Origin of the sequence: Lonepinella sp. BR2474, from assembly GCF_051851555.1 — a bacterium.
Taxonomy (GTDB): Bacteria; Pseudomonadota; Gammaproteobacteria; order Enterobacterales; family Pasteurellaceae; genus Lonepinella.
This window is the reverse complement of sequence record NZ_JBPDVH010000001.1, coordinates 461,103-518,773: the sequence shown is the minus strand read 5'-3', so window position 1 is coordinate 518,773 and position 57,671 is coordinate 461,103. Positions and strand designations below refer to the sequence as shown.

The 57,671-nt window shown below is 39.1% G+C and carries 56 protein-coding genes (2 of these 56 cut by a window edge); 39 read left to right on the top strand and 17 right to left on the bottom strand.

Annotated features, from left to right (window positions below; genetic code table 11):
- Positions 1-195: the end of a DNA-3-methyladenine glycosylase I gene (locus tag ACTG7Q_RS02560; RefSeq protein ID WP_439240650.1), read on the top strand. The gene continues 357 nt to the left of window position 1, outside the view; only the last 195 of its 552 coding nucleotides appear in the window; its start codon lies beyond the left edge, outside the window; it ends in the stop codon at positions 193-195.
- Positions 196-264: 69 nt separating this feature from the next.
- Here ACTG7Q_RS02560 and ACTG7Q_RS02555 read toward each other — a convergent pair whose 3' ends face one another.
- Positions 265-1,179, bottom strand: coding sequence for a pseudouridine-5'-phosphate glycosidase (locus tag ACTG7Q_RS02555; protein ID WP_439240521.1), 915 nt, complete (start codon positions 1,177-1,179; stop codon positions 265-267).
- A gap of 3 nt (positions 1,180-1,182) precedes the next feature.
- Positions 1,183-2,280 (bottom strand): PfkB family carbohydrate kinase, encoded by a 1,098-nt coding sequence (locus tag ACTG7Q_RS02550; RefSeq protein WP_439240519.1) that lies wholly within the window; start codon positions 2,278-2,280, stop codon positions 1,183-1,185.
- A gap of 204 nt (positions 2,281-2,484) precedes the next feature.
- Here ACTG7Q_RS02550 and ACTG7Q_RS02545 point away from each other — a divergent pair, with 204 nt between their 5' ends.
- The 6 genes from ACTG7Q_RS02545 (at position 2,485) to fucP (ending at position 9,165) form a co-directional block, all read left to right on the top strand.
- Positions 2,485-3,234, top strand: coding sequence for a DeoR/GlpR family DNA-binding transcription regulator (locus ACTG7Q_RS02545; protein ID WP_439240516.1), 750 nt, complete (start codon positions 2,485-2,487; stop codon positions 3,232-3,234).
- Between the two features lie 199 nt (positions 3,235-3,433).
- Positions 3,434-5,194 (top strand): L-fucose isomerase, encoded by a 1,761-nt coding sequence (gene fucI, locus ACTG7Q_RS02540; protein WP_439240514.1) that lies wholly within the window; start codon positions 3,434-3,436, stop codon positions 5,192-5,194.
- A gap of 64 nt (positions 5,195-5,258) precedes the next feature.
- Positions 5,259-6,731 carry an L-fuculokinase gene (fucK, locus tag ACTG7Q_RS02535; protein WP_439240512.1) on the top strand — a complete coding sequence of 491 codons (1,473 nt, stop codon included), beginning with the start codon at positions 5,259-5,261 and terminating at the stop codon, positions 6,729-6,731.
- A gap of 14 nt (positions 6,732-6,745) precedes the next feature.
- Positions 6,746-7,180, top strand: coding sequence for an L-fucose mutarotase (gene fucU / locus ACTG7Q_RS02530; protein WP_439240509.1), 435 nt, complete (start codon positions 6,746-6,748; stop codon positions 7,178-7,180).
- A gap of 21 nt (positions 7,181-7,201) precedes the next feature.
- The gene (locus ACTG7Q_RS02525) at positions 7,202-7,852 is read left to right on the top strand and encodes an L-fuculose-phosphate aldolase (RefSeq protein ID WP_439240507.1); all 651 of its coding nucleotides are present in this window, start codon (positions 7,202-7,204) and stop codon (positions 7,850-7,852) included.
- A 26-nt stretch (positions 7,853-7,878) separates the two neighbouring features.
- Positions 7,879-9,165 carry an L-fucose:H+ symporter permease gene (gene fucP, locus ACTG7Q_RS02520; protein WP_439240505.1) on the top strand — a complete coding sequence of 429 codons (1,287 nt, stop codon included), beginning with the start codon at positions 7,879-7,881 and terminating at the stop codon, positions 9,163-9,165.
- Positions 9,166-9,227: 62 nt separating this feature from the next.
- Here fucP and ACTG7Q_RS02515 read toward each other — a convergent pair whose 3' ends face one another.
- On the bottom strand, positions 9,228-10,244 hold the full coding sequence (locus ACTG7Q_RS02515; RefSeq protein ID WP_439240503.1) for a YeeE/YedE thiosulfate transporter family protein: 1,017 nt from the start codon (positions 10,242-10,244) through the stop codon (positions 9,228-9,230).
- 215 nt (positions 10,245-10,459) lie between these two features.
- Between ACTG7Q_RS02515 and ACTG7Q_RS02510 the strand changes: the two genes are divergently transcribed.
- Together ACTG7Q_RS02510 and pepT are read left to right on the top strand one after the other, a co-directional pair.
- The gene (locus ACTG7Q_RS02510) at positions 10,460-12,007 is read left to right on the top strand and encodes an AbgT family transporter (protein ID WP_439240501.1); all 1,548 of its coding nucleotides are present in this window, start codon (positions 10,460-10,462) and stop codon (positions 12,005-12,007) included.
- An 11-nt stretch (positions 12,008-12,018) separates the two neighbouring features.
- The gene (gene pepT, locus ACTG7Q_RS02505) at positions 12,019-13,248 is read left to right on the top strand and encodes a peptidase T (protein WP_439240499.1); all 1,230 of its coding nucleotides are present in this window, start codon (positions 12,019-12,021) and stop codon (positions 13,246-13,248) included.
- Positions 13,249-13,291: 43 nt separating this feature from the next.
- Here the strand turns inward: pepT and rsmD are convergent, their stop codons facing one another.
- Positions 13,292-13,885 (bottom strand): 16S rRNA (guanine(966)-N(2))-methyltransferase RsmD, encoded by a 594-nt coding sequence (gene rsmD / locus ACTG7Q_RS02500; RefSeq protein ID WP_439240497.1) that lies wholly within the window; start codon positions 13,883-13,885, stop codon positions 13,292-13,294.
- 68 nt (positions 13,886-13,953) lie between these two features.
- Between rsmD and ftsY the strand changes: the two genes are divergently transcribed.
- The 5 genes from ftsY (at position 13,954) to ACTG7Q_RS02475 (ending at position 19,289) form a co-directional block, all read left to right on the top strand.
- Positions 13,954-15,408 (top strand): signal recognition particle-docking protein FtsY, encoded by a 1,455-nt coding sequence (gene ftsY / locus ACTG7Q_RS02495; protein ID WP_439240495.1) that lies wholly within the window; start codon positions 13,954-13,956, stop codon positions 15,406-15,408.
- Between the two features lie 11 nt (positions 15,409-15,419).
- Entirely contained in the window at positions 15,420-16,076 is a 657-nt protein-coding gene (gene ftsE / locus ACTG7Q_RS02490) for a cell division ATP-binding protein FtsE (RefSeq protein ID WP_439240493.1), read from the top strand.
- Between the two features lie 10 nt (positions 16,077-16,086).
- Positions 16,087-17,013, top strand: coding sequence for a permease-like cell division protein FtsX (gene ftsX / locus ACTG7Q_RS02485; protein ID WP_439240491.1), 927 nt, complete (start codon positions 16,087-16,089; stop codon positions 17,011-17,013).
- Positions 17,014-17,195: 182 nt separating this feature from the next.
- Positions 17,196-18,308, top strand: coding sequence for an aspartate-semialdehyde dehydrogenase (asd, locus tag ACTG7Q_RS02480; RefSeq protein WP_439240489.1), 1,113 nt, complete (start codon positions 17,196-17,198; stop codon positions 18,306-18,308).
- 42 nt (positions 18,309-18,350) lie between these two features.
- Complete coding sequence (locus ACTG7Q_RS02475) at positions 18,351-19,289, top strand: alpha/beta fold hydrolase (RefSeq protein WP_439240487.1); 939 nt, start codon at positions 18,351-18,353, stop codon at positions 19,287-19,289.
- Here ACTG7Q_RS02475 and ACTG7Q_RS02470 read toward each other — a convergent pair.
- The 3 genes from ACTG7Q_RS02470 to mobB are packed head-to-tail and all read right to left on the bottom strand — an operon-like array spanning position 19,279 to position 21,578.
- A complete protein-coding gene (locus tag ACTG7Q_RS02470; protein ID WP_439240484.1) occupies positions 19,279-19,695 on the bottom strand; it encodes an HI0074 family nucleotidyltransferase substrate-binding subunit in 417 nt (138 codons plus the stop codon). The genes ACTG7Q_RS02475 and ACTG7Q_RS02470 overlap by 11 nt on opposite strands.
- A 10-nt stretch (positions 19,696-19,705) precedes the next feature.
- Complete coding sequence (locus ACTG7Q_RS02465) at positions 19,706-21,082, bottom strand: DHA2 family efflux MFS transporter permease subunit (RefSeq protein ID WP_439240482.1); 1,377 nt, start codon at positions 21,080-21,082, stop codon at positions 19,706-19,708.
- Between the two features lies 1 nt (position 21,083).
- A complete protein-coding gene (gene mobB, locus ACTG7Q_RS02460) occupies positions 21,084-21,578 on the bottom strand; it encodes a molybdopterin-guanine dinucleotide biosynthesis protein MobB (RefSeq protein WP_439240479.1) in 495 nt (164 codons plus the stop codon).
- Positions 21,579-21,771: 193 nt separating this feature from the next.
- On the opposite strand from mobB, the gene tal reads away from it, so the two are divergent.
- Entirely contained in the window at positions 21,772-22,725 is a 954-nt protein-coding gene (gene tal, locus ACTG7Q_RS02455; protein ID WP_439240477.1) for a transaldolase, read from the top strand.
- Between the two features lie 50 nt (positions 22,726-22,775).
- Here tal and ACTG7Q_RS02450 read toward each other — a convergent pair whose 3' ends face one another.
- Positions 22,776-23,984: a LysR family transcriptional regulator gene (locus ACTG7Q_RS02450; RefSeq protein WP_439240475.1), complete on the bottom strand. Its 1,209-nt coding sequence runs from the start codon at positions 23,982-23,984 to the stop codon at positions 22,776-22,778.
- Between the two features lie 154 nt (positions 23,985-24,138).
- Here ACTG7Q_RS02450 and ACTG7Q_RS02445 point away from each other — a divergent pair, with 154 nt between their 5' ends.
- From ACTG7Q_RS02445 to rsmG, 7 genes are all read left to right on the top strand, one after another.
- Complete coding sequence (locus tag ACTG7Q_RS02445) at positions 24,139-25,164, top strand: amidohydrolase family protein (protein ID WP_439240473.1); 1,026 nt, start codon at positions 24,139-24,141, stop codon at positions 25,162-25,164.
- A gap of 11 nt (positions 25,165-25,175) precedes the next feature.
- A complete protein-coding gene (gene ligK, locus ACTG7Q_RS02440; RefSeq protein WP_439240471.1) occupies positions 25,176-25,859 on the top strand; it encodes a 4-carboxy-4-hydroxy-2-oxoadipate aldolase/oxaloacetate decarboxylase in 684 nt (227 codons plus the stop codon).
- Positions 25,852-26,916: a 4-oxalomesaconate tautomerase gene (locus tag ACTG7Q_RS02435; protein WP_439240469.1), complete on the top strand. Its 1,065-nt coding sequence runs from the start codon at positions 25,852-25,854 to the stop codon at positions 26,914-26,916. Before ligK ends, ACTG7Q_RS02435 begins: the two co-directional genes overlap by 8 nt.
- A gap of 35 nt (positions 26,917-26,951) precedes the next feature.
- The gene (locus ACTG7Q_RS02430) at positions 26,952-28,268 is read left to right on the top strand and encodes a gallate dioxygenase (protein ID WP_439240467.1); all 1,317 of its coding nucleotides are present in this window, start codon (positions 26,952-26,954) and stop codon (positions 28,266-28,268) included.
- Between the two features lie 59 nt (positions 28,269-28,327).
- Positions 28,328-29,632: an MFS transporter gene (locus ACTG7Q_RS02425; RefSeq protein ID WP_439240465.1), complete on the top strand. Its 1,305-nt coding sequence runs from the start codon at positions 28,328-28,330 to the stop codon at positions 29,630-29,632.
- A 449-nt stretch (positions 29,633-30,081) separates the two neighbouring features.
- Entirely contained in the window at positions 30,082-31,971 is a 1,890-nt protein-coding gene (gene mnmG, locus ACTG7Q_RS02420; RefSeq protein WP_439240463.1) for a tRNA uridine-5-carboxymethylaminomethyl(34) synthesis enzyme MnmG, read from the top strand.
- The gene (gene rsmG, locus ACTG7Q_RS02415; RefSeq protein WP_439240461.1) at positions 31,961-32,605 is read left to right on the top strand and encodes a 16S rRNA (guanine(527)-N(7))-methyltransferase RsmG; all 645 of its coding nucleotides are present in this window, start codon (positions 31,961-31,963) and stop codon (positions 32,603-32,605) included. The genes mnmG and rsmG overlap by 11 nt, the downstream gene beginning before the upstream one ends.
- Before the next feature lie 97 nt (positions 32,606-32,702).
- Here rsmG and ACTG7Q_RS02410 read toward each other — a convergent pair whose 3' ends face one another.
- From ACTG7Q_RS02410 to ACTG7Q_RS02400, 3 genes are read right to left on the bottom strand one after another with little or no spacing between them, the layout of a single operon-like run.
- Positions 32,703-33,002, bottom strand: a complete 300-nt coding sequence (locus ACTG7Q_RS02410) for a DUF3861 family protein (protein WP_439240459.1) — start codon at positions 33,000-33,002, stop codon at positions 32,703-32,705.
- Positions 33,003-33,047: 45 nt separating this feature from the next.
- On the bottom strand, positions 33,048-34,034 hold the full coding sequence (gene dusA, locus ACTG7Q_RS02405) for a tRNA dihydrouridine(20/20a) synthase DusA (RefSeq protein WP_439240648.1): 987 nt from the start codon (positions 34,032-34,034) through the stop codon (positions 33,048-33,050).
- Between the two features lie 8 nt (positions 34,035-34,042).
- A complete protein-coding gene (locus ACTG7Q_RS02400) occupies positions 34,043-35,377 on the bottom strand; it encodes a chloride channel protein (RefSeq protein WP_439240457.1) in 1,335 nt (444 codons plus the stop codon).
- 188 nt (positions 35,378-35,565) lie between these two features.
- On the opposite strand from ACTG7Q_RS02400, the gene ACTG7Q_RS02395 reads away from it, so the two are divergent.
- From ACTG7Q_RS02395 to ACTG7Q_RS02330, 14 genes are all read left to right on the top strand, one after another.
- Positions 35,566-36,459, top strand: coding sequence for a DMT family transporter (locus ACTG7Q_RS02395; RefSeq protein WP_439240454.1), 894 nt, complete (start codon positions 35,566-35,568; stop codon positions 36,457-36,459).
- 50 nt (positions 36,460-36,509) lie between these two features.
- On the top strand, positions 36,510-38,174 hold the full coding sequence (locus ACTG7Q_RS02390) for a phospho-sugar mutase (protein ID WP_439240452.1): 1,665 nt from the start codon (positions 36,510-36,512) through the stop codon (positions 38,172-38,174).
- Positions 38,175-38,454: 280 nt separating this feature from the next.
- Entirely contained in the window at positions 38,455-39,897 is a 1,443-nt protein-coding gene (locus ACTG7Q_RS02385; RefSeq protein ID WP_439240450.1) for a transferrin-binding protein-like solute binding protein, read from the top strand.
- A 193-nt stretch (positions 39,898-40,090) separates the two neighbouring features.
- Positions 40,091-41,464 (top strand): surface lipoprotein assembly modifier, encoded by a 1,374-nt coding sequence (locus tag ACTG7Q_RS02380; RefSeq protein ID WP_439240448.1) that lies wholly within the window; start codon positions 40,091-40,093, stop codon positions 41,462-41,464.
- Between the two features lie 235 nt (positions 41,465-41,699).
- On the top strand, positions 41,700-42,092 hold the full coding sequence (locus tag ACTG7Q_RS02375) for an ATP synthase subunit I (RefSeq protein ID WP_439240446.1): 393 nt from the start codon (positions 41,700-41,702) through the stop codon (positions 42,090-42,092).
- Between the two features lie 25 nt (positions 42,093-42,117).
- The gene (gene atpB, locus ACTG7Q_RS02370; RefSeq protein ID WP_439240444.1) at positions 42,118-42,909 is read left to right on the top strand and encodes a F0F1 ATP synthase subunit A; all 792 of its coding nucleotides are present in this window, start codon (positions 42,118-42,120) and stop codon (positions 42,907-42,909) included.
- A 67-nt stretch (positions 42,910-42,976) separates the two neighbouring features.
- Positions 42,977-43,231, top strand: a complete 255-nt coding sequence (gene atpE / locus ACTG7Q_RS02365; RefSeq protein ID WP_005599073.1) for a F0F1 ATP synthase subunit C — start codon at positions 42,977-42,979, stop codon at positions 43,229-43,231.
- Between the two features lie 73 nt (positions 43,232-43,304).
- Entirely contained in the window at positions 43,305-43,775 is a 471-nt protein-coding gene (gene atpF / locus ACTG7Q_RS02360) for a F0F1 ATP synthase subunit B (protein ID WP_439240442.1), read from the top strand.
- Positions 43,776-43,788: 13 nt separating this feature from the next.
- Entirely contained in the window at positions 43,789-44,334 is a 546-nt protein-coding gene (gene atpH, locus ACTG7Q_RS02355) for a F0F1 ATP synthase subunit delta (RefSeq protein ID WP_439240440.1), read from the top strand.
- Between the two features lie 15 nt (positions 44,335-44,349).
- Positions 44,350-45,891, top strand: coding sequence for a F0F1 ATP synthase subunit alpha (gene atpA / locus ACTG7Q_RS02350; protein WP_439240438.1), 1,542 nt, complete (start codon positions 44,350-44,352; stop codon positions 45,889-45,891).
- Between the two features lie 29 nt (positions 45,892-45,920).
- Positions 45,921-46,790: a F0F1 ATP synthase subunit gamma gene (gene atpG / locus ACTG7Q_RS02345; protein WP_439240435.1), complete on the top strand. Its 870-nt coding sequence runs from the start codon at positions 45,921-45,923 to the stop codon at positions 46,788-46,790.
- A gap of 13 nt (positions 46,791-46,803) precedes the next feature.
- The gene (gene atpD / locus ACTG7Q_RS02340) at positions 46,804-48,177 is read left to right on the top strand and encodes a F0F1 ATP synthase subunit beta (RefSeq protein ID WP_439240433.1); all 1,374 of its coding nucleotides are present in this window, start codon (positions 46,804-46,806) and stop codon (positions 48,175-48,177) included.
- A 36-nt stretch (positions 48,178-48,213) separates the two neighbouring features.
- Positions 48,214-48,642, top strand: a complete 429-nt coding sequence (locus tag ACTG7Q_RS02335) for a F0F1 ATP synthase subunit epsilon (protein ID WP_439240431.1) — start codon at positions 48,214-48,216, stop codon at positions 48,640-48,642.
- A 92-nt stretch (positions 48,643-48,734) separates the two neighbouring features.
- Positions 48,735-49,526 (top strand): Cof-type HAD-IIB family hydrolase, encoded by a 792-nt coding sequence (locus ACTG7Q_RS02330; protein ID WP_439240429.1) that lies wholly within the window; start codon positions 48,735-48,737, stop codon positions 49,524-49,526.
- An 82-nt stretch (positions 49,527-49,608) separates the two neighbouring features.
- Here the strand turns inward: ACTG7Q_RS02330 and ACTG7Q_RS02325 are convergent, their stop codons facing one another.
- Complete coding sequence (locus ACTG7Q_RS02325; RefSeq protein WP_439240646.1) at positions 49,609-50,823, bottom strand: aromatic amino acid transporter; 1,215 nt, start codon at positions 50,821-50,823, stop codon at positions 49,609-49,611.
- A 212-nt stretch (positions 50,824-51,035) separates the two neighbouring features.
- Here ACTG7Q_RS02325 and ACTG7Q_RS02320 point away from each other — a divergent pair, with 212 nt between their 5' ends.
- Positions 51,036-51,365, top strand: coding sequence for a hypothetical protein (locus ACTG7Q_RS02320; protein ID WP_439240427.1), 330 nt, complete (start codon positions 51,036-51,038; stop codon positions 51,363-51,365).
- A gap of 2 nt (positions 51,366-51,367) precedes the next feature.
- Complete coding sequence (locus ACTG7Q_RS02315; protein WP_439240425.1) at positions 51,368-52,867, top strand: hypothetical protein; 1,500 nt, start codon at positions 51,368-51,370, stop codon at positions 52,865-52,867.
- Positions 52,868-52,916: 49 nt separating this feature from the next.
- On the opposite strand, the gene ACTG7Q_RS02310 is transcribed toward ACTG7Q_RS02315, so the two are convergent.
- The 5 genes from ACTG7Q_RS02310 to hslV form a co-directional block, all read right to left on the bottom strand.
- Positions 52,917-53,480: a hypothetical protein gene (locus ACTG7Q_RS02310; RefSeq protein ID WP_439240422.1), complete on the bottom strand. Its 564-nt coding sequence runs from the start codon at positions 53,478-53,480 to the stop codon at positions 52,917-52,919.
- A 226-nt stretch (positions 53,481-53,706) separates the two neighbouring features.
- A complete protein-coding gene (locus ACTG7Q_RS02305) occupies positions 53,707-53,892 on the bottom strand; it encodes a hypothetical protein (protein WP_439240420.1) in 186 nt (61 codons plus the stop codon).
- Positions 53,893-53,979: 87 nt separating this feature from the next.
- Positions 53,980-54,789 (bottom strand): hypothetical protein, encoded by an 810-nt coding sequence (locus tag ACTG7Q_RS02300; RefSeq protein WP_439240418.1) that lies wholly within the window; start codon positions 54,787-54,789, stop codon positions 53,980-53,982.
- Positions 54,790-55,266: 477 nt separating this feature from the next.
- Complete coding sequence (hslU, locus tag ACTG7Q_RS02295) at positions 55,267-56,592, bottom strand: HslU--HslV peptidase ATPase subunit (protein WP_439240644.1); 1,326 nt, start codon at positions 56,590-56,592, stop codon at positions 55,267-55,269.
- An 8-nt stretch (positions 56,593-56,600) separates the two neighbouring features.
- Positions 56,601-57,122, bottom strand: a complete 522-nt coding sequence (gene hslV, locus ACTG7Q_RS02290) for an ATP-dependent protease subunit HslV (protein WP_439240416.1) — start codon at positions 57,120-57,122, stop codon at positions 56,601-56,603.
- A gap of 177 nt (positions 57,123-57,299) precedes the next feature.
- On the opposite strand from hslV, the gene ispF reads away from it, so the two are divergent.
- Positions 57,300-57,671, top strand: the 5' portion of a protein-coding gene (gene ispF / locus ACTG7Q_RS02285) for a 2-C-methyl-D-erythritol 2,4-cyclodiphosphate synthase (RefSeq protein WP_439240413.1). It continues 111 nt past the right edge of the window; only the first 372 of its 483 coding nucleotides appear in the window; the start codon lies at positions 57,300-57,302; its stop codon lies beyond the right edge, outside the window.

Here is a 57,671-nt window from a genome sequence, read left to right as displayed (position 1 = left end):
TTTGTTGATCATCAACCGCAAATCAATGATGTGCCGAATTTGGCTGCGGTACCTGCCAAAACCGCAATCTCTAAAGCCATGTCAAAAGCACTGAAGAAAAAAGGCTTTGTGTTTGTGGGGGAAACCACCTGCTATGCGTTTATGCAATCGATGGGATTGGTGAATGATCATTTGAATGATTGTTTTTGTAAATAACGTGTTTTTTATTAATAAAAAAGGGAATCCAAACGAAGAGTAGATTCCCTATTTTTAGCGATAATTTACTTACAATTTCACAAATTCCGCTGCAATTTGGCTAGCTAATTTCGCATTGTTTAACACCAAATTAATATTGGAATTTAAGCTGTCGCCCCCCGTTAATTCACAGACTCGAGCTAACAAGAATGGGGTGCTGTCTTTGCCGTGAATACCCTGTTCTTCTGATTCTTTTAAGGCTTGTTCAATCGCCGCTTTAATGGTGTGTTCTGGCATTTCAAATTCGGCAGGAATTGGGTTCGCAATCACTAAACCACCATCTAATCCTAATTGCCATTTAGCTTGCATTGCTAAAGCAATTTGTTCAGGGCTGTCTAATTTCACACTCACTTCAAAATCACTGCGACTGGTGTAGAACGCTGGTAATTGTTGGGTTTGATAACCAATTAATGGTACGCCAAAGGTTTCTAAATATTCGGTGGTTAAGCCTAAATCTAAAATGGATTTTGCCCCCGCACAAACCACGGCTACATTGGTATGGGCTAATTCTTGTAAGTCAGCGGAAATATCAAAGGTGGTTTCGGCACCACGATGCACACCGCCAATACCACCTGTGGCAAACACCTTAATGCCAGCAAGAGAAGCCACAATCATTGTCGCCGCCACTGTGGTTGCCCCGTGCTTTTTGGCTGCCACAATAAAGGGTAAATCACGACGACTAACTTTCGCCACCGCTTGCCCTTCTTTGCCTAAAATTTCAATTTCATCACGGCTTAACCCCGCTTTTAAACGCCCATTGATAATCGCAATGGTCGCAGGAATGGCTCCATTATCACGAATCACCTGCTCCACACGCAACGCGGTTTCCACATTTTGCGGATAAGGCATACCGTGCGAGATAATGGTAGATTCCAACGCTACCACGGGCTTACCCTGTTGTAAGGCTTGTGCCACTTCAGGGGCAATATCAAGAAATTGATTCATTGTTTAGTTCTCCAATAATTGTTTAACACTATCATCTGATAGATTTGGGTTGTTTGTGAATACGGATGCCAACGCCATCGCAGAACAGGCTTGAGCATAACGAACCGATGCGGAAAAAGACCAATTTTCTAAATAACAACAAGCCAACCCCGCCATCATCGCATCACCCGCTCCCGTGACATTGACAATATCCGTTTTGAACGCCGCCATTGTATCAGCAAAACCGTCTTTTTCGCTATAAAAAACACCATCCGCCCCCAGACTCATAACCAAACGTTGCAGCCCTTGCGAATGAAACCAATTTGCCACTTTGACCCGATCTTCAGGCTGCTCAATGGTTATACCGCTGAGTATTTCCGCTTCCATTCGATTCGGTTTCAGGGTATGAATTTTATGTAAATAAGGCTTAATTTTCATTGCCTTAAAGGTAGAAACGGGATCCACAAAAATCGGCAAATGACCACAATGGGTAAACAGCCACGCCAATGTGGTTTCCGATAAATTGCAATCCAACACCAACACATCCGAATGTTGGATAAAATCCAAACGGGACACCAATAATTCAGGGGTCAGGCATTGCAAAATGTCCATATCATTAATCGCCACCACCATTTCCCCAGAATGATTATGCAACGACAAATAGGTGGACGTGGTTTGATTCGCTAATTTATAACATTGCTCAATTTTCACCCCAGCAAGGCGAGTGGTTTCTAACAGGCTCACCCCTGAAGTGTCGTCCCCCACCACCGAAATCAAATGGGATTCCTGCCCGAGCATTGCAATATTTTGTGCAATATTCCGAGCCACGCCCCCTGCACTGCATTTGATTTTACCGAGATTAGAATCCTGCAAGCGTAATTCCGTCAACGCCGTGCCAGCAATGTCCATATTAGTGCCACCGATGGTGACAATGCGTTTGTGGGGAGCAAGAATATAGCCCTTGCCCCGAATTTTGCCTTTATTACTCAAATTCATAATATAATTCGCCACACTAGAGCGAGTAATGCCTAATTGTTCAGCTATTTCATTTTGTTGTAAAAATGGATTTTTTGCCAACAACGCCAAAATTTGCTGTTCTTTTGTCATTGCTGTTGTTGCCATCGTCATATTAACACCTGTTAAAATATTAACAATTGTTAATATATTCTACTTTTGACAGGATAAATCAATGGCTTTTTGTTGAATTTGTGATCTTGATCACAAAACAGGGAAATGAATTTAGCAGTTGCTCCTTGTTGTTATTTTTATCTTTCTTTCAAAATGGATTATAATGAAGAAATAACGATTTTGACTGGAGCAAATAAAATGCAAAAACGTGAAGATCTCATTTTGCAACAAATCAACACCATAGGGAAAGTCAGCGTTAATGGATTAGCACAAAGTTTGAATATGTCGGTGGAAACCATTCGGCGTGATTTAACCGATTTGGCTCAACGTGGATTGGTACATCGTGTTCACGGTGGGGCTGTTAGCATAAAAGCGAAAGATTTAGGCAGTTCTTTCCAAGCTCGACAACGTACCAATGCCGATGAAAAACGAGCCATCGCTAAAAATGCCATTGATTATTTTTTTGAAGGGGCGGTCATTGGGTTGGATGCCAGTTCCAGTAGTTGGCATTTTGCTCAATTGATTCCTGATATTCCTTGCACTGTTGTCACCAATTCAATGCACAACATTACGGCATTAGTCAATAAACCCAATATTCGCACGATTGCCACTGGCGGTGTGTATTCCAGCAAATATGATGCCTTTTATGGCCCATTATCAGAACAAATGCTTCAACGTTTACATATTGATTTAGGCATTTTTTCTTGTTCTGGGATCGATAATTCGGGCAATATTTGGGAATCCAACGAACTTAACGCATCCATAAAACGGAAAATGATGGATGCGTCAGGGCAGAAATTTTTACTTGCAGATAGCTCCAAATTTGAACATAAAAATCTGATTAAACTCGCCGATCTTTCTCAAATGGATATTTTGATCAGCGAAAAATCCCCTAGTGAAGAACTCCATTCTTATTGTGACCATCACAATGTACTCATTATTTATTAATGATAAAATGACCGATTTGTAAAATACAAAACAAATATCGGTCATTTTAATTCTTATTTTTACCGATTTTTATACCGTTTTTTGTGATCGAGATCACAAATCCAACACAAACTTTGCAAAAAATTGGTGATTTTCATTTTTTTCATCAACAATATTCCTATCAATTCTTTTGTTAAAGAAAAAATAAGGAAGGAAAAAAATGACTACATCAACTCAAATCAAAATTGGTATTCGTCCTACCATTGATGGTCGCCGTATGGGTGTCCGTGAATCCCTTGAAGAACAAACAATGAATATGGCGAAAGCCGTTGCCCATCTCTTACAAACGGAAATCCGTCATCCCAATGGCGACTTTGTGCAATGCGTGATCGCCGATAGCACCATTGGTGGCGTAGCAGAAGCGGCGGCTTGTGCGGAGAAATTCAAACGTGAAAATGTCGGGGCAGTGATTACCGTTACCCCTTGTTGGTGCTACGGTTCAGAAACCATTGATATGGATCCGCATTTGCCAAAAGCTATTTGGGGATTTAACGGTACAGAACGCCCTGGGGCAGTGTATTTAGCCGCAGCCTTGGCAGGACATAACCAACTCGGCTTACCAGCGTTTTCTATTTATGGCACGGAAGTGCAAGAAGCCAATGATCAATCCATTCCTACTGATGTGCGTGAAAAATTATTGCGTTTTGCTCGTGCAGGGCTGGCGGTGGCAACCTTGCGGGGCAAATCCTATTTGTCTATCGGTTCAGTTTCAATGGGGATTGCAGGGTCTATCGTCAATCAACAATTCTTCCAAGAATATTTGGGTATGCGGAATGAATATGTGGATATGACCGAAATCAAACGCCGTTTAGACCGCAAAATTTACGATGAAGAAGAATTTAAACTCGCTCGTGAATGGGTGAAAACCTATTGCAAAGAAGGCATTGATGTCAACAAAGCCGAACATCAACGCACCGCCCAAGAAAAAGAAGAACTTTGGGACAATGTGGTGAAAATGACCATTATTGCGCGTGATTTAATGGTGGGTAATCCACGTCTTGCCGAACTCGGTTTTGTGGAAGAATCCCTTGGTCATAATGCTATTGCGGCAGGTTTCCAAGGACAACGTCAATGGACAGACCATTTACCGAACGGTGATTTCTTAGAAGCCATTTTAAATTCTACCTATGACTGGAACGGCGTACGCTCCCCTTACATTATGGCGACCGAAAATGACTCTTTGAATGGCGTAAATATGCTATTCGGGCATTTATTGACTGGTCAGGCACAAATTTTTGCCGATGTGCGGACTTATTGGAGTGAAGATTCCGTGGAACGTGTCACAGGTTGGCGACCAGAAGCAGGCTTTATTCATTTGATCAATTCAGGCTCTGCCGCATTGGATGGCACAGGTCAACATCAAGACAAAGACGGTAACGCAGTGATTAAACCTGCGTGGGCAGTCACCGAAGCGGATGGCAAACGTTGCTTAGAACATACTCGTTGGTGTCAAGCGGTTCACGAATATTTCCGTGGGGGCGGTTTGTCTTCTCAATTCTTAACCAAAGGCGGAATGCCGTTCACTATGCACCGTATCAACTTAATTAAAGGCGTTGGCCCAGTGCTACAAATTGCCGAAGGTTGGTCCATTGAGTTGCCTGAAAAGGTTCACGACATTTTGAATAAACGTACCGATCAAACCTGGCCAACCACTTGGTTTACCCCACGTTTAACCGGCAAAGGGGCATTTAAAGATGTGTATTCGGTAATGGCAAATTGGGGAGCCAATCACTGTGTCGCCACTTACGGACACGTTGGGGCGGATTTAATCACGCTTGCATCAATGTTGCGGATTCCAGTTTGTATGCACAATTTGGAAGACGAACAAGTGTTCCGTCCAAGTTCGTGGAATGGTTTTGGTCAAGATAAAGAAGGGCAAGACTACCGTGCTTGTGCGAATTTTGGGGCGTTGTATAAATAATTAACGGTGAAAGTGCGGTGTAAATTTAATCATTTTTTGCACCGCACTCTTGGGGAGAAACATTATGCAATTAGCATTAATCTTTGACTGTGGGGCGACGAATTTACGCACCATTGCAATGGATGAAAAAGGCAAGATTATCGCCTTTCATCATTTACCCAATCACACCCAACCAGGGCAAGAAAACCCTGACTATCACATTTGGGATTTTGCGGAAATTTGCCAAAAACTGACTACCTGTGCGGAAAAAACCTTAGCCGATTTAAAAGCTCAAGACATTGCCCTTGATTGCATTAAAGGCATTGGTGTCACCACCTTTGGCGTGGACGGAGCCCCTTTTGATAAGAATGGCAATCCGCTTTACCCGATTATCTCGTGGAAATGCCCACGCACCGTGCCAATAATGCAAAATATCGAGCAATACCTTGATCTTAACGCACTTTATCAACGCAACGGCATTGGGCTGTACAGTTTTAATACGCTGTTTAAATTGCTTTGGTTAAAAGAAAATCAACCGACTATTTTCGCCAAAATGGATAAATGGGTGTTTATTTCGTCAATGTTAAATCACTTTTTAACTGGCGAATGGACGACCGATCGCACAATGGCAGGCACATCAATGATGACCAATCTTGCCACACAAGATTGGGATCCAGACGTGCTTAAACTGCTCGGTTTAACCGCTCAACATTTCCCACCAATGAAAAGTGCGGGCGAAAAAGTGGGGGTTTTATCCGATGAGCTTTGCCGTCAATTGGGTTTAAATCCAATCCCTGTGATTTCGTGCGGACACGATACCCAATTTGCGGTGTTTGGTTCGGGGGCAACCTTGAATCAGCCTGTTCTCAGTTCGGGAACCTGGGAAATTTTGATGGCTCGTACCCAACAAGCCAAACCCGATTTTAATACCATTCATCAAGGTTTAACCACGGAATTTGATGCGAAATTCGGTGGCTATAACCCTGCGGTGCAATGGATTGGTTCGGGCGTGTTGGAATGGATCGGTAAATTGTTGTTTGCGGATGTGGCGGGTACAGAAAAATATTACGACACAATGATTTCCGAAGGCGAAAGCCAACCTGCTGGATCAGGTGGCGTGAGCTTGCAAGGCGTGTTCAACAGCGATCAACAAGTCAGTGTGGGTGAAATTATCGGGCTGTCAATGCACAGCAAGCGTGGGCAAATTTACCGTGCGACCTTGGAATATATGGCATACCAATTAAAACAAGGCTTAACCCGATTAGAACAGGTCAGCGATTTTAAAGCAGAAAGCCTGATTTGTGTCGGTGGCGGTTCGAAAAATCGCTTATGGAATCAAATCCGAGCGGATGTATTGGGATTGCCATTGGATATTGTGGACGTAGCCGAAAGCACCGTGTTAGGTGCGGCAATGTTTACCTTAGCCGCTGTAGGTGTTTACGACACGCCAGAACAAGCTCAACAGCAAATGCAAGCCAAGAAACACCGCATTTATCCGTCAAAAAATGCTGAAAATTACACCGCACTTTTTGTCCAATTTGAACAAACAAAACATTAAACAAGGAGAAAACTATGTTAAAAGGTATTCATCCTGCGATTTCCCCTGAGTTACTCAAAACCCTTGCCGAAATGGGACACGGCGATGAAATTGTATTATCCGATGCCCATTTTCCTGCTCATCAATTACATCACCGAGTTATCCGTGCTGATGGTATTGATGTCGCAACCTTACTCACAGGCATTAGCCCATTATTTGAATATGACAGCTATGTAGATGCACCCTTAATTATGATGCAAGCCGTGCAAAGCGATACGCTCGATCCTGATGTGGAAAAACGCTATCTCAATGCCATTCAAACTGCGGTGGGAAACGTACCAAATTTAACACGCATTGAACGCTTTGCTTTTTATGAACGAGCCAAAACCGCTTACGCCGTAGTGATTACGGGCGAGCTGGCGAAATACGGCAATATTATTCTGAAAAAAGGCGTAACGCCTGTGAAATAAAGCAGTAACAAGGAATAAAAAATGAACAGAAAACAACTTTCCAGACAAATTATAGACACCTGTTTAGCGATGACCCGAATGGGGTTAAATCAAGGCACCGCAGGCAATGTAAGCGTACGTTATCAAGACGGTATGCTCATCACCCCAACAGGCACGCCTTATGAAGAAATGACCGAAGACAGCATTGTGTATGTGGATAACAACGGCAAGCACGAAGACGGCAAATTACCGTCTAGCGAGTGGCAATTTCATTTGGCGGTGTATGAAGCACGCCCTGAAATGAATGTGGTGGTGCATAACCACGCTTTGAATTGTGCAGCCGTGTCCATCTTGGGAGAAAAAATCCCAGCCATTCACTATATGATTGCGGTCACTGGCACGGATCACATTCCTTGCGTGCCTTATGCCACCTTCGGTACGCATCAGCTTTCCGATTATGTGCGAGAAGGCATTAAACACAGCAAAGCGATTTTACTGGCTCATCACGGCTTAATCACCACCGAGAAAACCCTTGATAAAGCCTTGCACATTGCCCAAGAAGTGGAAGTCATTGCCGAATGGTATTTGAAATTACTCGCCACTGGCAAACCGATTCCAACGCTCAACAAAGAACAAATGGATATTGTGTTAGAAAAATTCAAATCCTATGGTTCTTGGGTGGAAGAAAAATAACCGCTTATTTTAAGAAGGAACATCCTATGACTACGAAAGTGTTAGAGAAAAAATTTGTTGTACCCTTTATCTTAATCACCACCTTATTTGCCCTTTGGGGATTTGCCAACGACATCACCAACCCAATGGTTGCCGTGTTCCAAACCGTAATGGAAATTCCTGCATCAGAAGCGGCATTGGTGCAATTTGCCTTTTATGGTGGCTACGGCACAATGGCGATTCCAGCCGCATTATTTGCCAGTCGTTATAGCTATAAAGCCGGTGTATTATTGGGCTTGGCATTATATGCGGTCGGGGCATTTTTATTTTATCCAGCTGCATTATACGAAGAATTTAACTACTTCTTACTTTCTTTATATATTTTAACCTTTGGCTTAGCCTTTTTAGAAACCACCGCTAACCCATATATTCTTTCAATGGGCGATCCTGCCACCGCCACTCGCCGCTTGAACTTTGCTCAATCCTTTAATCCGCTAGGTTCCATTACAGGGATGTTTATTGCATCGCAATTGGTGCTAACCAACTTAGATTCCGAAAAACGTGATGCTGCAGGCAATGTGATTTTCCATACGCTTTCAGCGGCTGAAAAAGCGGTGGTCAAAACTCACGATTTAGCGATTATTCGTAATCCGTATTTGGCGATTGGTTGTGTGGTCTTGGTTATTTTCTTAATCATTGCACTTTACAAAATGCCAACCACAAAAGTCTGTGAGAATGGCAGTATTTCATTTAAAACATCTTTTAATCGCTTGATTAGCAATGCCAAATACCGTGAAGGAGTAATAGCTCAAGTATTTTATGTGGGCGTGCAAATTATGTGTTGGACATTCATCATTCAATACGCTGAACGTCTTGGATTTAGCAAAGCAGAAGGGCAAAATTTCAATATTATTGCAATGGCGATCTTTATTTGTAGCCGTTTTATCAGTACATCATTAATGAAATATCTCAAAGCAGAATTGATGTTATTTACTTTTGCTATTGGGGGATTCTGCTCAATCTTAGGTGTAATGTTTATTGATGGTGTTCTTGGCTTATATTGCTTAATTCTCACATCAGGCTTTATGTCCTTAATGTTCCCAACCATTTACGGCATTGCCTTAGATGGTCAACGAGAAGAATCTGCCTTAGGTGCAGCAGGACTCGTAATGGCAATTGTCGGCGGTGCATTAATGCCACCATTGCAAGGAATGATTATTGATTTAGGCACAGTCGCCAATATGCCAGCCGTCAATTTTTCCTTTATCTTGCCCTTGATTTGTTTTGTGGTGATTGCAGTTTATGGGTTTAGATGTTGGAAAGTGTTGAGATAAAAATCTTGTTTACTATGCCCAAATACCGCACCTTATATTTTTTAATAAAGTGCGGTGTTTTGCTACCGTCTTCTCACAATCGTAAAATACGCCGCTACCCAAGTCCCCAAAATCATCAACGGTAATGACACCCAACCTTGCCATGAGAAAAAAGCAGTTTCAACTAAACCGTTACCAATAGAACAACCACCAGCTAAAGATGCGCCGATACCCATAGCCGTACCGCCAATAACACTATATAAAATCGTTTTTACATCAGGCACACGGAAACGAAATTCGTTGCTACCTTTGGCGGCGACAAAAGAGCCGAGTAGAATACCCAACACTAAAAATACGCCCCAGTTGATAAATTTGGTATCGCCAATGACTAAATATTGCATAATATTGGCGGAAGGACCTGTAATGCCTAAGCCAAATTCACGTCCTGTGGCAAGGCTTAGTGGCCAAGCAAAAAGAGCTATTACACCAACTAAAATAGCGGTGACAAACGGATGCCAACGTTTTTCAAATAATAAATGAGCAATGCCTGATTTTTTGGCTTTCAGTGTCGCAATTTTAGCTTGTGGTTTAATGAGTTGGTGATAAGTTGCCCAAATCGTGATCGCACTTAACAACACAACTAAAATCCACGGCGAAATGCCAAAACTTTGGTAAAGCGTTCTTTGCTCAATTTCAATACTTCGCAAAGCGGTATTAAAATCCCCCAATGGACCAGTTCGCATCATCGCACTGAATAACATATAAAAAATCAGGGCAACCCAACTACCAATCAAGCCTTCGCCTGCACGATACCAAGTACCAGTAGCACAACCACCAGCCAGTACAATACCGATACCGAATACAAAAGCCCCAACAATCACTGCCAAGGGAGCAAAATTTTCTGCGGGTTCAACAGCAATAATTCCCCATTCTTTAAATAAGAAAAATCCTACAGACTGCACACTAATTGCAATCAGCAACGCAATAAACATTTTTTTACTTTTGGTCACATACATATCACGAAATGCCCCTGTGATACAAAAACGTCCACGTTGCAACACAAAACCAAATACAAATCCGCAAAGTAAGCCTGTTATCATTCTTTGTTCCTTTAATATAAATTGAAGTATGGTTAAATTATGCAAAAATTTCACCACTCTCAACCAATAACTTTTTTCTTTGTGTTATTCAGTTTAGCTATAAAAAACCACTTTTTTGTCAATTTTGTGATCTTTCTCACAAAATAATTATGCAAAAATTTATTTTTTCGTAATAGAATGAATCCTGTTACAAGAAATTAATGAGAGGTGATTAAATGACTGTCAACAAACAAAAAACTAACCGAGATTGGTTACAACGGATTGAATATATTGGCAATAAACTCCCCGATATTACTATGTTGTTTATTTATGCAACTGTGATTTGCTGGTTGTTGTCTTGGGGATTGTCTTATTTGCATTTTGATTATCTCAATCCCGTTAGCAAAAAACCATTGGAAATTGTGAATTTATTTCAACCCTCAGAAATTCTCACTTTTTTCACCGAACTTACCAAAAATTTTATTAATTTCCCACCCTTAGGCATTACCATTGTGGCAACCTTGGGAATTGGTATTGCTGAAGCCAGTGGTTTTTTAAATGTGGGAATGAGCCGAGCATTAAATGTGATTCCGAAAAAAATGGTGACACCTGCCATTCTAGTGGTTTCCGTGTTTGCTCATGTGATTGCCGATTCTGCTTATGTGATTTTAATGCCTGTTTCTGCCTTAATTTTCTACAGTTTAGGCAAGCATCCATTGGCTGGGATTGCCGCTTCGTTTGCGGGATTAGCAGGCGGATTTACTGCCAGTTTTACGCCATCAATTATTGATCCTGTGATTCAAGGTTTTACCCAAAATGCGTCACATATTATTGACCCAAGTTATGAAGTCAATATTTTGGGCAATTACTTTTTTAGCTTAGGCGGAACAATTTTTGTCATCGCCACTTGTTGGTATATTACCGATAAAATCGTTGAGCCAAGATTACATAAAATGATGCCATTAGATCAGGATTTAGATTCAGAAGAACTTTCCATCAATCCGCCCTCTGCACAAGAATTAAAAGCGTTTCATTGGGCAAGTTCGGTATTTATTGTCATGGCTCTAGGTTTAACCCTATTGGCTTATCCCTCAGATTCTCTATTGCGAGATCCCAACGGATTATTAACAAGTCCGAAAGCCCCAATTATGCAAATGATTGTACCGTTATTGTTGCTGTTTTTTGCTGTGCCGTCTTTGATTTATGGGGTATTAGCAAAAACGTTCAAAGATACCCGAACTGTCACCAAATCTATGGAAAAAATCACCCATACCTTAGTGCCGTTTATTGTATTTAGTTTTTTCTGTGCCCAATTTTTATATTCCTTTAACCGTTCAGGTATTGGCTCACTCATTGCGTTATCGGGGGCGGAATTTTTGAAATCCTTGCAAATGCCATCAGGTATCACGATTTTTGGCGTGTTAGTGCTAACCCTATTATTAAACATCATTATTACTTCCGCCACCTCCAAATGGGCGATTTTATCGCCAATTCTTGTGCCAATGTTAATGTCCGTGAATATTTCGCCTGAATTAACCCAAGCGGCTTTCCGCCTGAGTGATTCCGTCATGAATGTGTCAACACCAATGTTTGCGTTCTATCCTTTGCTGATCTCCTATTGCCAACGTTACTGTAAAAACGCAGGGGTAGGCACGCTGTGTTCCATGATGATCCCTTATACTATTGGGCTTTTCATTGTTCTCACTGCACTTTTATATGTGTATTGGGGATTGGGCATTCCGCTAGGTTTTGATGCTGATTATGTGTATCCACGAGTAAATTAAGGAATAAAAAAATGACTTTAAAAGATCAATTAATTGAACGTTTTTTTCGTTATTTATCCGTCACGTCACAAAGTGATGCCAAACAATCTCAAGTACCGAGTACGCAAGGACAATGGCAAATGGCTGAATTATTAGCTCAAGAATTGCGTGAATTGGGTTTGGTGAATGTGGAAATAGATTCTCACGCCAATGTCACCGCACTTTTAAAAGGTAACAAACCGAATGTCACGCCTATTGGTTTTGTGACTCATATGGACACTGTGGATGTGGCATTATCGCCTCATATCAAGCCACAAATTTTGCATTTTACAGGGCAAGATTTGTGCTTAAATGCCGAGCAAAATATTTGGCTAAACGTCGCTGAACACCCTGAAATTCTGCCTTATCAAGAGCAGGATATTATTTTTAGTGACGGCACAAGCGTATTAGGGGCGGATAATAAATCTGCGGTCGCCAATGTGATGACCGCACTTTCGGTTATCAAAGAAAATAATATCGCCACGGGTGATATTTATATCGCTTTTGTGCCTGATGAAGAAATTGGGTTAAAAGGGGCAAAATTACTGGATTTAACCAAGTTTAAACCTGATTTTGCGTATACCATTGATTGTTGCGAATTGGGCGAAGTTGTCTATGAAAACTTTAATGCCGCAGGGGCTACGGTAAGGATTCAAGGCGTCGCGGCTCACCCAATGTCGGCAAAAAATGTGTTAGTCAATCCCATTCTAATCGCTCAAGATTTTATTGCCTTATTTGACCCGAAACAAACCCCAGAACATACCGAACAAAAACAAGGTTATTGGTGGTTTAACGGTATGCAATCTAATCAATCAGAGGCAAAATTACAAATTGCTATTCGTGATTTTGACAAAGACAATTTTGAATATCGCAAAGCCTTTATCCATCAAGCAGTGGACCAGATTCAGGCTCGCTATCCAAGAGCAAAGATTCATGCTGAAGTTAATGATATTTACGGCAATATTGCCAACACCTTAACCGAAGATCGCCGTTCTATTGATTTATTATTTCAAGCGATGGAACGACTCAATATCACGCCAAAAGTGATCCCAATGCGTGGCGGTACTGATGGAGCAGCCTTGTCCGTAAAAGGTATCACCACACCAAATTATTTTACAGGAGCCCACAATTTTCACTCTCGCTTTGAATTTCTGCCGATTTCCTCTTTTGAGAAATCTTGCGAATTGACATTGAAAATTGTGGAATTGGCTGAGAAAATTTAGAAATTTTAATAAAAACACCATTCTTTATTCAAGATTGGTGTTTTTATCCTTTCTGATACAACCGATACCCCACCATGCCCGTAATTTTTTCCTTTAACAACTGCCAATTTTCTGGTGTTGTTAACTGTTTTTCTTTTTCGGTTTCCACATAAATTAAAGCGTTTTCTTTTAGCCAGTTATTTTGCGCTAATAAGATTATTGCTTGTTCTGCCAAACCAAAATGAAACGGTGGATCCAAAAATACCACATCAAACTGCGGTGTTTTTTGCGGTTGTTTTAGGTAATCTAAACTGTTTTGATTGAGTACAACAGATTGCTCTGTATCGCATTTCAAGGTGGCGAGATTTTTTTTCAGTTGGTTGGCAACGGTTTTGTCTAACTCTACAAAAGTCACCTGTTTCGCTCCCCTTGATAGGCTTTCAAATCCGAGCGATCCGCTGCCAGCAAAACAATCTAAACAACAACTATCCACAATGTAGGGCATTAACCAATTAAACAGCGTTTCTTTTACACGATCACCAGTGGGGCGTAAACCTTGGGCATTAAGGACTGGCAATTTTCGCCCACGCCAACGGCCCGCAATAATACGAACTTCGCCTTTCGTCGATTGAGTGGTCGATTTTGTGCTTTTTTTCATACAGATGTAAATAAAAAATGATAAACTATATAGATTTTGTATAGTTTAACAGATATTGAGAGATTTTTATGGCAGATGAGAAGAAAAAAGGCGGTTTTTGGTCATGGTTGGGGATTGGGAAAAAGCCACCTGAAAACCATGTTGATGAACCAATATCATCAATGGAAACACAACAAGCTGTTGAAGAAATTATCGAAAACACCGCCAAACAAACTGAGAATATTGTTGATATTATTGAAGAAAAAATCGAAAACATCAGCGAAAATATCGATCATGCTATTGAAACGGTGAGCGAAAATTTAAGCGAAGACACCTTAAATTTAGTCGAAAATTTTGTTCATTCTGAAACCGCATTTATTTCTGAACAAAATAATACCGCACTTGAACCGGTCAAAACGGAACAAATTATTGCAGAGGTTATTGCTCCAGAAGAAAAGGATAATGCAGAAGATATTGTTGAAGATATTGTTAAAGAAAGCGCGGTGGAATTTGAGCCTGTTTTAGCGCAAGTTGAACAATCAGAAGAAATCACCGAACAAGAAAATGAACCCGCTGAACCTGATATTCCAGAAACTGCCGTTACCCAAGAAAAGCCAAGCGAGGGCGGTTTTTTCAGTCGTTTACTCAAAGGATTAGTGAAAACCAAACAGAATATCGGTTCGGGTTTTCGTGCTTTCTTTTTAGGCAAAAAAATTGATGATGAACTGTTTGAAGAACTCGAAGAACAACTATTAATTGCCGATATTGGCGTGCCGACCACCAGCAAAATTATCCAAAATTTAGAACAACATGCCACTCGTCAACAGTTGAAAGATGCGGATTTGTTGTATCAACAACTCAAACAAGAAATGGCGGATATTCTTGCTCCAGTAGCACAACCTTTGCACATTGACACCAGCAAAAAACCTTATGTCATTTTAATGGTCGGCGTGAACGGCGTGGGCAAAACCACCACAATCGGTAAACTCGCTCGTCAGTTCCAACAACAAGGTAAATCCGTGATGTTAGCGGCGGGTGACACTTTCCGTGCGGCGGCGGTAGAACAGTTGCAAGTGTGGGGCGAGCGTAATCATATTCCAGTGGTGGCACAAGCGACTGGCTCGGATTCAGCATCCGTCATTTTTGATGCTATGCAATCAGCCGCTGCGAAAAATATTGATATATTGATTGCTGATACTGCAGGGCGTTTGCAAAATAAAAATAATTTGATGGACGAGTTGAAAAAAATCGTGCGTGTGATGAAAAAATATGATGACACCGCACCGCATGAAATTATGCTCACCTTAGACGCAGGCACAGGGCAAAATGCCATTAGTCAGGCAAAATTATTTAATGAGGCGGTAGGACTGACTGGACTCTGTTTAACCAAATTAGATGGCACCGCCAAAGGTGGCGTGATTTTTGCTATTGCGGATCAATTTAATTTACCCATTCGTTATATTGGTGTGGGTGAAAAAATTGAAGATTTACGCACCTTTGATGCCAATGAATTTATTGATGCGTTATTTACGCAAGAAGATTAAGGGAAAGCCAAATGATCTATTTTCAAGATGTGAGCAAAGCCTATTTAGGGAGCAAACAATCTGCGTTACAAGGGATAAATTTTCATTTACCTGTGGGCAGTATGACTTATTTAACTGGGCATTCTGGGGCAGGTAAAAGTACGTTGTTAAAACTCATTATGGGCATGGAACGTGTTAATGGTGGGGAAATTTGGTTTAATGGTCATAAAATTTCTCGCCTTTCTAGCCATGAATTGCCATTTTTACGTCGCCAAATTGGCATGGTTCATCAGGATTATCGTTTATTGCCTGATCGTTCTATTGTGGATAATGTGGCATTGCCCTTAATTATTGCAGGCATGCACCCCAAAACGGCAAAAGAACGTGCATTGGCTATGTTAGATAGAGTGGGATTATACGACCGTGCCAATCATCAGCCATTACATTTATCGGGCGGTGAACAACAACGTGTCGATATTGCTCGAGCCGTGGTGCATAAACCGCAATTATTGCTGGCTGATGAACCCACTGGCAATCTGGATAACGCTTTGTCTTTTGATATTTTTAACCTGTTTGAAGAATTTAATAAAACCGGCATGACCGTGTTAATTGCCACCCACAATATTGGCTTAATTCAACAAAAACCAAAACCTTGCCTTGTATTAGAACAAGGCTATTTGCGAGCATAGGGGAAAGCAAATGAGTTCAACACAAAAAGCCCCATTTTGGGTACAAATGCAATATGTTCTACGCAATGTGTGGGCCGATCTTTGTTTAAGAAAATACGGTACCTTATTGACAATTTTGGTGATTGCCGTGTCGCTGACTATTCCGACTGTGAGTTTTTTACTTTGGAAAAACACCCACCTTGCCACCACCAAATTTTATCCAGAAACCGAATTAACGGTCTATTTGCATAAAAATCTGAATGCAGATGATGCCAACAATGTGGTGGAAAAAATCCGTGAACAAAATGGCGTAGAAAGCCTAAATTATGTTTCTCGCCAAGAAAGTTTAAAAGAGTTTAAGGCGTGGTCTGGCTTTAATGAAGAATTGGATATTTTAGATGATAACCCCTTACCGGCCGTGGTGATGATCCATCCAACATCAGAATTTCAAGGTTCCGAAAAACGTCAAGAATTACATAATAATTTGATGAAAATCAAAGGGGTAGATGAAGTCCGCATGGATAATGACTGGCTCGAAAAACTCACGGCGATTACGTGGCTGATTGCTCATGTGGCGATTTTTAGTGCGGTGTTAATGACTTTGGCTGTCTTTTTAGTGATCGGGAATAGTATTCGTTCTGATGTATATAGTAGCAAGGCGAATATTCAAGTGATGAAATTACTGGGTGCCACCGATCAATTTGTGCTACGTCCTTTCCTATACACAGGCATTATTTACGGCTTTTTAGGTGCTTTATTTGCCTGCATTTTCAGTAGTTTCGTCATTGGTTATTTCACTAGTGCGGTGAAATATGTGACCGATATTTTTGCAGTCCAATTTGAATTGAATGGCTTAGGATTCGTAGAATTTGCATTCTTGTTGATTATTTGCTCCATTGTGGGCTATGCGTCAGCATGGATTGCGGCGACACGGCATATAAAAATGTTAGGAAAATGATAAAATATCTAATTTTTAAAGCCTAGTTTTAAAAATTGTTCTAACATAACTGCTTATTTAATGATGAAAATTAATCAAAACCTAATTTTCATCATTTTTTATACAAAAAACACTTGATTTTATCAAGGTTATCTGTAATTTTATAACCATCAAACACAACATAACTTAAAGGAAATGCAAATATGAAAAATGTCGGTTTTATCGGTTGGCGTGGTATGGTTGGCTCGGTGTTAATGGATCGTATGGTTCAAGAAAACGATTTTGCCAATTTAAATCCTGTGTTCTTCACCACTTCGCAAGCAGGGCAAAAAGCCCCTGTGTTTGCGGGTAAAGAGGCAGGCGAATTGAAAAATGCCTTTGATATTGATGAACTTAAAAAATTAGATATTATCGTCACCTGTCAAGGCGGTGATTACACCAATGAAGTGTATCCAAAATTAAAAGCCACCGGTTGGGACGGTTATTGGGTGGATGCCGCATCCGCATTGCGTATGCAAGATGACGCCATTATCGTGTTAGACCCTGTGAACCAACACGTGATCACCGACGGCTTGAAAAAAGGCATTAAAACTTTTGTAGGCGGTAACTGTACCGTGAGCTTGATGTTAATGGCGATTGGTGGTTTGTTCGAGAAAGATTTAGTGGAATGGATTTCTGTTGCGACTTATCAAGCGGCGTCTGGTGCAGGGGCGAAAAATATGCGTGAGTTACTTGTACAAATGGGTCAATTAGAAGATTCAGTGAAAGCTGAGCTTGCTGATCCAGCGTCATCTATTTTAGATATTGAACGCAAAGTCACCGCCAAAATGCGTGCTGACGATTTCCCAACCGATAACTTCGGGGCAGCGTTGGGTGGTAGCTTAATTCCATGGATTGATAAATTGTTACCAGAAAGTGGACAAACCAAAGAAGAATGGAAAGGTTATGCGGAAACTAATAAAATTTTAGGATTAAGCGATAATCCTATTCCTGTGGACGGTTTATGTGTCCGTATCGGCGCATTGCGTTGCCACAGCCAAGCGTTCACCATTAAACTCAAAAAAGACTTGCCATTAAGCGAAATTGAACAAATTTTAGCAAGCCATAATGAATGGGTGAAAGTGATTCCAAATGATAAAGAAACCACCTTGCGTGAGTTGACGCCAGCGAAAGTCACTGGCACATTAAGCGTACCAGTAGGACGTTTACGTAAATTGGCCATGGGCCCTGAATATTTAGCCGCATTCACCGTGGGCGACCAATTATTATGGGGTGCGGCAGAGCCTGTACGCCGTATTTTAAATCAGTTGGTTTAATTTGACTTCTGGGGCGATATTCGCCCCTTTTTTATAAAAATGATGCAACGAGAACCCCATTTTTGCCAATTTGCCTTAGCTGAACTGTATCCTTTTGCACAACAATTCCCCATTCAATATCTTGTTGGAAAAAGGCATTGTCAGCTAGCCTATCGTCATTTTACCCAACCCCAAAGCGATCAACGAAAGTTGATCGTTCTGGTCAATGGTCGGGCTGAAAATATTTTGAAATGGTCTGAACTTGCCTATGATTTTTATCAACAAGGATTTGATGTATTGGTTTTTGATCACCGTGGACAAGGTTATTCACAGCGGTTATTAACCGATCCTGAAAAAGGCCATTTAGATGAATTTCGGTTTTATGCGGACGATATGGCAAAAATTATCGAAAAATGCACCGCAGATTTTACTTATCAACACCAATATATTGTGGCCCATTCTTTAGGCTGTTTAATTTCAAGCTATTATCTCGCCAACTATGATCACCAGATTAAAAGTGCGGTGCTTTCTTCGCCTTTTTTTGGCTTGCCATTAAAAAAACCGTTACGTGATGAAATTTTATTGAGTTTGATGATGTTATTGGGTATGGGTGAGCGTTATGTGTTTGGCAAAACAGCTTATAAACCTGCGGATTTAAAACAAAATGAACTCAGTTTTTGCAAAACTCGCATGAAATGGATGAATCGGATTAATCGCAAATTTAAACAAATTCATTTAGGCGGCCCCACTTTCCGTTGGGCACATTTATGTTTGCAAGCGATAAAACGCTTGCCCAAAATTCTGCCACAAATTGAAATTCCTGTGTTGATTTTGCAAGCGGAAAAAGACAACATTGTGGAGAATAAAAATATCGAAAAATTCACCGCACTTTTGCCAAAAGGGCAATTAATTCCAATCAAACAAGCCAAACATGAGATTTTATTTGAGCGTGATGAGATTCGAAATGTGGCGTTAGAGCATATCTTTCAATTTATTCGTTAGTGCGTTCTGTTAATTGTTCGGTCAAAAACATCACTTCTTGTAAGAAAGCAGGAATGCCATTCACCACATTTAATGCGGTTTCTTCGTTATTGGTGTGACTGATACGTGATCGCATTTCTCGGTAAGTTTTCCAATCTTTCCATTCACCTTGTAATAAATTCATTTCATTACCAGAACGAATTAAGTCTTGAAACGGCATGGCATCATATTGTGCTGGATTAGGCGAAATATGCACTAAATAACGTTTAAGCATTTTATGGCTTAATTCATAAGTAAATTCAAAACGTTGAATTAAGCCATCACGAATTTGAATATCGGTCACGTCCGCTTGATAACGAGCCAACCCTTCTTTTAATCGTTCAACCGCATTAATTAATGGCGTAAAATCTAATGTAATATCATTCATATCAACCTACTTAATGTAAATTCTCACCATCATTTTTCTTCAATTTAGCCACCACAAAAAGCAATACTACACCAAAAAGAGAACTGGTTAAAAATGTATAACTAAAGGCTTGTTGTAATTGTTCGGGTTCCACTAAAGTGCGGTAAAAATTCAATGCAATAGCAGAAACGGCAATCCCTAAACCAATACCCACTTGTTGAATAATGCTTAACATGGTGGAACCGGCACTGGCGGTCTGTTTGTCTAGTTCAGAAACAGTCAAGGTATTCACCGACGTGAACATAATAGAAAGTACCACACCATAAACTGATAATAAACTAATATAAATCCAAAGTGGCGTATCAATGGTTAATAACGCCATTAATCCTACCGAAACTGCCATAAATAATGAATTAATCATCAATAATTTTCGGTAACCTAATAATTTTAACAATGGGCGAATAATCGGTTTGCTCACCAATGAACTAATGGCAATCGGGGTAATCATTAAGCCTGCATAATCTGCACTGTATTGAAATGATACTTGCAACATTAATGGTAATAAAAACGGAATGCCGGAACCACATAAACGAATAAATAAATTCGACCATGAGCCTAAATAATAAGTGCGAACCTGAAATAAACTAAGTGGGATCAACGCATGTTGATTGCCGTTAGCATAAAAATAATAAGCCACCAAAAATAAACAACCGGCAGCTAAAATACTGCCTGCTTGCCATTTTTCTACAAAGGTTTCGCTAACTAAATCAAATCCTAATGTCAGGCAAACTAAACCGCCACCAAATAATAAAAAACCGAGCCAATCAAATTTATTTAGCTGATTTTTCACATTCGGCATAAAAAAGCTAGACAGAATCACGCCGATGAAACCAATGGGAATATTGATTAAAAAAATCCAATGCCATGAGGCATAAGTCACCAACCATCCGCCTAAAATAGGGCCAATAATGGGGCCGGTTAAACCGGCCATGGCCATCAGATTCCAAATTGGAATTAATTCATTTTTAGGCACGGTACGAATAATGGCCAGACGAGCCACTGGCATCATCATAGCACCACCAAAACCTTGTAATATTCGAGAAAAAACCAACATTTCCAATGACATGGAAAAAGCACAACTCACCGAACCTAACACAAACATCATAATAGAAAAACGGAAAATATTTAGCGTGCCATATTTATCGGCTAACCAACCGCTAATAGGAATAAATAACGCTACCGTTAACGCATAGCTGATCACGGCCAACTGCATTTGTAAAGGGGATTGCTGTAAATCTTTTGCAATGGCAGGTAATGCAGTATTTAAAATGGTCGTATCTAAGGCTTGCATAAAAAAGGCCGTAGCGGCAATCCATGCAAGGGAACGTGGTGAAATGGCTTTTTCCATTTTAATGTTTCCCTAAATAATGCCAAATAAAATCGGCGATTTGATCGATATGATTAATATCTAACAAGGGTTTCTCCGTGTCAACAGGATAATCACTGGCAATGGCAATCACATGGTTGTCTTGCTCGGGTAAAGGTTTATCCATGTCTTTTCTATGCAATAAAATTTTAGGTATTGGTTCTTGTTTAAAGCCTTCTATTAACACCAAATCCGTTAACTGCGGATCAAATTGTTGGATTAAATAGGCAAAGGAAACTGGCTCAGGGGTTTCCGTCATTAATGCCCAACGCTGATCGCACGCCATAATCACTTGACTGGCTCCTGCCTCTTTCATTCGCCAACTGTCTTTGCCGGGTTTATCCACTTGAGCATTATGGTGGCTATGTTTAATCACCGCCACTCGCAATCCAAGTGCGGTTAATTTTGGCAATAATTTTTCTAATAATGTAGTTTTGCCACTGCCGCTATACCCCGTAATACCCAAAAAAGACATCATATTATCTTACACCTATTATTTATATCGTTGCTTTGATATTTTCATCTTGCGTTTAATGTATTATATTGTAGTTCGCTATACAAATTCCATTATAAAACCGTGATCTAGATCACAGTTTTTAATCGTTTAACTGGTATTTAATCGACTTATCATGGATAATCAGCCATAGCGTAATATCAACCAGAGGTAAATTATGACAACCCAATTAGATGCTTTAAAAAATGTAACCGTCGTGGTCGCCGATACCGGCGATATTGAAGCCATGAAACTTTATAAACCACAAGACGCCACCACCAACCCATCATTAATTTTAAGTGCCTCCGCACTGCCACAATATGCCCCATTAATTGATGAAGCCGTTGCTTATGCCAAACAACAAAGCGGCAACAAAGCACAACAATTAATTGATGCAGAAGATAAATTAGCCGTAAATATCGGCTTAGAAATTTTAAAATTAGTGCCCGGACGCATTTCCACTGAAGTGGATGCTCGTCTTTCTTATGATACTGAAGCGACTGTTGAAAAAGCACGCAAATTAATTCGTCTTTACAACGAAGCAGGCATTGCCAACGATCGTATTTTGATCAAAATTGCCTCTACATGGCAAGGTATCCGTGCAGCGGAAATTTTAGAAAAAGAAAACATTAACTGTAACTTAACCCTATTATTCTCCCAAGCACAAGCACGTGCTTGTGCAGAGGCAGGTGTTTACTTAATTTCACCATTTGTGGGTCGTATTCTTGACTGGTACAAAGCTAATTCTGATAAAAAAGAATACGCACCAGCAGAAGATCCAGGTGTGGTTTCTGTGACGGAAATTTACAACTACTACAAACAATACGGTTATAAAACCGTGGTAATGGGGGCAAGTTTCCGTAATGTGGGTGAAATCACAGAGTTAGCGGGTTGCGACCGTTTAACTATTGCACCACCATTATTAAAAGAGTTACAAGACAGCACTGCACCTTTAGCACGTAAATTAGAATACAAAGGTGAAGTCAAAGCTCGCCCAGAGCCATTGAAAGAGGCCGATTTCTACTGGCAACACAATGCTGATCCAATGGCAGTGGAAAAATTAGCCGAAGGTATTCGCAAATTTGCCGCCGATATTGAAAAATTAGAAGCGATGTTAGCAGCAAAATTGTAATATTTTGAGATAAAAAAAGCGAAAGTGCGGTGAAAAAAACCGCACTTTTTTTATAATAAATCTGCACAAACTTTTTTTAACATTGATATAAGTTGTAAATGAATTTCTGACGGATGCCAGTTTTGACGGAAAGTTAAACCTATAGATCTTGGGTTATCATGAATATCAAATGGTATGGTAGCAAGAAGATGACTATCTAATTCCCATTGAATTTGTTGTTGAGAAACAAGGGTTAAACGGTGGTTGGTTTGCAGCAATCGATGAATAAGCACTTGTGAACTGCATTCAATAATATTTTGTGGCAATTCCATGCCTTGAATCATTTGTTCAAATCGTTCTCTAGTTGGCGTATGCTGAGGCGGTAAAATCCAAGGATAAGTTAAAATTTCTGCTAACCTAATATTTTTCTGACCAATTAAAGGGTGATTAATATGACAAGCAATACACAATGAAGAATGAAATAGATGTTGTTGCGTTGTTTCTTCTGGAATTTGGTTGCGTAATGCTCCTGCTAGAAAATCAATTTTGCCAAAACGCAATTGCTGTAGTAAATCAGAATAAGGAGCTTCAATAATTTGTAATGTGACTTCTGGATATTGTTGCAAAAATAAATCGATGGATTGAGGTAAAATAGCATTACGAATTAAGGGCATTGCACCAATGGTAATTTTACCTTGATATTGATTTTTAAGTGCTTGAATATCTAATTTAGCTTGACGTTGTTCAGCCAGTGCAAGCTGAATCTGTTGCCATAAACATTGACCACTTTTATTTAATAATAACCCATTGATAGATTTATCAAATAAAGGACACTGCAATATATTTTCCAATTCTCTCAGCGAACGATGAACTGCAGGTTGAGATGAATGTAATTGTTTAGCCGCAAGCGTGAAATAATGATGTTCTGCTACGGATAAAAAAGCTCTTAATTGTGTATGCGTTAATAACTGAATAACATTTTGTACTGTGCGTGTAGGCTTATTTTTTGCTAAATGTTGTGCTTGTTGAATACCGATAGTTAAATATTGAAATGCTCGTTGAACACGATAAGCATAGACTTCTCCCTCTTCTGTTAATACCACTCCTTTACCTGATCTCACCATTAATGGCACATTTAAATTCGCACTTAAATTGGCTAAGCCTTGGCTAATAGCCGATTGAGAGAGAAAAACTTGTTGGGCAGCTTGACTCACATTTCCTGTTTCTGCAACAGCCACTAATGCTCGCAAATGTTTTAAATTAAACAGACTATCTTTCATATCACTCCAAAAAGAGAATATATCAAAAATTAATAATACTGCACTATTTTCGAATAATTCAAGTAAAAATTTGTATGTTATATTTTATATCAATGAAACAACTTTGTTACATAATAATAACATACTGATTTACTTAATTTATTAGGAGAATATCATGATTATTGATTGCCATGGTCATTATACTACCGCCCCAAAAGCTCTTGAAAATTGGCGTAATCAGCAAATAGCGGCGATTAACAATCCTAGTCAAATGCCTAGAACATCCGATTTAAAAATTGGTGATGATGAATTGCGTGAGACAATTGAAAAAAATCAATTAGCAAAAATGCATGAAAGAGGGCTAGATTTAACCATCTTTTCACCACGAGCCAGTTTTATGGCTCATCATATTGGTGATTTTCAGATTTCCTCTGCATGGGCGGCTATTTGTAATGAACTTTGTTATCGCATTAGTCAGCTCTTTCCTGATAATTTTGCAGGAGCAGCAATGTTGCCACAATCACCCAATGTGCCAATAGAAAGCTGTATTCCTGAATTAGAAAAATGTATTGGTGAGTATGGTTTTGTAGGGATTAATTTAAATCCTGATCCATCAGGTGGTCATTGGACTGCTCCGCCATTATCAGATCGTTATTGGTATCCATTATATGAAAAAATGATTGAGTGGAATATTCCTGCAATGATCCATGTGAGTACTAGTTGTAATCATTGTTTCCATACCACTGGTGCTCATTATATTAATGCAGATACCACAGCATTTATGCAATTATTGACCTCTGATTTATTCAAAGATTTTCCAGATTTAAAATTTGTTATTCCACATGGTGGCGGTGCAGCACCTTATCATTGGGGACGTTATCGTGGTTTAGCACAAACCTTAGGTAAACCGCTTTTACAAGAACATTTACTCAAGAACATTTTCTTTGATACCTGTGTTTATCACCAACCAGGCATTGATTTATTAACCAAAGTGATTCCTATCGACAATGTACTCTTTGCCTCTGAAATGATAGGTGCGGTACGTGGTATTGATCCTGAAACAGGGTTTGCCTTTGATGATACCAAACGTTATATCGAAGCGGCTAATTTAAGCCAAGCAGATCGGGAAAAAATTTATCAAGGAAACGCTCGCAAAGTTTATCCAAGATTAGATGAATTATTGAAAAAACAAGGGCGTTAAAAGGGGGAATAATGAATACGGAATTAGGCGTAGTTTATCAACATATTGAACGTGTAGATACAGAAGTAATTGAGAAATTACAACAATTTGGGGCAACAACAGTTCATGAAGCAATGGGTCGATTAGGTTTAATGAATACTTATATAAGACCTATTTATCCCGATGTTTGTGTTGCGGGTTCTGCTTTGACAGTGTTATTACACCCAGGAGATAACTGGATGATGCATGTTGCTGCTGAACAAATTAAAGCAGGTGATATCGTTGTAGCTGCCATAACTGCTCCTTGCACAGATGGTTATTTTGGTGATTTATTAGCTACTTCTTTTCAATCTCGAGGAGCAAAAGCCTTGATTATTGATGCTGGCGTGCGAGATGTAAAAACCCTAAAAGAAATGCAATTTCCAGTCTGGAGTAAATGTATTAGCTCCAAAGGTACGATTAAAGCAACCTTAGGTTCTGTCAATGTTCCTGTGGTTTGTGCCAATGCTTTAGTTAATCCTGGTGATGTCATTGTTGCCGATGAAGATGGCGTTGTGGTAGTGCCTCGTTTATGGGCTACTCAAGTGGCAGAAAAAGCAGCTGCTCGCACCGCATTAGAGGAACAAAAACGAACCAAATTAGCATCAGGTGTGTTGGGATTGGATATGTACAAAATGCGTGAACCATTAGAAAAAGCAGGACTACGTTATGTTTAATATTCCTTGTATGTTAATGCGTGGAGGTACGTCCAAAGGGGCATTTTTCTTAGCGAAAGATTTACCTCAAGATATTGCTCAACGAGATCAATTGTTGCTTGCCATTATGGGATCACCTGATTCTCGTCAAATTGATGGCATTGGTGGAGCGGATCCACTAACCTCAAAAGTCGCCATTGTTAGCCGATCAACTCGAAACGATGCGGATGTAGATTACTTATTTTTACAGGTATTTGTCGATCAAGCCATTGTGACTGATGCTCAAAATTGCGGCAATATTTTGGCTGGTGTGGCACCTTTCGCTATTGAACGTGGATTAGTATCCGCTAATAGTAGTCATACCAATGTTCGTATTTTCATGAAAAATACTGGACAAATTGCAACTGCTTTAGTGCAAACACCGAATGGAAAAGTCAATTATTCTGGTGAAACCTATTTAGATGGCGTACCAAATCCTGCCGCACCTATTTCCATTTTCTTTGCCGATACAGCAGGTTCAAAATGCGGTGCTTTATTACCTACAGGAAATGTTATTGATGAAATTAATGGCGTAGAAGTGACCTGTATTGATAACGGAATGCCTGTTGTGGTTTTAAATGCTGAAGACTTTGCGATTAATGGACAAGAAAGTCGAACCGAACTGGATAATAACAAAGAGCTAAAACTACGCCTTGAACAAATTCGATTACAAGCGGGCAAGATCATGAATCTTGGCGATGTGAAAGAAAAATCCATCCCTAAAATGACCCTTATTTCTCGACCATTACATCAAGGCGTTATTAATACCCGCAGTTTTATACCTCATCGTTGTCATGCTTCTATTGGTGTATTTGGCGCAGTATCGTTGGCAACAGCATCTATTTTAAAAGGGACGGTGGCTAATAAGTTGGTTGAAAATATGCCTCTGGGTACACAACGCCAACTATTAATAGAACATCCCAGTGGGGCAACCAGAGTAGCTTTGGTTGTAGATGAAAAACAAAATACCGTTTTATCTTCAGGGATTGTTTTAACGGCACGTAAATTATTTGATGGCGAAGTTTTTGCCAACATTTAACACACTTAATACATTATTTCAGAGAGGAATTTATTATGGCTAAAATTATTGGTGGCGTAGGAGTATCTCATTCTCCAACAATCGGCTTTGCTTATGATGCAAAAAAACAAAATGATCCCGCTTGGAAACCTATTTTTGAAGGATTTGAACCCGTAAAATCATGGTTTAATGAGAAAAAACCAGATGTATTAATCTACATTTTTAACGATCATATTACTTCTTTCTTCTTTGATCACTACTCAGCTTTTGCATTAGGTATTGATAGTGAATATAGCACAGCCGATGAAGGTGGTGGTGCGAGAAAATTACCGCCCATATCCGGTGATCTAAAATTTTCTCAACATATCGCAACCAGTTTAATGACTGATGAATTTGATATGTCATTTTTCCAAAATAAACCATTAGATCATGGGTTCTTTTCACCGATGTCTGTATTATTAGAACGCAAAGACGAACAATGGCCTTGCTCCATTGTGCCATTACAAGTGGGCGTATTGCAATTTCCTATTCCAACCGCTAAACGTTGTTATAAATTAGGACAAGCCATTAAACGTGCGGTAGAAAGTTATCCTGAGGACATTAATGTGGCGATTGTATCTACTGGTGGGTTATCTCATCAAGTACATGGTGAACGTTGCGGATTCAACAATGTAGAATGGGATCATGAATTTCTCCAACGTCTTGCTGATGATCCTGAAGGCTTAGCAGAAATAACTCATAAAGAATATGCAGAACTCAGCGGTATGGAAGGTGCTGAAATTATTATGTGGTTAGTTATGCGTGGTGCATTAGAAAATAAAGTCAAAACCGTTCATAGTTCTTATTATTTACCCTCAATGACCGCAATATCCACTATTGTGTTAGAAAGTACCGAAAATAGCCCTATTGATGTTAAACAACATTTAACCCGTATGGAACATCAATTAAAAGATGTGGAAACTATTCAAGGAACTTATCCATTTACCGTGGCATTAAGTCAAGATCGTTTCCGAATCAATAAATACTTACATGATTTGGTTATTCCAGAACATCGAGAATTATTCCTAAATGATCCTGAATTATCCTTTACTCAAGCAGGATTAAATGAACAAGAAAAAACATTAATGCGAAATTTAGATTGGCGAGGGCTAATTCATTATGGGGCGATTTTCTTTGGTTTAGAAAAACTCGGTGCTGTAGTCGGTGTTTCTAATTTACATATTTACGCTGCAATGCGTGGTGAAAGCTTAGAAGATTTTATGAAAACACGTAATACCCAAGTAAGTTATTCCGTCAGTAGCAATACGAATAGTATTGATAAAGAGAGTCTAAACGAAGACAGTATACGTGAATTAATTGAATCTGATCAATAAAAAGCATGATCCATCTGGTTTTAGATGGATCCCTATAATCACATAAATGGAGGCAAATTATGTCCACATTAAATATTCGTGAATGGATTGATGATAAAAAATTATCCACACATCAATGGATTCTTATTATTTTGTGTTTTTTAGTGGTTGCTATCGATGGTATGGATGTTGCCATTATGGGGTTCCTTGCTCCTGCTATTACTAGCGAATGGGGGGTATCTCGCTCTGAATTTGGTATTGTTATGGGAGCTGCACCAATTGGATTAGCCATAGGTGCATTTTTTGCAGGCTCATCTTCCGATTATTTTGGTCGCCGTAAAGTATTACTTATTTCTGTATTATGTTTTGCTATTAGTACGATTTTAACCGCATTAACAGATAATGTTACAGAAATGAGTTTATGGCGTTTAATTACCGGTCTTGGATTGGGTGCTGCTATGCCTAATGCCTCTACATTATTATCTGAATATATTCCTAATAAACGCAAAGGCATTATTATGGCTTCTATGTTCACAGGTTTTAATCTGGGTTCAGCTTTAATAGGATTAATTGCAGCACATATGGAACCGACCTTTGGTTGGCGTTCTGTACTTTATCTTGGCGGTATTGCTCCATTAGTGCTATTTGTGGTGATGTTATTTTTATTACCTGAATCTGCCAAATTTATGGTTATCCGCAATTATCCAGTGGAAAAAATTCGTAAAGTTCTTACCAAAATAGGCAATGAATCCGTTGCTCAATATCAATCGTTTGTGACTGGTGATATTGATATGGGTAAAAAACAACCTATTGCTATTTTGTTCCAAAAAGAGTTTTTCTTGAAAACTATTATGCTTTGGCTCACCTATTTTATGGGATTACTGGTCATCTACTTATCGACAGGTTGGTTACCAACCATGTTAAAAGATGCAGGATGGAGCTTATCTGAAGCCGCTAATACCACGGCATTATTCCAAATAGGTGGTACTATTGGTGGTGTTTTAATCGGTGTATTATTGGATAAATGCAAACCAGCTAAAGCCATTGGCAGCACTTATTTACTCGGTGGTATTTGTTTACTGTCATTAGCTGCGGTAGGATTAGACTCTTTCTGGGCGGTCTCATTTATCTGTTTAGTCGGATTCTGTTTAAGTGGTGCTCAAACAGGATTAAACGCCCATGTACCTACGGTTTATCCAAGTGTAGCTAGAGCAACAGGAGTAAGTTCAATGTTAGCCGTCGGTCGATTTGGTAGTATTTTAGGATCTTCTATTGGTGGCGTACTACTTGAACAAAATTGGGGATTTTCAGGTATTTTTACTGCTTTAGCAGTACCTGCTTGTCTCGCTGCAGTATCTATATTTATTGCGGGGCGAGAACATTAATTGTTAATGATTAATAGCGAAAGTGCGGTGAAAAAAACCGCACTTTTTTTGTTTCTGTACAAATTATCCTTGTGGATAACTCAATAAAAAGTACTGAAAAAACTGTGTTATTCTTGTTTATAGAAATTAAACGTAATTCATCTGTGGATAACTCAGCAAATTATACATAACTGATCTACTGTAAAGATCGGGCTTTTACGAACTTAAAAAAAGATCTAACTTATTTATATAAAAAAGAAAAAGATCCTTATCAACGATGATCAGTGGATCTAATAATAACAATAATAAGATCTTTATATATAAATAAGATCTCTATTTATTAGCCAACGGATCTTTTCTGATCGGATTGATCTGATCTACTTTCCTGTTTATCTAATTTTAGGTAAAATAGTCGCCTATTTTTAAGTAAAGATCGGTGAAAGCGATCATTTTTATCTAATAAGGTTCTTATGTTTTATACAGAAAATTATGATGTGATCGTGATAGGTGGCGGTCACGCCGGTACAGAAGCCGCTCTTGCACCTGCTCGAATGGGGCTTAAAACCCTTTTATTAACCCATAATATTGATACCCTTGGACAAATGTCTTGTAACCCTGCGGTAGGGGGAATTGGTAAAGGGCATTTAGTCAAAGAAATTGATGCCATGGGCGGTCTTATGGCACATGCCACCGATCAAGCAGGGATTCAATTTCGCACGTTAAACAGTTCTAAAGGCCCAGCGGTTCGAGCCACTCGAGCTCAGGCAGATCGGGTGTTATATCGTCAAGCTGTGCGTATTGCTCTTGAAAATCAACCGAATTTAGATATTTTCCAACAGGAAGTGACCGATGTATTGATCGAACAGGATCACGTTACTGGTGTAGAAACCAAAATGGGCTTAAAGTTTCGTGCCAGATCTGTGGTTTTGACGGCTGGTACCTTTTTAGCCGGTAAGATCCATATTGGATTACAGAATTACGAGGGTGGACGAGCTGGTGATCCTGCATCGGTTTCCCTTTCTCATCGTTTACGTGATCTAGGCTTACGTGTTGATCGGCTAAAAACAGGCACACCACCTCGTTTAGATGCTCGCACCATTAATTTTGATGTGTTAGCCAAACAGCATGGTGACGCTGTGTTACCGGTTTTTTCCTTTATGGGATCAGTAGATCAACACCCTCGTCAAATTCCTTGTTTTATTACGCATACCAACGAAAAAACCCACGAAGTGATCCGCCATAATTTGGATCGTAGTCCAATGTACACTGGGGTTATTGAGGGGATCGGCCCACGTTATTGTCCGTCTATTGAAGATAAAGTGATGCGTTTTGCGGATCGCAATTCTCACCAAATTTACCTTGAACCAGAGGGATTAACGTCTAATGAAGTCTATCCAAATGGTATTTCCACCAGTTTGCCCTTTGATGTGCAAATGGGCATTGTGAATTCCATGCAAGGGCTAGAAAAAACTCGCATTGTGAAACCAGGTTACGCCATTGAGTACGATTATTTTGATCCGAGAGATCTTAAACCTACCTTAGAAACCAAAGCGATCAAAGGATTGTTCTTTGCCGGGCAAATTAATGGCACAACGGGTTATGAAGAAGCTGCTGCACAAGGTTTGTTAGCCGGTATTAACGCAGGGTTATTTGTACAACAAAAAGATCCTTGGTATCCACGCCGAGATCAAGCATACGTTGGTGTATTAGTGGATGATCTTTGTACTCTTGGCACAAAAGAACCCTACCGTGTATTCACCTCTCGAGCAGAATACCGTTTATTATTACGTGAAGATAATGCCGACATTCGTTTAACGCCAATTGCGCATGAATTAGGATTAATAGACGAAAAACGTTGGGTGATATTTAATCAAAAAATGGACAACATCGCCAAAGAACAAGAACGCCTAAAACAAATTTGGATTCATACTAAATCGGAACATTTAGATGAAATCAATGCTTTAGTTAATACCCCTATTGTGCGTGAGGCCAGTGGCATTGATTTATTACGTCGTCCTGAAATGAGCTATGATATTTTAACTAAAACCGCTTTATTTGCACCAGCGTTGGAAGATAAACAAGCCGCTGAACAAGTGGAAATAGCAGTGAAATACCAAGGTTATATTGAACATCAACAAGAAGAAATTGAAAAACAAAAACGCCATGAGAATACGGCGATTCCTGAACGTTTTGATTATAGTCTCGTGGTAGGTTTATCTAATGAAGTGCGAGCCAAATTAGAACAACATCGTCCCGTTTCCATTGGACAAGCAAGCCGAATTTCAGGTATCACCCCGGCGGCCATTTCTATTTTGTTGGTGAACTTGAAAAAACAGGGAATGTTAAAACGTGGCGACTAATTTAGAACAGCAATTAAGCGAAAAGCTAGAAACCTTGCTAAAATCCACCGCACTTTCTATTACCGATCAGCAAAAAAGCCAGTTAGTCCAGTTAGTGTTGTTGTTGCATAAATGGAATAAGGCATATAATCTTACCTCTGTGCGTGATCCACAAGATATGTTGGTAAAACATATTTTAGATAGCCTTGTGGTAAGCCCTTACTTACAAGGTTCACGTTTTATTGATGTGGGGACAGGACCGGGTTTACCCGGTTTGCCGTTGGCGATTATCAATCCAGATAAGCAATTTTATTTATTGGACAGTTTAGGCAAACGCATTAGCTTTATTCGCAATGCTGTGCGTGAGTTAGAATTGACTAACGTGGAACCAGTACTTAGCCGAGTAGAAGAATTTACACCCGATCATCTATTTGACGGAGTGTTAAGCCGAGCCTTTGCTAGCCTAAATGATATGACCGATTGGTGTCATCATTTACCCCATGAAAACGGCTTATTCTATGCCTTAAAAGGCCAATATCATCAAGAAGAAGTGCAACAGCTTTCGGCTGAATTTTCTATTCAACAGGTTATTCCGTTACAAGTGCCAGAGTTGGTGGGCGAACGCTGTTTAGTGGTCATCAATAAAAATGAATAATAAAATATAAAATATAAAGGTTTTCTATCCTGAAAATAAAAAGTGCGGTGAAAAAACTAAATTTTTATCACCGCACTTCGCCATTTATCGTTGTTTCTTAATCTCCAACCTTTCTCGATTTCCCCTTAATCACTTTCATCATTTCCATAATATAAGGTTTAAGTTCTTTAAACAGCGGATTATCACGATGCTCCATAGTGACTTCTGTCATTAACTTCAATCCCACCGCAAAACGTTGTGCCATTTCTAAAGTAAACCCATCACGCTGTTGTGTTTTTTCAATAATTGCAAAAATATTATCATGATTTGGGGCAGAAAAAGTGATTTCTTGATTCATTTCGTTACCCTCATGATCGCTGAGATATTTGACATTGACTTGATATTGATGTTGTTTCATAACGCCTCCTTTGGAGTTATTGTGTTAGTTAATCTGTACTAAAATTTATTCCACAAAACTAAGGGCGGTTTCCACCACGTCCACCCCCGCATTCGGCTTGCACGCATTTTCACTTAAATGGCGTCGCCATTGTCTTGCCCCTTTGCAGCTTTGGAATGCACCGAGCATATGGCGAACAATATGATTTAAATACACGCCCTGACTGAGTTGATTTTCAATATAAGGGAACATATTCCGCACTGCTTGATGAGCGGTGATAATCGGGGCATTAGGGTCAAATAAGTTTCGATCAATTTCGCCTAATAAAGACGGATTTTGATAGGCTTCACGGCCCACCATTACCCCATCAACATGCTGCAAATGGATTTGCATTTCTGCAATGGTTTTAATGCCACCGTTAATGCTAATCCAAAGGTGCGGGAAATCTCGTTTGAGCTGATACACTCGTTCGTAATCTAAGGGGGGAATTTCACGATTTTGTTTTGGGCTTAAGCCAGATAACCACGCTTTACGAGCATGGACGATAAAATCCTGACAGCCTACGGCTTGCACTTTTTGCACAAAATCACACAGAAAATCATAGCTATCTAACTCATCAATGCCAATTCTGGCTTTCACCGTGACAGGAATTTGCACCGCACTTTGCATCGCTTGCACACAGTCTGCCACTAAATCTGCTTTTGCCATTAAGCATGCCCCAAACATGCCATTTTGCACTCGGTCGGAAGGACAGCCAACGTTCAAATTAATCTCTTGATAACCTCGTTGTTCCGCTAAAATCGCACATTGTTTGAGCTGTTCAGGGTCGCTGCCGCCTAATTGTAAGGCAACAGGATTTTCCGCTAAATCAAAGTCTAAATGATCATATTTGGCGTGAATAATCGCAGGTGCCGTCACCATTTCCGTATAAAGTAAAGCCTGCTTAGTAAATTGACGATGAAAATAACGACAATGACGAGTTGTCCAATCTAACATGGGGGCCACGGAAAAACGTCCACGGTAATAAGGAAAGTGCGGTTGATTTTGCATAATTTTTTTTATTATCCTTGTTCTTGAATACGTTGACGAAAACGGCCTGCGGCAAAATGATAAAACGGTTTTGGCATAATTTGACGTGACACAATGGTGGCAATAATACCGCCGATTAATAACCAAATTAACACTGGCTGACTCCCTGTCATTTCCATCACGACCACGGCCGCTGTCACTGGCGATTGGGTCGCACCGGCTAAAAACGCCGCCATGCAGAGTAACACCAACAAACGAGCGTCCACTAAACTGCCTGTAAAGCCTGCAATTTGGGAACCGATTCCAGCCCCCACTGTTAACGCAGGCGTGAAAATCCCCCCTGCAATACCTGTCCAATAGGTCGCTACCGTAGCAAATAATTTAGCGATGCCTGTCACTTCGGGTTCCACCAGTTCTCCGCCCAAGGCTTGAGTTACCACTTTATAACCGGTACCGTAGGTTTGACCGTGGGTGTAAGTGCCAAGCCCTGCTAAAACCAAGCCTAAAATCATGGCGATCAAAATCGGATGACGGCGTACCCAACCACGAATCACCCCAGGCACGACGCCTGCCACGCCTTTGGCTAAAAGTCGGGCAAAAATTCCACCAAAAACACCGCAGATAACGCCACATAACAGCACCCAAAGTAAGATTTTATCTGCATTGGTTGCCCCTTTGTATAAAGGGAAATAGGGGTTGTTACCGTCAATGGCCACTAAAATAAAACCGGCGGCAAGCACGCCTAATAACACACGTCGCTCCCAACGCAAAATGACCCCACGTCCAAGTTCTTCAAGAGCAAAAATCACCCCAGCGAGCGGAGCATTAAAGGCGGCCGCTAAACCGCCACCCGCTCCGGCGGCCATTAACTCATTGGCATTCAAACCTCGGAATGCCACATTATGATGATGACACCAGTTGCCCCAAGCCAACATCACAGCAGCCCCCACTTGCACAGATGGCCCCTCACGCCCCACGGAGGCACCAAATAACATGGCTAAAAAGGTGAGTGGAATTTTCCAAAGGGTTTGCACAAACTGCACCAAATGGGATTTTCTTGAACCATGTGGCAAACTCATGGCGGCAATCACTTGGGGAATACCACTGCCCCCCACAAAAGGTGTGTATCTCGGGGTAAACCAAGCTAATGCGGCTAATCCCAACGGCAAAACAATCCAAACCGCAAGGGGATATTTGGCTGTCCATTGGGCATTCAGTTCCAAGCCAAATTCTGCTAATTTGGCAAAGCCAAGGGAAAACAACGACACCAAACTCGCCCCAATCAGTAAGCAAGAAAACTCTACGGTTTTGCGAGAAATGCGGTGCGTTTGGCGTAATTTTTTGTGTAAAAAGTAACGAATATTCATAGGCCAATGATAAATAAGTTCTTCTTTAATCGCTTTATATTAACATAAATCAGCACGCTATTCTTTACTCCATATTCTCTTGTTGGTCAGAATTTTGTGAACTATCTCTCATTTTTACTATTTCTTTCTTTATTTTTCACAGATTTTACGACATGATCGGCACCAAGATTTTTCTCTTTTAGCCAACCATGAACAACGAACAATTTACTCGCCTTGCTTATATTATTCTAATGGGCTTTGGTTTCCCCATTATGCGGTTTATGAGCATTCATTTTGAAACCTTAAATAATAATGCCGTCAGATTCTTATCAGGTGGATTATTTTTCGTATTGATTTGTTTGGTAAAATTTAGACAAGAACTGAAAAAAATATGGGCAGAGCCGAAAATTATTGTCAGCCTATTGCTATTAGCGGTATTTATGACGGGTAATATGTATTTTTTTATTAATGGACTAAAATACACCTCCGCTTTAGCTGGCAGTATTTTTGGTATTTTAGCGATGCCATTAGCCATTATTATGGCGGCCATTTTCTTTCAAGATGAACGCCAACGAGCTAAACAAAAACGCTTTTATGTCGGCAGTCTGATAGCGATTATAGGTTCGCTAATCTTTGTGTTTTATAGCGATAAAAATGCAGAAAACAGCGATTTTCTACTCGGTTCACTGTTTTTAGCCACCGCTATTTTTATTCAATCTATTCAAAATTTGTTGGTAAAACAGGTGGCAAGAAAATTGCACGCTATTGTGATTAGTGCCTCCACCGCCACCCTTTCAGGATTACTTTATCTTATGCTTGCCATTCATACCAATAGCATTGAACAACTGCAACAGGTCAATCAAGGGCTATTAATCGGTTTGGGGTTAGCTGGGGTTTATGGTATGTTGACAGGCATGTTAATGGCATTTTATATCGTACAAAAACAAGGGGTGGTGGTGTTTAATATTATTCAATTAATCATTCCCCTTTCCACCGCAGTTATTGGCTATTTCACTTTGGGTGAAAAAATTAACCTATATCAAGGATTAGGCGGAATAATCGTGATTTTAGGTTGTATTTTAGCCTTGAAAAAGATAGGCTAAATAATTAACAACCATGTTAATGATTATTTTAATAAAAATAAGGAGATACTATGACAACAATTTTTAATCTTGCACAAAACTGGTTAGCACAAGATCCCGATGCAGAAACCAAAGCAGAATTAAATCAATTAATTGAACAAGCACAAGCAGGTGATAAGGCTGCCACAGATGAACTCAAAGCCCGTTTTGACGGACGTTTGCAATTTGGCACAGCTGGCTTACGTGGGCGTTTACAAGCAGGCTCAATGGGTATGAACCGTGTTCTCGTTGCTCAAGCTGCTGGCGGTTTAGCCAAATTTATTCAAGGTTATGATGAAAAAACCTCCATTGTTTTAGGTTATGACGGTCGGAAAAATTCTGATGTTTTCGCTAAAGATACCGCTGAAATCATGGCTGGAGCAGGGATTAAAACTTATTTATTACCCCGTAAATTGCCCACCCCAGTGTTAGCTTACGCTATCCAACATTTTGACACCACCGCAGGTGTGATGGTTACTGCCAGTCATAACCCACCAGAAGATAATGGCTATAAAGTGTATTTAGGTAAAGCCAATGGTGGGGGTCAAATTGTTTCACCTGCCGATAAACAAATTGCGGCGTTAATTGATGAAGTCGCCCTTGGCAATATTCAAGATTTACCACGCAGCCAAGATTACATTGTATTAGATGATGAAGTCGTCAACGCCTATATTGAAAAAACGGCAAGCCTAGCTAAACAGCCAAAAGCCGAGATTAACTATGTTTATACGGCTATGCACGGTGTGGGCTATGAAGTGTTAAGCAAAACCCTAAGCAAAGCAGGCTTACCACAACCTCATTTAGTCACTGAACAAATTCAACCCGATGGCACCTTCCCAACGGTGAATTTCCCTAATCCCGAAGAAAAAGGGGCATTAGATTTAGCCTTTAAATTAGCTAAAGCGAAAAATGCCGAATTTATTTTAGCTAACGACCCAGACGCAGACCGTTTAGCTGTGGCAATGCCTGATGCTCAAGGTAACTGGAAAGCCTTGCATGGTAATGTGATCGGTTGTTTATTGGGTTGGTATTTAGCCCAACAACGTCAACAAGAACATCAAGGAAAACAAGGCGTTCTCGCTTGTTCTTTAGTCTCATCGCCAGCGTTAGCAGAAATTGCGAAAAAATACGGTTTCCAATCGGAAGAAACCTTAACGGGTTTTAAATATATCGGCAAAGTACAAGGCTTAATCTTTGGTTTTGAGGAGGCATTAGGTTATTTAGTGGACCCTGATAAAGTGCGTGATAAAGATGGTATTTCTGCAGCTATTGTGTTCCTTGATCTCATTTGTTCTTTAAAACAACAAGGCAAAACCCTTGCCGATTATATCGCAGAATTCACCCAAGAATTTGGGGCTTATGTCAGTGGTCAAATTTCTATTCGTGTCAGTGAGTTAAGCAAAATCGGCGAATTAATGACCGCACTTCGCCAAAATCCACCAAGTGAAATTGGCGGACATGCGGTTGTCCAATTTATCGATCACTTAAAAACCGAACGTCAAAGTGATATTTTAGTCTTTATTCAAGATAACGGCAGTCGCTTAATTGTCCGTCCATCAGGTACCGAACCAAAAATCAAATTCTATTTAGATGCCAAAGGTGTTGATGCAGAAAATGCCGATCAGGTGTTAAAAGACTTTGATCACGCCGTGCGTGCAATGTTGCGTGATGATAAATATGGTGGGCAGGGTTGTTAGGTTGTTATATAACAATCCCCTATTGAATTTTAATTAATAATCAATATTAACCGACAATCCCACTTAGTTTTACTATTAAGTGGGATTTTTATTTTCTTAGTGCCGATAAACAATTTCTTATCTTTATAAATAAACTGGTCATACCAGTATTAATTTGCTTGTTTTTTTTTTTTTTTTTTTAGCATATTATAGCCCTTATAGAATCTTTGTTCTTAAAGAAAATATGGGGTTGGTTATGTTCTATCTCTTACTCTTAAACTTTCTTACGAAGGAATAGTATATGTTAAATCAAACCTTTAAAATCACCGCACTTGCTGCTTTTGTTGGATTAACACTCACGGCTTGTGGAAGTAGCAATAAAGATGATAATACCAAAAACACCCAACCAAATACACAAACCCAATTAACACAGCAATCAAGCGACAAAGCCAAAGCAGACGCAGCAGCAGCCGAAAAAGCGAAAGCAGACGCAGCAGCGGCCGAAAAAGCCAAAGCAGACGCAGCAGCGGCCGAAAAAGCCAAAGCGGACGCAGCAGCGGCTGAAAAAGCCAAAGCGGACGCAGCAGCGGCTGAAAAAGCCAAAGCAGATGCAGCAGCAAAAGCTAAAGCGGATGCGGAAGCTGCCGCAAAAGCGAAAGCTGAACAAGATGCTGCCGCAAAAGAAAAAGCAGAAAAAGAAGAAGCGGCTAAAAAAGCTAAAGAAGCTGAAGAGGCCGCTAGAAAAGCGGAACAAGACGCAAAATTAGCTCGTGAGCAACTTGAGAAAAATGCTCACAATGATGGAAAATGGCGAATTATTATTCCTAATACATATGCTGGTAGTGGTCTCCGCAATGGTGCCAATACTAATGTAACAAAGGATATTTATAACCCTTACAGTATAAATGGGCTAAGTTCAAGCCACTATTACCGAACTGAAGATGGAAGTGTGCGTTCGAAATATACCACTCTCAGTGATATGGATCTTTCTAAAGAAGAAATTAACCCAAATAAAGTACAAAAATTATCTGCAACAGATAATCCAAATTTAGACTTTACGGATGTTTACTTTGTTAATCAAAAATATTCTTCTTATGCTGCTTGGGATAATGCACCTAATCGTAAAGAGTTCCCTAAACATGCCACCGATTATAGAAGTGGTGGTGCAGTAATTGCTAAATATGCTTCTGTGGGTAATTATACCACTTCGTCTCGACGTGCTGATTCAGCTTATGATAAGCCTGCTCAAATTGTCGTAGATGGCGGTTCAGCCACTTATAAAGGTAAGGTACTGGCAGGATATGCTGGTTATACTGCCTCTACATTCAAAGGTAGTGACATACCTACCGACCATCAAATTGGTGAATTGACCTTAAATGCGGATTTCAAAAAACAATCCGTATCAGGAACAATTACTTCGTTTGATACCAAAAAAATGGATAATGCTATTTTACAATCAGCAGAAATCAATGATGATGCTGAAGGTTTAAACTTTAGAGGTAAGATCACCAGTGATAGCAAAGTGTTACCAACCGCAAGTAATTTCAGATACTACAATGAACAAGGAACTTATCAAGGAACGTTTGTTGGTCCGAATGCGGAAGAAGTGGTTGGAAAGGGTAGTTATACCAACTATGAAGAAACCATCCGCCCTGACAAAAATGACTATCAACAAAAAGCACGAGTCGAGTTTGTCTTTGGTGCCACTCGTGAAGGGGAATATTCTCTTCCTGCAACAAAATAAAATATAATGCATCAATATCAGGGCATATTTATATGCCTTGATATTTAAATTATATTGAATAATGACGCCATTTTTTAATGGCGTTTTTCTGCCTTTTTCATTCGATAGGGACAAAAAAATGCACCCAAGATCTTATTTATTATCGCCACTGGTTTTCTTATGTTTCATGCCTTTTTCCTTTGCTGAGATCTCTGTGCAAAATGAACCGGATAAAAATATTAAAGTCGCCGACCCTACTTTACCCACCCTACAAACTCAACAGATTATTTCGCCACAAAGTCAATCGCAACGTCAATCGGATATTGTTGAACTTACAGATCAACAGCTTATTCAGCAACCCGAAATAGCTCGCCAATTACTGAATAATCTCATTGATACGCAACAATGGGCATTGGTGGAGCGTTTAATTCCCTTATATAAACAAACCACCAACCCCGATTTAACTCTGATTGAATATGCCAAAGCCAATTTAGAATATCAACAAGGGGAATTAGGTTCAGCGATTAAACGCTTACGTCAAATTTTAAGTGAAAATGATGATTTTGCCCCTGTGCGGTTTTTATTGGCCAGAGCCTTATTTGAAGATCACCAAGACAGTGCTGCACAAAATCAGTTTGAACGGATTCGGGCAGATGCTCCGCCGGCGGAAATTGCACAGGTGAGTGATCAATATTTATCGGCCTTAAATCAACGTAATAGTTGGGATTTCAGTTTTAATTTCAGTTATTTACAAGAAGATAATGTCAACAATGCGGCCAAATCTCGCTATGTGCATATTGGCAATTCACGTTGGTTGAAAAATGACAGTTCGCTGCCACAAAAAGCCCATGGGATCAATTATGGTTTGAGTTTGTCGAAAACCTTTAATCTGGTTAACGGCCATTATGCGGTGTTTAGTAATGATTTTTCAGCCAAGCAATATTGGGATAATCACCAATTTGACGATTTAATTAACCGCACTTCCTTGGGCTATCAATATCAAAATACGCAAAACCGTGTTGCCTTATTGCCGTTCTATGAATGGCGTTGGGTGGGGAATCATCGTTATAGCGGTTCCTTTGGTGTTCGTAGCGAATGGGATCATTGGCTTTCACCGAACTGGCGGTTGTCATTGGCAGGCGAATGGGGCAATACGCATCAAGCTCAAACCCGTGAGGCCAATAGCCATACTGCCTTGTATTCCAGTACCTTAATGTATTTGCCGAATGCGAAAACCTATGTTTATGTGGGCGGTGACTATTCCACCGAGAACGCCAACGATGATATATATAGCTATCATCGAAAATCCGTTCGTGTCGGTTGGGGCCAAAGTTGGTGGGCAGGGATTAGCACAAGGTTAAATCTGTATTATGCGCATAAAAATTATCAAACACCGCACCGTTTGTTATTAAAAACTCGTCAAGACAAAGAATGGGGCGGCACTGTCACCGTTTGGAAACAAAACTGGCATTTTTGGGGCATTACGCCGAAACTGTCTTTTAGTTTGAATAAGGTGTCGAGTAATTTAGACGAACTTTATAGTTATGATAAAAAACGGGTGTTTTTGAATTTTGAGAAAACCTTTTAGTTAATTTAGTCTATTATTTATATTATCCCATCTCGATCAAATAACGAGATGGGATTGTTTTTGCTTTAAAAAAACACAATTCTATTTAAAAACTGTGATCAATCTAACAAAATTTTGATCTTGTCCGATTTTTACTGCGTAATTGATTGCAATAAAAGCCTTTATAGGTGATAATTCAGGAGCTTTCAGGCGTTTGTCTGTTTGAATATTTTTTAGACTTTACTGGGCGTAAATAATGTCGGCTGTGTTACAACAAGCTCAAAATTTGTATAAAAAAGTATATATTGCAGAATTAACCGTGCTTATTATTGCTTTTTTGCTGTTATGTTATTTTGATAAACCGATGGCTTACGCATTTAGTTTCGGCTATTTGGTTGTTTTGATACCCAGTTTTGTGGTGATGTTTTTGGCGTTATCTTATGCCAAAAACAACAACAAACCCATAAAAACAACCTTATTTTATAGCCTTGAAGCCATAAAATTCTTGTTTGTTATGCTTTTAATCGTTATATCAATCAAGTATTTAATAACCAATAATCAGTTTACTTTTTTTGTCGGCTTTTTTGTGGCTATTCTCTTAAATAGTCTGCTGCCTTTGGTTTTGAATATATTTAAACAACGTCATTGATCATTTACAGAAAGGTTTTATTGATATGTCAAATTTAACTACTGCTGATTATATTAGTCACCATTTAAGTTTCCTTTCATCTGGGGACGGTTTTTGGGCGGTGCATTTAGATACGCTGCTTTTCTCACTTATTTCGGGTGCGATTTTCCTGTTTGTTTTTTCAAAAGTAGCGAAAAAAGCCACCACAGGCGTGCCGGGTAAACTACAATGTTTTGTGGAAATTGTGATTGAGTGGGTGGACGGTTTAGTCAAAGATAATTTTCATGGCCCACGTAATGCCATTGCCCCACTCGCCTTAACCATTTTCTGTTGGGTATTCATCATGAATGCCATTGACTTAATTCCAGTGGATTTTCTACCGCAGTTTGCTAATTTAGTCGGCGTTCATCATTTACGTGCTGTACCCACTGCCGATATTAGTGCCACTTTGGGGATGTCAATTTGTGTATTCTGTTTAATCCTATTTTATACCGTGAAATCAAAAGGTTTCAATGGGTTAGTCAAGGAATATACACTCCACCCTTTCAATCATTGGGCATTTATTCCGGTTAACTTTATTCTTGAAACCGTTACGTTATTAGCTAAACCGATTTCTTTAGCGTTCCGTTTGTTTGGTAACATGTATGCCGGTGAATTGATCTTTATTTTGATTGCCGTGATGTATATGGCAGATAATTTTGCCTTACAAGCATTAGGCATCCCATTACATTTAGTGTGGGCGATTTTTCATATATTGGTGATTACTTTACAAGCATTCATCTTTATGATGTTAACGATTGTTTATTTGAGTATTGCTTATAACAAAGCGGATCATTAAACGAAAATTTCTTTTTAACTTAACCTAGCCTTCGGGCTTATTTATCAATCTTTTAATGGAGAACATTATGGAATCTGTAATTACAGCAACAATCATTGGTGCATCAATCTTATTAGCCTTTGCTGCACTAGGTACAGCTATTGGCTTTGCGATTTTAGGCGGTAAATTCTTAGAATCTTCTGCTCGTCAGCCTGAATTAGCCAGCAGCTTACAAACGAAAATGTTTATCGTTGCTGGTCTTTTAGATGCGATCGCAATGATTGCTGTGGGTATTTCATTACTTTTCATCTTCGCAAACCCGTTCATTGATTTATTAAAATAAGTCGGGCTTGAAATTTAGGGTTATTTCGGATTTTGACGAAATAACGTAACCGACTTTTTTGTAGGAGGGCGTTGTGAATTTAAATGCAACATTAATTGGTCAACTTATTGCGTTCGCACTTTTTGTGATGTTCTGCATGAAATATGTTTGGCCACCGCTCATTAAAGCGATTGAAGATCGTCAGGCGAGTATTGCTAATGCGTTAGCGTCTGCCGAAGCCGCTAAAAAAGAGCAAGCCGATACGAAAGTATTAGCGGAAGAAGAAATTTCTAAAGCCAAGTTACAAGCACAAGAAATTATCGATTTAGCCAATAAACGCCGTAATGAAGTGCTAGAAGAAGTGAAAGCGGAAGCGGAAACCTTGAAAGCCAAAATTATTGAACAAGGTTATGCAGAAGTGGAATCTGAGCGTAAACGTGTACAAGAAGAATTACGTGTGAAAGTGGCTTCACTTGCCATTGCAGGTGCAGAGAAAATTGTCGGTCGTACCATTGATGAGGCGGCCAACAGTGACATTATTGATAAGTTAGTTGCAGAATTATAGGAAGGTTGAGCTTATGTCAGAATTAACTACGATAGCTCGCCCTTATGCCAAAGCAGCATTTGATTTTGCCGTTGAACAATCAGCAACCGATAAAAGTGCGGTGCAAAAATGGGCAGAAATGCTCGGTTTTGCTGCACAGGTGGCTGAAAATGAACAGGTGCAATCTTTTTTAAGCAGTTCTTTTTCTGCCAAAAAAGTCGCTGATACGGTGATTTCAATTTGTGGCGAACAACTTGATCAATATGGGCAAAATCTGATTCGGTTAATGGCTGAAAATAAGCGATTAACGGCACTTCCAGCTGTATTTGATGAATTTCAACATTATGTGGAAGAACATAATGCAACCACGGAAGTTCAAGCCATTTCGGCTCAACCATTAAGTGCAACGCAACAACAAAAAATTGTCGCTGCAATGGAAAAAAGACTGGCTCGTAAAGTGAAATTAAATTGCAGTGTGGATAGCTCACTGATTGCAGGGGTTATCATTCGTACTGACGATTTTGTGATTGACGGTTCAAGTCGTGGTCAGCTAGATCGTTTAGCTAACGAATTGCAATGATAAGAGGAATTCAAAATGCAACTAAATTCAACAGAAATTAGTGAATTGATTAAAAAACGTATTGCCCAATTTGATGTGGTGAGCGAGGCTCGCAACACTGGGACAATCGTTTCCGTGAGTGATGGGATTATCCGTATTCACGGTTTAAGTGATGTAATGCAAGGTGAGATGATTGCCTTACCTGATAACCGTTTTGCGATGGCATTAAACTTGGAACGTGATTCCGTTGGTGCGGTGGTCATGGGGCCTTATGCGGATTTAGCCGAAGGTGTGGAAGTGCAATGTACTGGCCGTATCCTTGAAGTACCCGTAGGTCGTGGTTTATTAGGCCGTGTGGTCAACACCTTAGGTGAACCGATTGACGGTAAAGGTGAAATCGAAAATGACGGTTTCTCACCAGTAGAAGTGATTGCCCCTGGGGTTATCGACCGCCAATCCGTGGATCAACCTGTTCAAACCGGTTATAAAGCGGTGGACTCCATGGTACCAATCGGTCGTGGTCAACGTGAGTTGATTATCGGTGACCGTCAAACCGGTAAAACCGCTTTGGCGATTGATGCGATCATTAACCAACGTGATTCAGGCATTAAATGTATTTATGTGGCGATTGGTCAAAAAGCATCTACTATTGCCAATGTGGTGCGTAAATTAGAAGAACATGGTGCGTTAGCCAACACTATCGTGGTTGTTGCGTCCGCATCTGAATCTGCCGCATTACAATATTTGGCTCCTTATGCCGGTTGTGCCATGGGGGAATATTTCCGTGATCGTGGTGAAGATGCGTTAATCATTTATGATGATTTATCCAAACAAGCGGTAGCCTATCGTCAAATTTCGTTATTACTTCGTCGTCCACCGGGTCGTGAAGCCTATCCGGGTGATGTGTTCTATTTGCACAGCCGTTTGTTAGAGCGTGCATCTCGTGTTAATGCCGATTATGTAGAACGTTTCACTAAAGGCGAAGTGAAAGGAAAAACCGGTTCTTTAACCGCACTTCCTATCATTGAAACCCAAGCAGGGGACGTGTCAGCGTTCGTACCAACTAACGTGATTTCCATTACCGATGGTCAGATTTTCTTAGAATCTAACTTGTTTAACTCAGGGATTCGCCCTGCGGTCAACCCAGGTATTTCGGTTTCTCGTGTGGGTGGTGCAGCACAAACCAAAGTGGTGAAAAAATTGGCTGGGGGTATTCGTACCGCACTAGCACAATACCGTGAATTAGCGGCGTTTGCACAGTTTGCATCAGATTTAGATGATGCTACTCGTAAACAATTATCCCACGGTGAAAAAGTCACTGAATTATTGAAACAAAAACAATATGCACCGTTAAGCGTAGCGGAACAAGCATTAGTGTTATTTGCCGTTGAATTTGGTTATTTAGAAGATGTGGAACTCAATAAAATTGCCAGTTTTGAAACCGCACTTTTAGATTATGCTCATCGTCAATATGCCGACTTTATGCAAGAGTTGAATAAATCAGGCAACTATAATGATGAAATTAAAGACCAGTTAAAAGGCATTTTAGATAGTTTCAAAGCAAATAATGCGTGGTAATAGCTTAAAGACGGAAACGGAGAATTAACATGGCTGGTGGAAAAGAGATAAAAACCAAAATTGCCAGTGTACAAAGTACACAAAAAATTACCAAGGCAATGGAAATGGTCGCCACATCGAAAATGCGTAAAACGCAAGATCGGATGGCAGCATCTCGCCCTTATTCTGAAACCATTAGAAATGTTATCAGTCACGTGTCTAAAGCAACCGTTGGTTATAAACACCCTTTCTTAAGTCAACGTGACATTAAGAAAGTCGGTATCCTTGTGATTTCAACTGATCGTGGTATGTGCGGTGGCTTAAATATTAATTTATTTAAGACCGCACTTAACGAAATCAAACAATGGAAAGAAAAAGGCGTCACCGTTGAGCTCGGTTTAATCGGCTCAAAAGGGATTGGCTTTTTCCGTTCTCTTGGGTTGAAAGTGCGAGGACAACATTCTGGTTTGGGCGATAACCCTGTATTAGAAGATTTATTGGGCGTGGTAAACGGTATGATTGATGCCTACCGTAATGGCGAACTTGATGCTATTTATATAGCCTACAATAAGTTTGTTAATACCATGTCGCAAAAACCAGTTTACCAACAGCTTGTGCCATTACCAGAATTAGAAACTGATAAATTAGGCGAAAGACAAAATGTTTGGGATTATATTTACGAACCGGATCCAAAAGTGCTATTAGATAGCTTATTGGTACGTTATTTAGAATCTCAAGTATATCAAGCAGTGGTTGATAATTTAGCTTCAGAACAAGCGGCTCGAATGGTGGCGATGAAAGCAGCAACAGACAATGCAGGGAATTTAATCAATGACTTGCAGTTGGTGTATAACAAAGCTCGCCAAGCAAGTATCACAAATGAATTAAATGAAATTGTTGCTGGTGCAGCAGCGATTTAATGGAGAACAGGTAATGTCAGCAGGAAAAATTGTACAGATTATCGGTGCGGTAATCGACGTTGAATTCCCACAAGACGGCGTACCAAAGGTTTATGATGCCTTAAAAGTGGAATCAGGTTTAACCCTTGAAGTACAACAACAATTAGGTGGCGGTGTGGTACGTTGTATTGCACTCGGTTCATCTGATGGTTTAAAACGTGGTTTAAAAGTAGAAAACACAGGTCATCCGATTTCTGTGCCAGTGGGTGTGAAAACCTTAGGACGTATTATGAACGTGCTGGGTGAGCCGATTGATGAAAAAGGTGACATTGGTGCGGAAGAAAACTGGGCCATCCACCGTGCGGCACCAAGTTACGAAGACCAATCTAACAGTACAGAATTGTTAGAAACAGGGATTAAGGTTATCGACTTAATTTGTCCATTCGCTAAGGGTGGTAAAGTGGGTTTATTCGGTGGTGCGGGTGTAGGTAAAACCGTGAATATGATGGAGTTAATCCGTAATATTGCGATAGAACACTCAGGTTACTCTGTATTCGCCGGTGTGGGTGAGCGGACTCGTGAGGGGAATGACTTCTACCACGAAATGACCGAATCTAACGTGTTGGATAAAGTATCACTCGTTTATGGTCAAATGAATGAGCCACCAGGCAACCGTCTACGTGTGGCATTAACCGGTTTAACCATGGCGGAAAAATTCCGTGATGAAGGCCGTGATGTATTATTCTTCGTGGATAACATCTATCGTTATACCCTTGCAGGGACAGAAGTATCAGCGTTGTTAGGCCGTATGCCATCTGCGGTAGGTTATCAGCCAACCTTGGCGGAAGAAATGGGGGTATTGCAAGAACGTATTACTTCTACCAAAACAGGGTCTATCACCTCTGTGCAAGCGGTGTATGTACCAGCCGATGACTTAACTGACCCATCGCCAGCAACTACGTTCGCTCACTTGGACTCCACTGTGGTATTAAGCCGTAATATCGCATCACTCGGTATTTACCCTGCGGTTGACCCATTAGATTCTACATCACGTCAACTCGATCCATTAGTGGTCGGTGAAGAACACTACAATGTGGCACGTGGTGTGCAAGGTATCTTACAACGTTACAAAGAATTGAAAGATATTATTGCCATCCTTGGTATGGACGAACTTTCCGAAGATGATAAATTAGTGGTCGCACGGGCACGTAAAATCGAACGTTTCTTATCACAACCATTCTTCGTAGCGGAAGTATTTACCGGTTCACCTGGTAAATATGTGTCATTAAAAGATACGATTCGTGGCTTCAAAGGTATTCTTGATGGTGAATACGACCATATTCCGGAACAAGCGTTCTATATGGTAGGTTCAATCGATGAAGTTGTTGAAAAAGCGAAAAATATGTAATCACTTCAACTGATTACCAGATTGAAGGAGATCAAAATGGCAACATTTAACTTAATTATCGTGAGTGCGGAGAAAAAAATCTTCGAAGGTGCGGTAAAAAGCGTTCAAGCAAGTGGTATTGAAGGGGAATTAGGGATTTTAGCCAATCACACCCCTTTAATGACAGCGATTAAACCAGGGATTGTAAAATTCACCCTTGAAAATGATAGCGAAGATGTTATCTATGTGTCTGGGGGATTTTTAGAAGTCCAACCTAATATCGTTACTGTGTTAGCAGATGTCGCTATTCGTGGTGATGAGTTAGACCAAGATCGTATCTTGAATGCGAAACGCAAAGCAGAAGAAAATATTGTGGCAAAATCTGGAGATGCCAACCATGAATTAATGGTCGCTAAGTTATCGCAAGAACTTGCCAAATTACGTGCTTACGAATTAACGGAAAAATTAACGAAAAATGGTCGTTAATTGTTAAGATGATATGAAAAACCGCCTTAGGGCGGTTTTCTTTTTTTCAAAAAATGGTAAATTAAAATAGCATTAATAACAAAGGAGTCGCCATGTTATACCACGCCGTTTTCAGTGACATTGATGGTACTTTATTAAATGACCAACATCAAATCACCCCAAGAACAGAACAGGCAATTAAAGCCGTAATAAAGCAAGGTATTCCTTTTATTCCAGTTTCAGCACGCCCACCCTATGCTATTACGCCTTACATTCATCAATTACAAACCGAGCAAGCCATGATTTGTTATAGCGGCGCATTAATTTTAGATAAAAATTTAACCGCACTTTATAGCGTACTTATTGAGCAAAATGATCTGAGATTACTTAATCAAATTTTAGCGGATTATGCCGATTTATCCATTAATCATTATGCTGGATTAAATTGGTTTAGCAACGATTTAAGCCATCCTTGGACATTGCAAGAAAGCCAAATTACCGGTTTACAAGCGGAATTGGCACCAAAAGATTTAACTGAGGTGCATAAAATTTTGGTAATGGGCGACGCCGAAAAGATTCAACGATTAGAACAAAAACTTAAGCAAAATTTCCCGCACTTAAGTATTCATTGTTCCAAACCGGAATACCTTGAAATGATGAACAAAGCAGCCACCAAAGCCAAAGCGATTCAATTTATGGAAAACCTATTGAATGTTACAGCCGAGCAAATCATTGCTTTTGGCGACAATTTTAATGATTTGGATATGTTGCAATATGTGGGATTAAGTGTGGCCATGGGCAATGCGCCAGATGAAATCAAACAGGTCGCCAAGCAAGTGACAGCGAATAATAATGAAGATGGGATTGCGTTGGTGTTGGAATCGCAGTTTCCTATAATAGATTAGCATTCAAATACAATAAAGTGCGGTGAAAAAATAAACATTTTTCACCGCACAATTTTATTCCACGACGTTTAAACTACTACTTTCACCCAACAACATTTGGCAATAATCCCGCTTGAATGAGGAACGGAATAGAGGTAATGATCACGCCCAACAGGGAAACGACAATTAACAGCGTATTTCCACCAAACACACGATAGGGTAAATTCGGGTATTTTTGGCGAGCTTTCCAAGTTAATACGGCAGGTAGCACAACTGCGTAAAAGGCGAACATTTGACCGGCATAACTTAAGGCTAAAATAAAGCCTTGTGGATAAAATAACGCAAATAACATCGGGGGTAAAAATGTGAGTAGACCCAACATCACTCGCCCCGCAGAACGATGTAAAGTGCGTTTGAGTAAATCGTGAATACAGTCAAATAACCCTAAAGATACCCCAAGGAAAGACGTAATTAATGCTAGTGCAGAAAAGATTTTAACCGTGTTACTTATGGCCTGACTGCCGGTTATTTCTTTTGTGGCGGTGACTAAGCCATTTAAAGTGGGGTCTTTTTGTAAAATATCTAAGAATAACGACTGACTTAACACCCCATGGGTGGAAAGTTGCCATAAAATATAAATCACCAACGTGATAAAAGAACCGGTTAAAATAGCGATTCGCAAGGATTTAACATTTCCACCTAAATAGGCATTTAAACTAGGAATGGAGCCGTGAAAGCCAAAAGCTGTGAAAAATACTGGGCTAGCAGAAATTAATAAGGCATTATCAATGGGCATGGCCATTAAGTTATCGACGCTTATTTTCGGCGACATTAACACGAGTACAAACACTAATGCAGCCACCATAATATAAAAAAGTAAGCGGTTAATTACATCAACACTTCGGGTGCCAATAACAACAAAGGCTCCAAAAATAAGGGTAAACAGCACAATGGATATTTTCGACGTGGTTTCGCTATCACTGATTTGTGTAAGAAGAGAAGCTAAAATATTCCCTCCGCCAGTGACATAAGCGGCTAATAACGCATAGAGGAAAATCATTAAAATCGCCGTAGAAATAACTCGTCCTGCTTTACCAAAATACTGAGCAGACAAGGTTCCAATACCGGCGTCGGGTTCGGCGGTTTGGTAAATTTCGACAAACAATAACGCACTATATGTGAGTAGAAACCATAATATCCCTAATAATACAAAGGTAAAGGTAAAACCGATCCCCGCGGAAGTTAATGGCATGGCCAACATGCCTGCACCAATCATGGTGCCAGAAACCAGTAAGGTACTGCCGAGCGTTTTATTCATCATGATGTTCCTTTTGTTTTTATAGGCTTTTTAGTATAACAAAAGCCTATTGTAAATAAAATGTTTAGATAAAATCTCTTAGCCGTGTTTAACCAATGTGTTGATGAGATTTCCATTTAAATTGCTCAAAAATACATCAGTTTATAATAAAAATTTTGTTAATTTTTTACAATAGAAGTAATAATTAATAAACTCCTCAGATAAAAATAATTATGGATAAAAAATTTGACTTGCAAAATTATCTTGCCACCATTCCAAAAATCAGTGATGAAAAAGATATTGAAAATTTATTTAATGTGATGAATGTGGTGGCTAATTTGTCTATTCCTATTGGTCAAAAAACTGCTTTATTAAATCAGATGGAAAGCAAGTTAAAGGATAATCCTAAATTTCAAGAGATTGCAGATAGCCATAAACCAGAAATAGAGAAAATGCAGAAAATCATGGCAAATTTGGCACATGATCTGGCAGAAAAAAAGAGCAGGTCAATAAACAAAAGCAAGAAATTAAAACTGGTCAGCAGTTTAATTTGCAGCAGTTGAATATGCTTAAAGGTTATGAATTAGTGAAATATATTACAGAGCATATCACTGATACTAGTCAATGGGCAAAGATTGGCAAAGAAAATCAAAATAAAGCCATTAATTATATTGTCAATCATACTGATCTAAATGATCCTGAACAACTTAAAGACACTGCCAAAATTGCAGGATATGCTGCAACAAATGAAGAGAATTTAAATAAATTATTGGAAGAATTTAGACAAGCCAAACCAGAAAGAAGAGAAACTTTATTAAATAATTTCAGAAATAATCCAGAATTTCAAACTATTTTTAAAAGATGTGCTCATTGGGAAGATAATCCTGAAATGTTTAGATTATTTGTAGATACCCTTTCTACCATTAATAGTCTGGCTTATAAGAATAGTCATATTCAAGTGGTCACTGTGGGGAATATGATAAGAACCATTCCTGATAATGAAGAAACAAGACTGAAATTTAGACATTTAATGGCAGAGCAAATTGCCAAAGAAACTGACCCTGCTAAAAAAAGATCTTTAGAAAGTATTTCTAATGAAATTATATTTACAGAACTGAAATCCAAAGACTTATTCAATAATAAAGATTTATTAAATAAACCTGCTGATGAAATCTGGGGATTGTTAAAAAGCCAATTAAATAAATCCTTGGATATTTGTAAAAAATTTGATTCTCATTCTAAATGGGACATTATCAGCCTATTTAAATCAGATCATAACACCAATGTAGGGCAGTTATTACATTCCCAATTAACTCTTTATTTAGCAGGAGATAATAAAGACATTTTAAATAATGCTTTCTTTAGAGAACTCTATGAAAAAAGTAAAGCACAAGGCAATGATCATTCCCTGTTTAAAAATGCTCTTGCTGGTATGTGGTTTGATAGTGAATCAGCAGATAACATTATAGAGTTATTAGACAAAGATTTAAAAGATAATCCTAAACTTAAGCCTGATCACACTATGATAGATCAGCAATATGTAGAAAACTATAAACAAGATAGGGATAAATATTACCATGTCACTATGGCAGTAACTTCAATTAATAAAGATATTAAATCTACTGAAGTTTATGATATGTTTAGGAAAATTAATAATGGTGAGACATTAACAGATAAAGAATTAGCTATTGTAAGAAAAATTAAAGAATTAGAAAAAACACCTGATTTTAAATATGATCCATTAATTCCTGGAAGAGAAGAAACTGCCACAAATAGAGAAATTTTAAATGATTTTTATCAAGCCACACATTTTACACCAGATCAAATACTAGAAAAATATAATAAAAATGAGAATGCTATTACCCACATAAGTGAAGATACAAATAAAATATTATCTGTTGCTGATATTGAACAATCTAAACAAGTAGTAAATGAAATGCAAAAACAGGCTAATATAGTGTATCAAAAATCTAATATAAAATCTGAAAAATATAATAAAGATGAAGAAGAACAAAATGATTTAAGTTATGCAAGCAATGTAAATGGTGGGACGTTTAATAGTTAAACAACAAAGCAAAAGGCAATGAATTTATCATTGCCTTTACTCTGAATTATTAACTAAATAAAGTTGTTTTAATATAATTATCCATAATCCTTAAAGTTTTATGTTTTTCTGCTGCACCAGTTTTAAATAATTTTTGATTTTCAGGGCTAACTTTAAACTTGTCAAATAGAGAAATTATCATATTATCAATTTCAGTTAAATAAATAATAATGCTATTGTTATAAAACTTATTATTTAATATTTCTTCTAAATAGTCACCTCTAATTTTAATGAATAATTCAAATTGAGAATAATTATTTATAGAGTTTAAATTATTTTTTATTGAAATACTGAATTTATAAATTTTATCTTCAAACTCTTTAATTCCAACTAATTCATTATAGTTTAAAGGTTGAATTAAATCTTTATAAGTGTAAGTTTTCCCCCTAAAAGTACTTTTAATATTTCTCATTTCCTGAGTAATTTCACCATATTTAAATAACTTTTCTCCATTAGGTGTGCAATATTGGTCTTTAGGAATTTTAGTCCAATCTTGGCAGCCAAATGAAAAAACATTTTGAGAAATAAATAAAAAACTTAATAACAAACCTAATTTAATTTTATTTTTGAGCATATAAACTCCTTTTATTATTATATTTATTTTTATTTGGATATTATCGTAGATAAAAATAAATACAATATATTTTTTATTAAAATTTAGTGAATTTTTCTGAATAAAAAATAATAAATTTAAATTCAGAAAATATACAAATTTTGTATTTTATTTACCCAATAAGGCTTTGTTTATAAAGCCTTATTTTATGGGGGTATCAACACATTGGTTAAACACGGCTAAGAATCTAAGGTAAGCTATTCTCTAATTCCACTACTCTTTTCTCTAGCTCATCAATTCTTTTTTGAGCAGCGGATATGTGTTGAACTATTTGTTCTATGATGAAATCATCAACTGTTTCCTTTCTGCTGCCGTGAGCTTTTCGATATTCTTCGTAAATATCTACTAGTTTGGTTAAGTTTAAGTCTTGCATAGTGTTCTCCTATGGTTAGGTTGTGATTAAAGATAGAAATAGTTAATTTGAATTAGTAGCTTATTTCCTGTGTGTTTATCAAAAAAATTATTTAGATTTTGATGATAATTTATGTAATATATTGATTACTCTTTCATTAATGATTTTTATTTCATCAACTAGAAACTTAGATTCACCTTTTGTATTTTTTGTTATCTTTTCTTTTATTGTTGAAGTCCTCATTGATGAGCAAGCGAGTTCTTCCTCTAGGTCATATAATTTTTCTATTATAATTTCATCGGTAGATTCCAATTCGATATTTTTATCTTTAAAGTTTTCTCTTAATTTAATCAATTCTACAATAGTAAAAGATTGTAATTCTTCTTTATCCTTCGATAGTTCTACTAGCTTTTCTCTCTCTTTGATCTCTTTTTCATATTCTTTAAATAAATTGTAGATCCAGTCATCACAATAAATATAAATAAGACCTAAAATAAAAGGAATGAAAATATCCCATTTGAATAGGTATTTTAAATGTTCAAGAAATTCATAACATGAATGTATAGGATTTATAAATATGCTAAAGATAATTTGGTTGAATAAATAAAGTGATAAGCAAGAAATGATTCCGTAAATAAACTTGGTGATTTTGTTTTTATAACAGCAAGCTAAGAAACGACAAAGACCTTTTAAAAGTTTACATTCTTCTTTCTTAATTTGTTTCTTATAAAACTCATAATTTCTTGCATGTGTGAAATATTTAAAACAACTTGAAATAAAAAGTGAATTTAAAGTCAGTATAACAATATCCAAAATAGAACTTGGATGAAAATACATTTGAATTAGAATTGTAATAGAATAAATTACTACAATAAATATCCAGAATAAAGAAATACTAGAAATTTTCTGGGAAGACATACACTACCAACGATTAAAAATATAAGCGCACAAGGTGATTTCTAAACATACTAGCACTGTTTTTTTTTTGCACAATATCTGATTATTCATTCGCCTATTTTTTAACCAAAAGACAAGTAGACATGACCAGCTACCGCTAGGCAATAGCGAAAATGAAATGGGATAAAGGCAGGAAAAAACAGCGTAGCGTAGCGGGCGGATCTATATATCCGCCCGAAAATTACGCTCCGTTTTTAACGGGCGGATACATAGATCCGCCCCTCCATTTTAGTTAAAATATCATCAACATAAAAATGGCATATCCGCTAATTAAAGATCGGATAAAGCGGTCGTTTGGAGATCGATTTGATCTTAACTTTGAAATAGATTTTGTTAATAAAATCAAGGGTTTGTTTTTTCTTTTTATGCCTAAAAAGAGAATTTAATGATAAAAAAAGTGCGGTGAAAAACACCGCACTTTTTCGTTGAACTTGCAAATTACAAAATAAACCGGCTTAAATCTTCATTATCCACCACGTCATTTAATGCCGTAGACACATAATGTTCATCAATCACAATTTTCTCACCAGAACGTTCGCTCGCATCAAAGGAAATGCCATCCATTAAGCGTTCTAACACGGTATGCAAGCGTCTTGCGCCAATGTTTTCGGTTTTTTCGTTGACACGGAAAGCGGATTCAGCGATTTTGCTGATACCATCTTGGGTAAATTCAATCTCTACTCCCTCGGTTTTCATCAGCTCACGGTATTGTAGCGTTAATGAGGCGTTGGGTTCCGTTAAAATACGCTCAAAATCTTCTTTGGTGAGGGATTTTAATTCTACCCGAATCGGTAAACGGCCTTGTAATTCGGGTAATAAATCTGATGGGCGGGCCACTTGGAATGCGCCGGAACAGATAAATAAAATATGGTCGGTTTTTACCATGCCGTGTTTGGTGTTGACCGTTGAACCCTCAATAATTGGCAACAAGTCACGTTGCACCCCCTCACGAGAAACGTCACCGCCGCTGTATTCGCCTTTTTTACAGATTTTGTCGATTTCATCAATGAATACGATACCATGCTGTTCCACGGCTTCCACCGCTTGCTGTTTTAAATCTTCAGGATTGACTAATTTTGCCGCCTCCTCGTCGATCATCACTTTCAACGCATCTTTGATTTTCATTTTGCGTTTTTTGCTTTTGCTTGGCGACATGCCCTCAAATAAAGATTGTAATTGTGAGGTCATTTCTTCCATACCCGGTGGGGTCATGATTTCCACGCTGACAGGGTGAGACACGTCAATTTCGATTTCCCGATCATCTAATTGGCCCTCACGTAATTTTTTGCGGAAGATTTGGCGAGTAGCGTCATTATTGCTTTCTTCAGCATTGCCCCATTGATCTTTAGCGGGGGGCAATAATACATCTAAAATGCGATCTTCCGCCGCATCTTGGGCTTTCATTCGATTTTTTTCAACCGCTTGTTGACGCACTAATTTCATCGACATATCGGTGAGATCACGGATAATGGAATCCACTTCTTTACCCACATAGCCGACTTCGGTGAATTTGGTGGCCTCGACTTTAATAAAGGGCGCATTGGCGAGTTTGGCTAACCGGCGAGCGATTTCAGTTTTCCCAACCCCGGTTGGGCCAATCATTAAAATATTTTTCGGGGTCACTTCTTGGCGCAGCGCTTCGGGTAATTGCATGCGACGCCAACGGTTACGCAAAGCAATGGCAACGGCACGCTTGGCGTCACTTTGCCCGATAATATGCGCATCTAATTCTGAAACGATTTCACGAGGGGTCATTGACATAATTATCTTCCTTATACTTCTTCGATTACATGATTGTGGTTGGTGTAAATATCAATATCACCCGCAATATTTAAGGCTTGTTTGACGATTTCGGCGGCGGTTAAATGGTTCTCCGTGCGAAGTAGGGCTAAGGCAGCCGATTTCGCATAGTTACCCCCCGATCCAATGGCTAATACATCAAATTCAGGTTCAATCACATCACCACTGCCTGAAACTAATAAAAATTCGTTTTCGTTGGCCACAATCATCATGGCCTCTAAACGACGTAGTGAGCGTTCAGTTCGCCATTCTTTGGCTAATTCCACCGCACTTTTGACTAAATGCCCTTGGTGGAGTTCGAGTTTTTTCTCAAATAAATCCCGCAAAATAAAGGCATCCGCAGTAGAACCCGCAAAACCAGTGACTACGTTGTCTTTATATAAACGGCGTACTTTCCGCACCGTACCTTTCTCGACGCAATTCCCTAAGGTGGCTTGTCCATCCCCACCAATGGCGACTTTGCCGTCTTTGCGTACACATACTATGGTTGTCATTTTTTGATCCTTTTTAGACTAAATTACGGTATAAATGGGGTTAAATAGGACGATTTCAAGGCAATGTTTAATAAAAATACCGCACTTTTTTATTGCCATGATCTTTGTATATTACTTTAGTGAATTGCGTTAAAATTTGATATCATAAGCCAAGATAGACAGAATAAAGGAAAGACTATGATCCGAATTGGACAAGGGTTTGATGTACATGCGTTTGGGCAAGATCGCCCATTGGTGATTGGTGGGGTCATCGTGCCTTATCATACGGGATTTATTGCGCACAGCGACGGCGATGTGGCTTTGCATGCGTTAACCGATGCCTTATTGGGGGCTGTGGCGTTAGGCGATATTGGTAAATTATTTCCCGATACGGAGATGCAATTTAAGGATATTGATAGCCGTATTTTATTGCGTGAGGCCTTTTCTCAAGTGCAGCAAAAGGGCTATAAAATTGGCAATGTCGATGTCACCATTATTGCCCAAGCGCCGAAAATGCGTCCACATATTGATGCGATGCGAGCGGTGATTGCCGCCGATTTGCAATGTACC

Bases quoted from the DNA above. Each gene is read 5' to 3' on its own strand.
- ACTG7Q_RS02555 (WP_439240521.1), bottom strand. From the start codon at position 1,179: ATGAATCAATTTCTTGATATTGCCCCTGAAGTGGCACAAGCCTTACAA.
- ACTG7Q_RS02550 (WP_439240519.1), bottom strand. From the start codon at position 2,280: ATGGCAACAACAGCAATGACAAAAGAACAGCAAATTTTGGCGTTGTTG.
- ACTG7Q_RS02545 (WP_439240516.1), top strand. From the start codon at position 2,485: ATGCAAAAACGTGAAGATCTCATTTTGCAACAAATCAACACCATAGGG.
- fucI (WP_439240514.1), top strand. From the start codon at position 3,434: ATGACTACATCAACTCAAATCAAAATTGGTATTCGTCCTACCATTGAT.
- fucK (WP_439240512.1), top strand. From the start codon at position 5,259: ATGCAATTAGCATTAATCTTTGACTGTGGGGCGACGAATTTACGCACC.
- fucU (WP_439240509.1), top strand. From the start codon at position 6,746: ATGTTAAAAGGTATTCATCCTGCGATTTCCCCTGAGTTACTCAAAACC.
- ACTG7Q_RS02525 (WP_439240507.1), top strand. From the start codon at position 7,202: ATGAACAGAAAACAACTTTCCAGACAAATTATAGACACCTGTTTAGCG.
- fucP (WP_439240505.1), top strand. From the start codon at position 7,879: ATGACTACGAAAGTGTTAGAGAAAAAATTTGTTGTACCCTTTATCTTA.
- ACTG7Q_RS02515 (WP_439240503.1), bottom strand. From the start codon at position 10,244: ATGATAACAGGCTTACTTTGCGGATTTGTATTTGGTTTTGTGTTGCAA.
- ACTG7Q_RS02510 (WP_439240501.1), top strand. From the start codon at position 10,460: ATGACTGTCAACAAACAAAAAACTAACCGAGATTGGTTACAACGGATT.
- pepT (WP_439240499.1), top strand. From the start codon at position 12,019: ATGACTTTAAAAGATCAATTAATTGAACGTTTTTTTCGTTATTTATCC.
- rsmD (WP_439240497.1), bottom strand. From the start codon at position 13,885: ATGAAAAAAAGCACAAAATCGACCACTCAATCGACGAAAGGCGAAGTT.
- ftsY (WP_439240495.1), top strand. From the start codon at position 13,954: ATGGCAGATGAGAAGAAAAAAGGCGGTTTTTGGTCATGGTTGGGGATT.
- ftsE (WP_439240493.1), top strand. From the start codon at position 15,420: ATGATCTATTTTCAAGATGTGAGCAAAGCCTATTTAGGGAGCAAACAA.
- ftsX (WP_439240491.1), top strand. From the start codon at position 16,087: ATGAGTTCAACACAAAAAGCCCCATTTTGGGTACAAATGCAATATGTT.
- asd (WP_439240489.1), top strand. From the start codon at position 17,196: ATGAAAAATGTCGGTTTTATCGGTTGGCGTGGTATGGTTGGCTCGGTG.
- ACTG7Q_RS02475 (WP_439240487.1), top strand. From the start codon at position 18,351: ATGCAACGAGAACCCCATTTTTGCCAATTTGCCTTAGCTGAACTGTAT.
- ACTG7Q_RS02470 (WP_439240484.1), bottom strand. From the start codon at position 19,695: ATGAATGATATTACATTAGATTTTACGCCATTAATTAATGCGGTTGAA.
- ACTG7Q_RS02465 (WP_439240482.1), bottom strand. From the start codon at position 21,082: ATGGAAAAAGCCATTTCACCACGTTCCCTTGCATGGATTGCCGCTACG.
- mobB (WP_439240479.1), bottom strand. From the start codon at position 21,578: ATGATGTCTTTTTTGGGTATTACGGGGTATAGCGGCAGTGGCAAAACT.
- tal (WP_439240477.1), top strand. From the start codon at position 21,772: ATGACAACCCAATTAGATGCTTTAAAAAATGTAACCGTCGTGGTCGCC.
- ACTG7Q_RS02450 (WP_439240475.1), bottom strand. From the start codon at position 23,984: ATGAAAGATAGTCTGTTTAATTTAAAACATTTGCGAGCATTAGTGGCT.
- ACTG7Q_RS02445 (WP_439240473.1), top strand. From the start codon at position 24,139: ATGATTATTGATTGCCATGGTCATTATACTACCGCCCCAAAAGCTCTT.
- ligK (WP_439240471.1), top strand. From the start codon at position 25,176: ATGAATACGGAATTAGGCGTAGTTTATCAACATATTGAACGTGTAGAT.
- ACTG7Q_RS02435 (WP_439240469.1), top strand. From the start codon at position 25,852: ATGTTTAATATTCCTTGTATGTTAATGCGTGGAGGTACGTCCAAAGGG.
- ACTG7Q_RS02430 (WP_439240467.1), top strand. From the start codon at position 26,952: ATGGCTAAAATTATTGGTGGCGTAGGAGTATCTCATTCTCCAACAATC.
- ACTG7Q_RS02425 (WP_439240465.1), top strand. From the start codon at position 28,328: ATGTCCACATTAAATATTCGTGAATGGATTGATGATAAAAAATTATCC.
- mnmG (WP_439240463.1), top strand. From the start codon at position 30,082: ATGTTTTATACAGAAAATTATGATGTGATCGTGATAGGTGGCGGTCAC.
- ACTG7Q_RS02410 (WP_439240459.1), bottom strand. From the start codon at position 33,002: ATGAAACAACATCAATATCAAGTCAATGTCAAATATCTCAGCGATCAT.
- ACTG7Q_RS02400 (WP_439240457.1), bottom strand. From the start codon at position 35,377: ATGAATATTCGTTACTTTTTACACAAAAAATTACGCCAAACGCACCGC.
- ACTG7Q_RS02395 (WP_439240454.1), top strand. From the start codon at position 35,566: ATGAACAACGAACAATTTACTCGCCTTGCTTATATTATTCTAATGGGC.
- ACTG7Q_RS02390 (WP_439240452.1), top strand. From the start codon at position 36,510: ATGACAACAATTTTTAATCTTGCACAAAACTGGTTAGCACAAGATCCC.
- ACTG7Q_RS02385 (WP_439240450.1), top strand. From the start codon at position 38,455: ATGTTAAATCAAACCTTTAAAATCACCGCACTTGCTGCTTTTGTTGGA.
- ACTG7Q_RS02375 (WP_439240446.1), top strand. From the start codon at position 41,700: ATGTCGGCTGTGTTACAACAAGCTCAAAATTTGTATAAAAAAGTATAT.
- atpB (WP_439240444.1), top strand. From the start codon at position 42,118: ATGTCAAATTTAACTACTGCTGATTATATTAGTCACCATTTAAGTTTC.
- atpE (WP_005599073.1), top strand. From the start codon at position 42,977: ATGGAATCTGTAATTACAGCAACAATCATTGGTGCATCAATCTTATTA.
- atpH (WP_439240440.1), top strand. From the start codon at position 43,789: ATGTCAGAATTAACTACGATAGCTCGCCCTTATGCCAAAGCAGCATTT.
- atpA (WP_439240438.1), top strand. From the start codon at position 44,350: ATGCAACTAAATTCAACAGAAATTAGTGAATTGATTAAAAAACGTATT.
- atpG (WP_439240435.1), top strand. From the start codon at position 45,921: ATGGCTGGTGGAAAAGAGATAAAAACCAAAATTGCCAGTGTACAAAGT.
- atpD (WP_439240433.1), top strand. From the start codon at position 46,804: ATGTCAGCAGGAAAAATTGTACAGATTATCGGTGCGGTAATCGACGTT.
- ACTG7Q_RS02335 (WP_439240431.1), top strand. From the start codon at position 48,214: ATGGCAACATTTAACTTAATTATCGTGAGTGCGGAGAAAAAAATCTTC.
- ACTG7Q_RS02330 (WP_439240429.1), top strand. From the start codon at position 48,735: ATGTTATACCACGCCGTTTTCAGTGACATTGATGGTACTTTATTAAAT.
- ACTG7Q_RS02325 (WP_439240646.1), bottom strand. From the start codon at position 50,823: ATGAATAAAACGCTCGGCAGTACCTTACTGGTTTCTGGCACCATGATT.
- ACTG7Q_RS02320 (WP_439240427.1), top strand. From the start codon at position 51,036: ATGGATAAAAAATTTGACTTGCAAAATTATCTTGCCACCATTCCAAAA.
- ACTG7Q_RS02315 (WP_439240425.1), top strand. From the start codon at position 51,368: ATGCTTAAAGGTTATGAATTAGTGAAATATATTACAGAGCATATCACT.
- ACTG7Q_RS02310 (WP_439240422.1), bottom strand. From the start codon at position 53,480: ATGCTCAAAAATAAAATTAAATTAGGTTTGTTATTAAGTTTTTTATTT.
- ACTG7Q_RS02305 (WP_439240420.1), bottom strand. From the start codon at position 53,892: ATGCAAGACTTAAACTTAACCAAACTAGTAGATATTTACGAAGAATAT.
- ACTG7Q_RS02300 (WP_439240418.1), bottom strand. From the start codon at position 54,789: ATGTCTTCCCAGAAAATTTCTAGTATTTCTTTATTCTGGATATTTATT.
- hslV (WP_439240416.1), bottom strand. From the start codon at position 57,122: ATGACAACCATAGTATGTGTACGCAAAGACGGCAAAGTCGCCATTGGT.